The organism is Pseudomonas sp. JV414 (assembly GCF_032424305.1).
GTDB lineage: Bacteria > Pseudomonadota > Gammaproteobacteria > Pseudomonadales > Pseudomonadaceae > Aquipseudomonas > Aquipseudomonas lini.
This window is the reverse complement of record NZ_VYKC01000022.1, coordinates 1150500-1208170: the sequence shown is the minus strand read 5'-3', so window position 1 is coordinate 1208170 and position 57671 is coordinate 1150500. Positions and strand designations below refer to the sequence as shown.

The 57671-nt window shown below is 59.7% G+C and carries 39 protein-coding genes and 1 pseudogene (2 of these 40 cut by a window edge); 26 read left to right on the top strand and 14 right to left on the bottom strand.

The annotated features are described in order from the left end of the window. Together F6R97_RS29445 and F6R97_RS29440 are read left to right on the top strand one after the other, a co-directional pair. Window positions 1-1926, top strand: partial view of a dermonecrotic toxin domain-containing protein gene (locus tag F6R97_RS29445; protein WP_315867558.1) — the 3' portion only. It extends 2904 nt beyond the left edge of the window; only the last 1926 of its 4830 coding nucleotides appear in the window; its start codon lies beyond the left edge, outside the window; the stop codon is at window positions 1924-1926. Between the two features lie 211 nt (window positions 1927-2137). Continuing rightward, window positions 2138-3139 (top strand): FecR family protein, encoded by a 1002-nt coding sequence (locus F6R97_RS29440; protein WP_315867557.1) that lies wholly within the window; start codon window positions 2138-2140, stop codon window positions 3137-3139. Window positions 3140-3194: 55 nt separating this feature from the next. Here F6R97_RS29440 and F6R97_RS29435 read toward each other — a convergent pair whose 3' ends face one another. Then, window positions 3195-5540 (bottom strand): acylase, encoded by a 2346-nt coding sequence (locus F6R97_RS29435; protein WP_050681993.1) that lies wholly within the window; start codon window positions 5538-5540, stop codon window positions 3195-3197. Window positions 5541-5775: 235 nt separating this feature from the next. Between F6R97_RS29435 and F6R97_RS29430 the strand changes: the two genes are divergently transcribed. Continuing rightward, on the top strand, window positions 5776-6165 hold the full coding sequence (locus tag F6R97_RS29430) for a fe2+ zn2+ uptake regulation protein (protein ID WP_038983483.1): 390 nt from the start codon (window positions 5776-5778) through the stop codon (window positions 6163-6165). Here F6R97_RS29430 and F6R97_RS29425 read toward each other — a convergent pair. Continuing rightward, complete coding sequence (locus F6R97_RS29425) at window positions 6155-6343, bottom strand: hypothetical protein (protein ID WP_007901365.1); 189 nt, start codon at window positions 6341-6343, stop codon at window positions 6155-6157. The genes F6R97_RS29430 and F6R97_RS29425 overlap by 11 nt on opposite strands. Window positions 6344-6500: 157 nt before the next feature. Between F6R97_RS29425 and F6R97_RS29420 the strand changes: the two genes are divergently transcribed. The 6 genes from F6R97_RS29420 (at window position 6501) to F6R97_RS29395 (ending at window position 14045) form a co-directional block, all read left to right on the top strand. After that, the gene (locus tag F6R97_RS29420; RefSeq protein ID WP_165557409.1) at window positions 6501-6638 is read left to right on the top strand and encodes a hypothetical protein; all 138 of its coding nucleotides are present in this window, start codon (window positions 6501-6503) and stop codon (window positions 6636-6638) included. A 307-nt stretch (window positions 6639-6945) separates the two neighbouring features. Further along, window positions 6946-8187: an MFS transporter gene (locus tag F6R97_RS29415; RefSeq protein WP_315867556.1), complete on the top strand. Its 1242-nt coding sequence runs from the start codon at window positions 6946-6948 to the stop codon at window positions 8185-8187. A 21-nt stretch (window positions 8188-8208) separates the two neighbouring features. Continuing rightward, a complete protein-coding gene (locus F6R97_RS29410; RefSeq protein WP_048397667.1) occupies window positions 8209-9339 on the top strand; it encodes an acyl-protein synthase in 1131 nt (376 codons plus the stop codon). 1 nt (window position 9340) lies between these two features. Next, window positions 9341-11743, top strand: coding sequence for an aldehyde dehydrogenase family protein (locus F6R97_RS29405; RefSeq protein ID WP_315867555.1), 2403 nt, complete (start codon window positions 9341-9343; stop codon window positions 11741-11743). 65 nt (window positions 11744-11808) lie between these two features. Then, the gene (locus tag F6R97_RS29400) at window positions 11809-13098 is read left to right on the top strand and encodes an AMP-binding protein (protein ID WP_038983491.1); all 1290 of its coding nucleotides are present in this window, start codon (window positions 11809-11811) and stop codon (window positions 13096-13098) included. Then, window positions 13098-14045: a GNAT family N-acetyltransferase gene (locus F6R97_RS29395; RefSeq protein WP_038983492.1), complete on the top strand. Its 948-nt coding sequence runs from the start codon at window positions 13098-13100 to the stop codon at window positions 14043-14045. Before F6R97_RS29400 ends, F6R97_RS29395 begins: the two co-directional genes overlap by 1 nt. Here F6R97_RS29395 and F6R97_RS29390 read toward each other — a convergent pair. Further along, window positions 14042-14209, bottom strand: a pseudogene (locus F6R97_RS29390) (LysR family transcriptional regulator); the annotation flags it as partial. The gene F6R97_RS29395 and the pseudogene F6R97_RS29390 overlap by 4 nt on opposite strands. A 19-nt stretch (window positions 14210-14228) precedes the next feature. Continuing rightward, a complete protein-coding gene (locus tag F6R97_RS29385) occupies window positions 14229-14759 on the bottom strand; it encodes a hypothetical protein (RefSeq protein WP_038983494.1) in 531 nt (176 codons plus the stop codon). 463 nt (window positions 14760-15222) lie between these two features. On the opposite strand from F6R97_RS29385, the gene F6R97_RS29380 reads away from it, so the two are divergent. The 13 genes from F6R97_RS29380 to F6R97_RS29320 all read left to right on the top strand — a co-directional run bounded on the left by F6R97_RS29380 (window position 15223) and on the right by F6R97_RS29320 (window position 33300). Further along, complete coding sequence (locus F6R97_RS29380) at window positions 15223-15669, top strand: DUF411 domain-containing protein (protein WP_028940492.1); 447 nt, start codon at window positions 15223-15225, stop codon at window positions 15667-15669. After that, window positions 15669-16103: a YqaA family protein gene (locus F6R97_RS29375; RefSeq protein WP_038983496.1), complete on the top strand. Its 435-nt coding sequence runs from the start codon at window positions 15669-15671 to the stop codon at window positions 16101-16103. The genes F6R97_RS29380 and F6R97_RS29375 overlap by 1 nt, the downstream gene beginning before the upstream one ends. A 149-nt stretch (window positions 16104-16252) precedes the next feature. After that, window positions 16253-17296, top strand: a complete 1044-nt coding sequence (locus F6R97_RS29370) for an alpha/beta fold hydrolase (protein WP_038983498.1) — start codon at window positions 16253-16255, stop codon at window positions 17294-17296. Between the two features lie 14 nt (window positions 17297-17310). Further along, entirely contained in the window at window positions 17311-18258 is a 948-nt protein-coding gene (locus tag F6R97_RS29365) for a D-2-hydroxyacid dehydrogenase family protein (protein WP_038983500.1), read from the top strand. Window positions 18259-18856: 598 nt separating this feature from the next. After that, on the top strand, window positions 18857-20443 hold the full coding sequence (gene glgA / locus F6R97_RS29360; RefSeq protein ID WP_050681998.1) for a glycogen synthase GlgA: 1587 nt from the start codon (window positions 18857-18859) through the stop codon (window positions 20441-20443). Between the two features lie 13 nt (window positions 20444-20456). Continuing rightward, window positions 20457-22253 carry a malto-oligosyltrehalose trehalohydrolase gene (gene treZ / locus F6R97_RS29355; protein WP_315867554.1) on the top strand — a complete coding sequence of 599 codons (1797 nt, stop codon included), beginning with the start codon at window positions 20457-20459 and terminating at the stop codon, window positions 22251-22253. Then, window positions 22250-24328 (top strand): 4-alpha-glucanotransferase, encoded by a 2079-nt coding sequence (gene malQ / locus F6R97_RS29350; RefSeq protein ID WP_315867553.1) that lies wholly within the window; start codon window positions 22250-22252, stop codon window positions 24326-24328. The genes treZ and malQ overlap by 4 nt, the downstream gene beginning before the upstream one ends. After that, window positions 24325-27120 carry a malto-oligosyltrehalose synthase gene (locus tag F6R97_RS29345; RefSeq protein WP_038983507.1) on the top strand — a complete coding sequence of 932 codons (2796 nt, stop codon included), beginning with the start codon at window positions 24325-24327 and terminating at the stop codon, window positions 27118-27120. Before malQ ends, F6R97_RS29345 begins: the two co-directional genes overlap by 4 nt. 21 nt (window positions 27121-27141) lie before the next feature. After that, window positions 27142-27483, top strand: a complete 342-nt coding sequence (locus tag F6R97_RS29340; protein ID WP_038983509.1) for a DUF2934 domain-containing protein — start codon at window positions 27142-27144, stop codon at window positions 27481-27483. A 127-nt stretch (window positions 27484-27610) separates the two neighbouring features. After that, window positions 27611-29770 (top strand): glycogen debranching protein GlgX, encoded by a 2160-nt coding sequence (gene glgX / locus F6R97_RS29335; RefSeq protein ID WP_038983511.1) that lies wholly within the window; start codon window positions 27611-27613, stop codon window positions 29768-29770. Between the two features lie 270 nt (window positions 29771-30040). Next, window positions 30041-30799: a PIG-L deacetylase family protein gene (locus F6R97_RS29330; protein WP_038983513.1), complete on the top strand. Its 759-nt coding sequence runs from the start codon at window positions 30041-30043 to the stop codon at window positions 30797-30799. A 204-nt stretch (window positions 30800-31003) separates the two neighbouring features. Then, the gene (locus tag F6R97_RS29325) at window positions 31004-31804 is read left to right on the top strand and encodes an endonuclease/exonuclease/phosphatase family protein (protein ID WP_048397658.1); all 801 of its coding nucleotides are present in this window, start codon (window positions 31004-31006) and stop codon (window positions 31802-31804) included. Window positions 31805-32232: 428 nt separating this feature from the next. Then, window positions 32233-33300, top strand: coding sequence for an autotransporter outer membrane beta-barrel domain-containing protein (locus F6R97_RS29320; RefSeq protein WP_174160146.1), 1068 nt, complete (start codon window positions 32233-32235; stop codon window positions 33298-33300). A 133-nt stretch (window positions 33301-33433) separates the two neighbouring features. Here the strand turns inward: F6R97_RS29320 and glgB are convergent, their stop codons facing one another. The 3 genes from glgB to F6R97_RS29305 all read right to left on the bottom strand — a co-directional run bounded on the left by glgB (window position 33434) and on the right by F6R97_RS29305 (window position 41170). Further along, window positions 33434-35665 carry a 1,4-alpha-glucan branching protein GlgB gene (gene glgB / locus F6R97_RS29315; RefSeq protein ID WP_048397655.1) on the bottom strand — a complete coding sequence of 744 codons (2232 nt, stop codon included), beginning with the start codon at window positions 35663-35665 and terminating at the stop codon, window positions 33434-33436. 2 nt (window positions 35666-35667) lie between these two features. Continuing rightward, window positions 35668-39009 carry a maltose alpha-D-glucosyltransferase gene (gene treS, locus F6R97_RS29310; RefSeq protein WP_038983520.1) on the bottom strand — a complete coding sequence of 1114 codons (3342 nt, stop codon included), beginning with the start codon at window positions 39007-39009 and terminating at the stop codon, window positions 35668-35670. A 163-nt stretch (window positions 39010-39172) separates the two neighbouring features. After that, window positions 39173-41170 carry an alpha-1,4-glucan--maltose-1-phosphate maltosyltransferase gene (locus F6R97_RS29305; protein WP_315867552.1) on the bottom strand — a complete coding sequence of 666 codons (1998 nt, stop codon included), beginning with the start codon at window positions 41168-41170 and terminating at the stop codon, window positions 39173-39175. 216 nt (window positions 41171-41386) lie between these two features. On the opposite strand from F6R97_RS29305, the gene F6R97_RS29300 reads away from it, so the two are divergent. Continuing rightward, window positions 41387-41569: a hypothetical protein gene (locus F6R97_RS29300; protein ID WP_080772152.1), complete on the top strand. Its 183-nt coding sequence runs from the start codon at window positions 41387-41389 to the stop codon at window positions 41567-41569. Between the two features lie 124 nt (window positions 41570-41693). Here F6R97_RS29300 and F6R97_RS29295 read toward each other — a convergent pair whose 3' ends face one another. Further along, window positions 41694-42197, bottom strand: coding sequence for an MgtC/SapB family protein (locus F6R97_RS29295; protein WP_038983525.1), 504 nt, complete (start codon window positions 42195-42197; stop codon window positions 41694-41696). A 130-nt stretch (window positions 42198-42327) separates the two neighbouring features. On the opposite strand from F6R97_RS29295, the gene F6R97_RS29290 reads away from it, so the two are divergent. From F6R97_RS29290 to mapR, 3 genes are all read left to right on the top strand, one after another. Beyond that, window positions 42328-42561 (top strand): DUF3203 family protein, encoded by a 234-nt coding sequence (locus tag F6R97_RS29290; protein WP_038983526.1) that lies wholly within the window; start codon window positions 42328-42330, stop codon window positions 42559-42561. Window positions 42562-42756: 195 nt separating this feature from the next. Further along, a complete protein-coding gene (gene ccoG, locus F6R97_RS29285) occupies window positions 42757-44187 on the top strand; it encodes a cytochrome c oxidase accessory protein CcoG (RefSeq protein ID WP_315867551.1) in 1431 nt (476 codons plus the stop codon). Between the two features lie 72 nt (window positions 44188-44259). After that, the gene (gene mapR / locus F6R97_RS29280) at window positions 44260-45669 is read left to right on the top strand and encodes a GntR family transcriptional regulator MpaR (RefSeq protein ID WP_038983529.1); all 1410 of its coding nucleotides are present in this window, start codon (window positions 44260-44262) and stop codon (window positions 45667-45669) included. A gap of 148 nt (window positions 45670-45817) precedes the next feature. Here mapR and F6R97_RS29275 read toward each other — a convergent pair whose 3' ends face one another. The 6 genes from F6R97_RS29275 to F6R97_RS29250 form a co-directional block, all read right to left on the bottom strand. Then, complete coding sequence (locus tag F6R97_RS29275; protein ID WP_048397652.1) at window positions 45818-46564, bottom strand: SDR family oxidoreductase; 747 nt, start codon at window positions 46562-46564, stop codon at window positions 45818-45820. Window positions 46565-46680: 116 nt separating this feature from the next. Then, the gene (locus tag F6R97_RS29270) at window positions 46681-48762 is read right to left on the bottom strand and encodes a putative bifunctional diguanylate cyclase/phosphodiesterase (protein WP_048397651.1); all 2082 of its coding nucleotides are present in this window, start codon (window positions 48760-48762) and stop codon (window positions 46681-46683) included. A gap of 281 nt (window positions 48763-49043) precedes the next feature. After that, window positions 49044-50537: an efflux transporter outer membrane subunit gene (locus F6R97_RS29265; protein WP_048397650.1), complete on the bottom strand. Its 1494-nt coding sequence runs from the start codon at window positions 50535-50537 to the stop codon at window positions 49044-49046. Next, on the bottom strand, window positions 50534-53641 hold the full coding sequence (locus F6R97_RS29260; RefSeq protein WP_315867550.1) for an efflux RND transporter permease subunit: 3108 nt from the start codon (window positions 53639-53641) through the stop codon (window positions 50534-50536). Before F6R97_RS29260 ends, F6R97_RS29265 begins: the two co-directional genes overlap by 4 nt. Continuing rightward, a complete protein-coding gene (locus F6R97_RS29255; protein WP_315867549.1) occupies window positions 53638-56742 on the bottom strand; it encodes an MdtB/MuxB family multidrug efflux RND transporter permease subunit in 3105 nt (1034 codons plus the stop codon). The genes F6R97_RS29260 and F6R97_RS29255 overlap by 4 nt, the downstream gene beginning before the upstream one ends. Continuing rightward, window positions 56739-57671: the 3' portion of an MdtA/MuxA family multidrug efflux RND transporter periplasmic adaptor subunit gene (locus F6R97_RS29250; RefSeq protein ID WP_315867548.1), read on the bottom strand. Its footprint extends 384 nt past the window's final position; only the last 933 of its 1317 coding nucleotides appear in the window; its start codon lies off the right edge, out of view; the stop codon is at window positions 56739-56741. Before F6R97_RS29250 ends, F6R97_RS29255 begins: the two co-directional genes overlap by 4 nt.

Below are 57671 nucleotides of genomic sequence, written 5' to 3'. Positions count from 1 at the left end.
GCAGGTGCCCATGCCATCGCCAGGCCACTGGAGCTGATCAAGACAGCAGGCGCCACAGCGGTCAAAACCCTGGGCCTGTACCTGATCGGCCCCGGTGCCGGACATAACGGGTCGCAAATCCTCTATGCGCCTTACCACGCAGGTTCCATATTCACCGAGTTCGAGAACGAAGCCAGCGTTATCTCAGCGATCAATACACCAGGGCCACTCCAGGAACTGATCATTCGCAGGCTGCCCGAGGCTGAACAGTCTTCGTTCAGCAACTTGTTCAAGTCCACTGTCGGACAACAGAGCGAAATCACCCTCGCCTCCAGCCCCATCAGGGGCAACCTGTTTGCACAGTTGTTCAACGATAACGTCAGCCTTCTTTCGAAGATGCTCGACAGCCACTCCAAAATCACTGGCCAGCAGGAATGGGAAGCCGCCAAAAACCTGTTCAGCTCTGGCATCAGACTGGTCTCGGGTCTGTTGCCGGGCAAACTCTCCTATTTGCTGTTTCTGTGGCAAAGCTACAAAGATTTCAAAGACTCCGCCGAAGCGCTGCAGGATCATCACTGGAAACGGGCGTTGCAGGCATTTATTGCCGGTGCCGCGCAATTGGTGTCGCTGGGACGACTGTCGCTGGAGGCGTCTATCGAGTCGGCGCCAGCAACGGCCACCACTCCACCTGCTGCCCACCCGTTGGTTGTCCCGCAATGGTCGCACGTAAAACCGACTGCACCGACACGCACGGTGTTACAGCCTTTCGAGACCACGACCGTGGCGTTGAAGGATCTGACCAGACGCACGACCGATGGCACTTATCTGGAGGCGACCAGCAAACGAACCTACGCCCCGGTCGGTGGAAAGGTATACCGCGTCGCGAAAGCCGGGGCGATCTGGCGAATGATTAAAGACCAACAACAGGGGCCTGCGTTGCTAACAGCGCCTGGCAATCAATTGGTGATCGATCCGGACTCGCATACGATTCACTACGGCAAAGCCCTGTCGAAAATGCACAATAAATTTGCTTCCAGCCTCACGGTCAGAGAGGTCCTGAATATCGAAGCCCGCGGGATGGAAGACATTCGGGCAAAACACCCGGAAAAAGCACGCATGATCGTGCAAGCCATCGATCTGGCTCGCAACTACGCGTTTAACAGTCTGCATAACCTCGCGCAGCTCAGACACTCGAACCCAGGGACGCGGCTGGATACCTTTCTCAAGGCCTTTTTTGATGTCGGCAACATTGACGCCAGTACCCTCGACAAAATCAAGAAGGTCATCGTTCCCATTTGCAAAGCGTTGGTGGACCCAAACGAGGATTTGATGAATACCGATCGTTTTGTGGTCGGTTCAAACAAATATGGGCTCGACACTACGATTGCTTTTGTTGTGCATGACGACGCACAGAAGCGTGTGCATTTCACAGAGAGGTTTTTTGACCCGGAACTCGATTGGTACAAGTCTTGTTTGACTGAGCCTTTCGACGTCGACGACCATGCCCGGGCCGTTACCCTGATTCATGAGTTCTCCCATCTTTTTTCAAAGACCGTAGATATTGCGTCGCTTGAGGCAAGGCGTCCGTACAGCGATCTCATCGCCACCGTCACCCGTTTCGGTGCGAAAACCAAAAAGACGCAGGAGGATTTCCAGCGACAGGCACTGTCCCTGGACACCCCAAGGGAAGAACTGTTTGCGCGCTGGAACGATACTTTGCAGTCATGGATCAGTCTGGACTCGATTGACGGGTTGGATCATGTGGGTAAGGACATCCTCAAAACAACGGGTTGCACGACAATGGATGAAGCTCGTAACGCCTTCCGCAATCCACGGGATGCGAACCTGCGCATCGACACCATTTTGCGCAACGCCGACTCGATCGCTCGGCTGATATGTGAAATGGGTCGACAGCTGGATCCGGTGCAAGTTTCGCACCCGGTTTGACTGAACTGCAGGTAGCTTTTCTCGTCCAGGACAGAGATCAGTCCTGCTGACCTTGACCCTTTTTTCACTTCATTTATGGATACTGCCCGGCGCCCCCTGTTTTAAGGGTGTCCGGGTGAAAAATAAGTTGCACTTTGATAGGCAATTGCCATGACGGTTGTTCTCGCAGACTTCCCCTCAAGGTTAGAATGCAGGAAATCAGGATGAGTCAATGACCGACCACACTCTTTCGCAAGCTGAATACGACGCCATCACCGATGCCGCTGCGCACTGGTGCATGCGTCTGCATGCCACCGACTGCACGCCCGAAGAACGTCTGGCGTTCGAGCAATGGCGTGATGCTCATCCTCTGCACGCCTTCGAGTACGAAGCCATGCTGGAGATCTGGGATGTGGCTGGGGATTTGCCTCGTCCCGAATCCGCCATGCCAGCCGTTCGCGTCAGACCAGCAACGCCATGGCGCACCTGGGGCATTGCCGCCACCGTCTGCGCCCTCGCGCTGCCGCTGACGGCCTATACCGGATGGAACCTGGGTTGGCTGCCCAATGCCTATCAGCATTTCGAGGCGACCGACAATGTTCGTCAGGTCACGCTGGGCGACGGCAGTCAGGTGGAGCTGAACCTGGGCAGTGAACTGACGTTCAGCAACTACAAGGATGAACGTCGTGTCACGTTAAAAAAAGGTGAAGCCTTCTTCAGCGTCAGTCATGACCTGCAGCATCCGTTCATTGTCAGGGCAGCCGATGGCAGGATTCGCGTCACCGGAACCCAATTCAACGTCTGGATGTATGAAGACCAGGTACGCGTGAACCTGATCGAAGGTTCCGTGCTGGTGACCAGCAACGGTGCTCTGCCTGGCGAGGGTCTGCGTCTCGAACCTGCCATGCAGGCACGTTACCGACACGGCGACTACACGCCGCAAATCAGCCAGACCTCTGCCAATGACCATTCGCTGGCCTGGCGCAGCGGCAAACTGGTGCTCGATGATCTGACGCTGACCGATGCCCTGCCCTTGATCAATCGTTATTTGAACAAGCCAGTCATGATCGCCGACCACAGTACCGGCTCGATTCGCCTCGGCGGTATCTACAATATCAAAGAGCTCAACAGCCTGGTCGCTTCGTTGCCCAAGGTGCTGCCGGTCTACCTGACCCGCAACAAGGACGGCAATCCGGTCCTCAATTCGATCCCGCAACAAACCCCAAAAAGCTGAAGGCCGCCACCCTTGCGGGGTGCGGCCTTCGCTTTTGATTCAAACGCTATCGCGATTACTGCGCGGCGATTTTCCCTGCTTTTTCATCCTGCTCGCGAATCGTCTGAGCCTGGTACTGCGGATCGGACGTGATCTGCTGCTCGGTGAACGGCAACACACTCAACTGCTTCTTCGAAAAGGCCAGTGTCTGGTCCCGGGAGTACTTCGACGCCGGGTCACTGGACAACGAGAATGCCAGTAACCCCTGAGCCTGCGGCCCTTTGTCATCGAAAGTCACCACCTGCAAATAGCTGGTGCCACTGACGACTTCGCGCTTGCCGTCGGTTCTCGGCACGCTTTGGATCGCGTTATACACACCCAGCGTGCCCGGCCCACCGTGAATCGGCGTTTGCTGCCCGCCACTGCTGACCACCTGGATATCGCCCCAGCGGCTATCGGCTTTCAGGCCAAGGGTTTTTACCTGCTCGACCGAAGCCAGCATCGCCGCCCGAATCGCTTTGGCGACGTCTGGACGTTCAATTGCCAGGCCACGTGGAGTGTTTTGCGGATCCTTCGGATCGAACTTCACACGCCAGATATCAGGGATTTGCTGTAACGGCACCATGACATTCTGAAAATGCACAAAGCCCAGTCCACTGTCCAGATTCACCCGGCGATCCCACGCCTTGAGGCTGGCACACAGCGGCGTAAGCGTTGGCGCATCGGCGCCGAGATCCGCGGCACAGAATTGCAGCAGATCCGGCATCACTTGGGCCGCCTGATACACCTGATCGTCCATCACCATGTGTTGCAGATCTGCCGCAGCGACAGGGCCGGCCTTGCTCAAGGTGCCCAGACGCTCCAGTGCGAAGCGCGAACGCAGCCCCAACGGCTGATTGTCCTGACTGATCAACGGCGAGAAACCGGTGAGTGGTTGCGCCGGGTTGGCCATCCAGGCCGAATCATTGGAGTGCTGCACAAAGTCTCTGCGCAGCAGTTGCGGCAACTTGTCTGCCGCATAAATACCTTTTTGCGCAGCGTTCGGGTCGATGTCCCAGACACAGGCGCTGTTGGAACCATCGAGCAGGATCATCTGTAATCCGGCCCGCGGATCGCTGCACTTCGCCAGCTTGTCGGCATTGACGTTCGGCACCACCGACAGGTTCATGTAAAGCGTCTGCCCCTGATCGTCCACCGCCAGGGTATTGACCCATGGAATCCCCTGAATCTTGTGCACCGATGCCTGCAAATCCTTGAGGCTGGCGGCACGGTTCATCGCATACCACTGTTGCAAGACCCGGTCGTTTTCCAGGTTGGCATCGCGCAGGCTGTAGGCGAACTGGTTGTCCCAGTCCAGTTTCCCGGGCCATTGCACAATCGGGCCAAATTGCGAGCTGTAGACCACATGGGAAATCTGCCGGGTCTGGCCATCGGCTTGCTTCACGTTAACCGCCAGCGTCTGCGTTTTCATCGGCAAAGACTTGCCATCCAGCAGGTAACGGGTCGGATCCTTGGGATCGAGTTGCAGGCGATACAGCGTGAAGTGCTTGGACGAATCCACCGTGTGGGTCCATGCCAGGTGCTGGTTGAAACCAATATTGATCATCGGCAGGCCGGGCAACGCGGCGCCCATGACGTCCAGTTTGCCGGGAATGGTCAGGTGCATCTGATAGAAACGCATCCCACCGACCCAAGGAAAGTGCGGATTAGCCAGCAACATCCCGCGACCGTTGAACGAACGCTCGCTGCCGATCGCCACGGCGTTGCTGCCGCGATCCAGAGCGAAGCGTTGCATGCGCGAGGCCGCCAGCTGGAACGACGCCGGCTCGCTCGCCACATGGGCGACGGCTTTCGGTGGGGTAGCGCCGGCCAATGCTTCGGCAAACTGCCCCACGCCGCCTTCGACCAACAGACGACGGGTCAATTTGACCAGATCCTGGGCGGCAATCGGGCGCACCCACTCACCCTGGCATTGCTGCGGCAAACCCTGCGCTCCGCGCTCTGTCAGCGAACGGTTGTAACCCGCCACATAACCTTCGATGAGCTCGCGGACTTCAGGTGTTTGCGCCTGCCAGAAAGCGGCGACAGCCTGCGGGGTATTCAGCCAGTTGAAAAACACATCGCTGGCCAGGTTCCCGCGCTCTTCAACCGTAAACTGGTCCGGGCCGAAATACCGCGAGCGCTCGCCATTGACGGTGACAATCTCATTGGCCAGCAAGCACAGATTGTCCTGAGCGTAGGCATAGCCAATGCCATAGCCGAGGCCTCGCTCGTTTTCGGCACGAATATGTGGCACGCCGAAACTGGTTCGACGAATCTCGGCCGTCGCCTGCTCTGGCTGGCTGCGCGCGTTTGCCGCAAGACTCAGCCCCAGAAACACACCCGCAAGGCTCAACCTGGTTAACTGCCTGGAAATAATCACGCTCGCTCCTGATCGAAAAGACGTATGACACGCAATGCGCCTCCCCTTAAAACGAAGCAAACAGCAAAAATTTAGGCCTTTGAGGGCGCCCCAACGCCCCGGCTCACGGGCCGCTGACGTAACGGCAACAAATTTTCTACATGCGGGTCTTCATTATTTGCCCGGCTCGTTCGTCTTATTGATTGAGAGCACCCATCACATTTTTCCGGATCAGGCTCTGAAAAGGAGTTTTTGCATGTACAACCCGCAACTGCCAACGGACGGTAGCCATGCGCCAAAGACCAGCACCCTGGGCTCCGGCGTTTTCAATCAACAAGCCGAACGCCACGGCAACGAACGGATCAGGTTGCTACTCAAGAGTTTTGGCCTGCGTACCAGCCTGATTCGCCTGAAAGTCATCGACGCCTTGCTGACCGCCGCCGAAAGCGACCGCAGCCTGGGCGTGCGTGGCGTGCACAGCCACTTGCTGGACCTGGACATTCCCCTGTCCTTTCTCAGTGTCCGTGAAGTGTTGAAACGCTTGAGCGGTGAAGGCGTGATCACCCTCAATCCGGACAAAAGCTACAGCCTGCATCCACAGGCCGCCGCTGTCCTTTACAGCGAGCAATCCGGCCTCAAGGCTTGACCTTGCGACGCATCACGCCATTGATCACCACCACGAGCACCGCCACGCCAATGGCGATGTACTGGAACAGCTGCTCTGTGATGATCCCTGCGTTTTGCAGCCAGGAAAGGCCGAACATAATCCCCAGAACCACCAGGGAAATCAGAATCGAGTATTTCAAACGTTGCGACTGGGTCATTGCGGGTTCCTGAACCAAAAAATGTATCCGGTTTGTATCCGGTTGCATGCCAAGCCCCTACCGTTCTGCGGGAATGAGGGGCTGCAAACGGGGTCTCATGTTACAGCCGATGAAGAGTTTTGACTTCATTGCGGCGATAACCCATGAGGATTCCGAAATGTTCCGTCGAATCACACTGCTGATTCCCCTGCTCGCTCTCCTGACCCTGAGTGGCTGCATCGTTTTCCCCCACGGCGGCTGGCATGGCGACCACCATTATGACCGTGGCGGCCCCGGTTATTATCAACATCGATAATTTAAAATGACTGACATAGACAACAACTATTCAGCCGTTCACTTGTAAGAAAACAATCATTCTCTGCCCCATTTAACAAATGCCCGCTCTCTAGCGGGCATTTTTCGTACATTACTATTCTCATCAGTCTGTCAGCTGAATCCACCGTAATTATCACTTTCCGACTTCATCCCACACCTCGAAATATAGCGAAAACCATTGAAGCTTTAAGTCTCAATCATGCATTTGAGCTGTTCGCTATCGGTGTCTATTCTCGCTACATCACAAATGAACCAGCGCTAAAACTTCGAATAAAACAGGGATATCAATGCTCAAACCGTTAATAAATATCAGCCCCCATCACTTGTTTGGTTTTTGCCTTGCAATCACTCTTTTCGAACTGCTGACTTATATGGGCAGCGACATGATCATGCCCGCCATGTTGACTGTAACTCGTCAACTGGATGCCAGTCCGAGCCACGTTCCTTTTGCCTTCAACCTTTACTTGATTGGCGGCATTCTTCTGCAATGGCTTATCGGTCCGCTGTCTGATCACTTCGGTCGCCGCAGGCTGTTACTCATCGGTTGTGCGGGGTTCGCTCTAGCCTGTGCCGCGGCGTTTTACGTGCAGAGCATCTTTGCCTTCAACAGCTTGCGCCTGATTCAGGGCATGGGATTGGGATTTGTCATCGCCGTCAGTTATCCAGCCCTGCAAGAAGTCTTCTGCGAAGCCGACGCGGTGAAAATCATGGCGTTGCTGGGTAACGTTGCGTTGCTCTCCCCGCTGCTGGGTCCATTGCTCGGTAGCCTGGCGCTGGAATGGCTCTCCTGGCGGGAGCTGTTTTTACTCTTGGGTATCGGCGGCGCGATGGCCTGGCTGGGGCTTTATTGGTTCATGCCGGAAACCGTGGGCACCTTACGCCAGGACGGGCAACAACTGGCCGCGGTGCCCTTTGAATGGGGTGGCACGGTACGCCGTTACGCGGCCTTGCTCGGCAACCCGCCATTCCTGAGCGCCACCATCGCCTTGGGCTTGATGAGTCTGCCGCTGATTGCCTGGATCGGGCTCGCGCCACTCTTGCTGGTCCAGAGCCAAGGCCTTTCTACCCTGCACTATGGCCTGTGGCAGATCCCGGTATTTGCGGCAGTCATTCTCGGTAACCTGATACTCAACAGACTGATTGCCAGCACTGAACTGACCCAACTGATTCGATACGCGCTCTGGCCATTTTGCGGCGGGCTCGTTGCATTGATCGCCATCACCTTCATCGGTGCTTCAACGGTTCTGTTGGTCAGTTGTCTGTCGGTTTATGCCATCGGTCTTGGCATGAGCAATGCCGCACTGTACCGGCTTGCACTGTTTTCCAGCGACGACAGCAAAGGTCTGGTTTCAGCCATGGTTGGCATGATTTCCATCGCCGTCATGGGTGTCGGTGGCTCCATTATCGCTGCGTTGGGTGCCGGTGACAGCCTTGAAGCCTTTGCCCTGATGGCCGGTCTCGCAGGGCTCTTGTGCCTGCTGCCCTTGCGACTGTTTCTGCGGCGCTCCCCCATCGCGCATGCCGCCTGACACCACACAAAAGGTCTTTTGATGATCTATCTACCCTACACCGATGCGCTTTGCGCGTTGACGCAACCCTATTGCCCTGATTCCGTGCCGGAAGGCCTGTTCGACCGGGCCATGGGTGAAATCAGCCTGTTTCATTGTCACCATACGCCTGGATACGAACGCTGGCTTAACGCCAATGATCTTGATGCCAACGCGCTGGAGACACTGGATGACTGGTCCAGGCTGCCGCCGATTTTCGCCAATTACTTCAAGCGTCATTTGGTCTTCAGTCCCACAGGCGAAGGCGCGCTGGAGCTGACTTCATCCGGCACCAGCGGCCAGAAAAGTCGCATGCGTTACGACCAACGCAGCATGGCCGCGGCACAAGGCATGGTGAGCCACATTTTCCGGCACTACGGCTGGGACACTCCGCACAGCCCCTGCAATTACCTGCTCCTGAGCTATGAGCCCGAGGCTGCCATCAGCTTGGGAACTGCTTATACCGATCAGTTTCTTTGCAGCTACGCCCCCGTCAACCGTGTCGCTTACGGCTTGCGCCTTACCGGCAAAGGCCACGAGTTCGACCTTTTTGGTGTGATTCGAGCCTTGCAGGAGTTTGCCGAGGAAGGATTGCCCGTTCGCATCCTGGGTTTTCCCGCGTTCCTTTCTCATGCACTGCAGCACATGGAAGACACCTGCGTGGCCGATTTGCAGTTGCCTGCCCAGTCATTGGTGTTTCTGGGAGGCGGCTGGAAAACCAAGGCAGCACAGGAGATTCCCCTGCATCAATTGTATGCCCGAATCAACCGGCAATTGGGTATCGACCTGTCTCGCTGTCGGGACGGCTACGGCGCCGTAGAGCATGCTGTGCCCTATATCCAGTGTGCCCACCATCATTTTCATGCACCTGTTTACTCGAAGGTTTTCGTGCGCAACCCATCCGATTTCACTGTCCAGCCATACGGCCAGCGCGGCTTGCTGGAATTCGTCTCTCCCTACATTTCGTCGAGCCCTGCCCATGCCGTGGTCATGGGCGATATGGCGACATTGCACCCCGGAGTCAGTTGCGGATGCGGTCTGGCGACCGATTGGTTTGAGCTGCATGGACGCGCCGGTACCAGCGCCAGTCGCAGTTGTGCCATGGCCGCTTCAGAACTGCTCAGGGGCGCTTGATATGTACCTGATCAATGGCCAGTTGCGTGACGACGTCACCCCTGAAAGCGCACTCGACCTCCTTCAAAAACAATTGCCCCGGCTGCTGGCTGCGCCAATCGATAGCGACACCGTCATCGAGTCCGCCACTCGCTTTGCCACGCAGTTGCAAGCTCGTAGCCTGGATCTGTCCCTCGACGATGAGCAATATCAGGGGCTTATCGATTTCTGCCAGCGCAGCAACCTGAGTGCCAAGCTTGAGCGGGAACTGGGTCTGCAACCGCGTTCGATGCGACGGATCGACTACCGGCAGCCTAGCTTCGAAAGTTGGCACCCGTTGGGGCTAGTCGTGCATATAACCCCCGGCAATGCGCCAATGCTGGCGTTCTGCGCGGTCCTTGAAAGCCTGCTGGCCGGTAACATCAACTGGCTTCGCCCCAGCTCCAGCGATCAGGGTTTGACCGCGAAGCTGCTCGCCGCCCTTGTCAGCTGCGACACCAGCGGCAGACTGGCCGAATTCGTAGCGGTTGTGCCAGTCAGCACCTCTCGCATCGCCCAACTCTGTGCCTGGGCCGATGGGGTATCCGCCTGGGGCGGCGAAACGGCGCTCAAAGCAATACGTGAGCAGATACCGGCCGGCTGTCGCTGGATTGATTGGGGACACAAGATCAGCTTCGCCTATCTGTCACCTGAAGCGGCGAACTCTTCGGCGCTCGATGCGCTGGCAGATGAAATCTGTCGACTGGATCAACAGGCGTGCTCCAGCCCTCAATGGGTGTTGGTGGACAGCGACGATCCGGCTGTTGTGCAGGAGCTGGGGGATCGACTGGCCGAAGCCCTCAACCGTCGTGCCCCACAATGGCCGGGGTTAGTGCCGACGGACCAGGAAGCGTCGGAAATCACTACCCGCACCGCCATGGCGCAGCTGGATCAATGTTTCAAGAACCAGACCGGCCAGGTGTGGACCGGCCCCGGATGGCGTGTTATCTGGGAGCACAATCAGACACTCGCGCCGTCGCCGCTGTTTCGTACGATTTTGCTAAAGCCGGTGCCGCGGCACCTGATCACCGAGACGCTTTTGCCTTGGCGGACCGTCCTGCAAAGCTGCGCACTGATTTGTCCACCGGCAGAGACACCCGAGTTTGTTCGAACACTGGTCAATGCCGGCGTCACCCGCATTGCCCCTTGTCGATTGATTCATGATGGCTACGCCGGCGAGCCCCACGATGGCGTCTACGCACTGTCGCGTCTGAGTCGCCGCCTCTCGGTGAGTCTGCACCCGGATGTATCGGCGGGCCGTGCAACGCTCGACCCGGTTCCGTCCGCCCCCGACACAACCCATGACCCGATCATGGACAAAGACACCTTCACGACCCAGCCGATCGGTCCCGAAGCACAGTTGTATTTCCGCTCCGGCGGTAGCAGTGGGACCCCGTCCCTGGCCGGTTTCAGCTATCGCGACTTCCAACGACAGATGCGCGCCGCGGCTGATGGCATGTTCGCTGCCGGGCTCGATCCGTCGCAGGACCGGGTGATGAACCTGTTCTATGGTGGCAACTTGTACGGTGGTTTTTTCAGCTTTTCGAACATTCTTGAACAGATGGGCGTTGCGCATTTGCCCATGGGGGCTCCCCAGGACGACGACTTCAGTGAAATCGCCCGACTGATTGTGGAGCAACGTGTCACCGTGCTGATCGGCATGCCCAGTACGCTACATCGCCTGTTTATCAAAGAGCAGGCCCGACTTCGCGCCTATGCCGGTATCGGCAAAGTGTTGCTTGGCGGCGAGCATCCGGGAGAGGCCAGTCGACGTCTGATGGAAAGCTGTGGGGTGTCGACGATTCGCTCCGCCCTCTATGGCTCCGTGGATGCAGGCCCACTGGGTCATGCCTGCCGGGCTACGGCAGATGGCGTGTTTCACTTGATGTGCGAAACCCAGCATCTGGAAATCGTTCGGCTCGAACAGGATGTGCCAGTGGAGACCAATGAGATCGGCCGTCTGCTGTTTACCTCCCGCGCCCGACAAGGTCAGCGCGTGCACCGATATGACATCGGTGATACCGGCCGCTGGATACCCGGGGCCTGTCCTTGCGGACTGGAAACGCCACGATTCGAACTGCTACAGCGGCACGGCAAGCTGGTGCGGATTGGCACGGAATTCATTTCCCCTTCGGAGCTGGAACACAGCGTGGGTGCCCCCATTCAAATTGTTCTGGACCACACCGCCGACGGGATCGAACGAATGCAGGTTCGAGTGGATGCGGATGCCGTCTGGGTACGCGAAAAACTGCTGACACATGAAGCCTTGGCAAATGCATTGGGTGCCGCTTTTTTAATTGTGGAAGTGACGGCGTGCGCCGAACAGGCATTTACCCGAAACAGACACAGCGGAAAAACACCATTAATTATCGATCAAAGAAAATAAATCAAAACGACTTCAACGAGGTTGTTTTCCAATCAAGACGCCTGATATAAAAAAAAGAGAACTCAGTGAAATCAACTTATTCGCTTGAACAATTAATACCTTATATAAGACAACACTCCAGCTTCTACAGCAGACACCTGGAGCACTTGCCAGCGCAGAGTATTACTTTAAAGGATTTACCGTTAACCAACGTGGCCGACTATTGGACCGGCAGCAACGATTTGAGTCGTTGGCCGGTTCTGACCGGACACGTCGATAATGCGCTGGTGTTTAAAACCGGAGGCTCGACCAGTCAGGGCAAGCTGGCGGTTTACTCCTACATGGAGTGGCAAGCCTTTGTCAGCACTTTCGGAGCCGGCATATCATCTCAACTGAACGACGGCGACCGGGTCGCCAACCTGTTTTTTTCAGGGGATCTCTACGCCAGTTTTCTGTTTATCCACGACTCCCTGGCCCATGTCGGGCGATCCATCTCTGAGTTTCCGTTTACCGGAGACGTCGCGCTGGACGTACTGGCGGATGCCATCGCACGACATCGGATCAACGTTCTGGCGGGAGTGCCCGCACAGTTACTGCAACTCTCCGCCTACCTGGCACAGCATCAGCGTGTGTTGTGTGGGGTCGAGACGCTGCTGTATGGCGGCGAAAGCCTGTTTGCCCCGCAGTTGGCAATCCTCGGCGAGGTGTTCCCCAGCGCCCGTATCGCCTCCATTGGCTATGCCAGCGTAGACGCCGGGCTCATAGGCGCCAGCGATCGCGGCTGTGCATTGGGCGAACATCGAGTATTCGAACCGCAAACCTTGCTGGAAATCGTCGATGAAGACACCGGTGAAGTGATTGAAGAATGCGACCGCACCGGGCTGTTGGTACTGACCAACCTGACACGCCGGCTCATGCCGCTGCTGCGTTACCCGGTAGGCGACCGTGCTTGCTGGCGTGAACCGGCTGCAACCCCGATGCGTAAATTCGCCCTCAAGGGGCGCAGCGCCCACAGTCAACGAATACGAGTGGGTGTGCTGTCGCTGTTTACCGAAGAAATACACGAGATCGTTCAGCGTGCAGCACGCAGCGAGCAATGGCAATTGCTGATCGAACAGGTCGGCCACAAGGATCTGTTGAGCCTGATGTGGGTGCCCGAACCTCAGTTACAAACCGTCGAGCCGGCACGCCGCGCATTGCGTGAAGCGCTGCTTGCCCACTACCCCGCCATCGACGACCTGAGCCGCGAGGGTCTGCTGGAGTTGCGGGTGCTGGCCTGCGCAACCACAGACCTGAAGCTTCACCCTCGTTCAGGCAAACAACTGCGGGTGCTGGATTTGCGCGTGTATGACGTTCCCCCGCTGGAGCCTGTGTGATGACCCGGTTGATTGTTCGGCCCTTCCGGCCTTCCGACGCCCATGGCGTAAGCCGGTTGTTTCGAGAAGTCTACGGCAGTCATTACGTCCAGCCGGATGTCTATCTGCCGAACATGATCAGTCAGCACAACACCGAGGGTCGCTGGCAATCAATGCTGGCAGTGGACGACGCACGCGTTCTCGGGCATGCCGCGTTGTGTCGCGATATCCCGTCGAGTACCGCGGAACTGGCCCTCAGCGTGGTACATCCCGCCGCGCAGGGGCAGAGTATCGCGACCCGTCTGGGCCAGCAATTACTGATGCAATCAGACTCTTTGGGGCTCAAGAGCGCCTCGATCAAGCAAGTGACCCACCATCCGTTTACTCAACGCATGGCAGAAAGAATTGGCTTTTACAGTACTGGATTGCTCCCCGACTACGTCCCTTCGCCATTCGCTGAATCACTTCCGGAAACCATCGTGATGGGCTATCACATGATCGGCGGATACGACCGCCCGCTCCCCGATATCCCTTGGCCCGCAAGCTGCCGGGCGTTTTTGCAACACCTGTGCTCGGTGTTTGGAACCCACCGGGACAAAGCGTCACAGCCCGCGATCCCCTTACAAATCAAGCAACATCAGCATCGGTTCGACATTGTCATTCAACGCTTGAACAAACACTTGCTTGAGCAACTCTGGCAACTGCCCAGGCATTGGCTGATCTCGGCCAGACTCGAACTGTCCTGGCACTTCGCCCGGAACTTGCGCAGCCTTTCGGCTCTGGGCTTCACCTTCACCGGCCTGATGCCCATGCCAAGTGACAATGGCTGGTTCGCACTGTTTCATCGGGGCGTCCAGTCTCGATCCCTCAACCTGCACTGCGCGCACATGCAACAGTTGCATAACGACTTGCAGCAAAACGCCAACGCCCTATTGGTAACCGCTCAGCCGCGTGAGTCTTTTTTTTAAAAACCATTGGCCGACTGCGCACAGAGTTCCACCATCCAGTCGACGAACACCCGCACCCGTCGGGACAACTGGCGATGAGGTGGATAGAGCACCGTCAGCGGCATACCCGGCGGCGGTACGCCCCTCAAGACCTCGATCAAACGGCCCTCCTCGATAGTTCGAGCGGGCCAGCGCTGCCAGACATCACGCCTTGGCGTTAACGCCCTTGTCATTAGGTACCGTCGTGCCGTTGCCCTTGCCGTAAGCCTGCAAGTTCTGCAGTACGTAGATCGCCGTCTTGTATTCCGGGATCAGGCCAATGGCGTACTTGTCACCCTTGATGCTGTTGTTCTGAATGGTGTCCAGTTGCGTGGCGAAATACTCCAGCGCATTGAATTTCGCATCCGGGTCTTTCTGTACGCCAAACCGGTCAAACTTGTCACCGGCATTAAGCAAGGTCATCGAAGTAATATCGGAAATCAGTCCTTTACCTCTCAAAAAGGCACTGAGATTGCCCAGCTGCTTGGCGGACACATTTTCCGGATCGAAGCCCTTGATGTTCCTGTGCAGTTTCTGTTCATCCATTTTCGCCGTATTCAGCGCATTGGGATTATTCCCCACCAGTGCCAGCATCTGCTTGACCCTGGCGCTGTGGGTGACAGGCTTGCCGCCGCCAGTATCCTTGACCAGTAAACCTGCCTTGCTCGTCCAGGCACCTGTATAGCCGATCGTCATGACCGGGCTCCCGACTGTGTGGCGGGATGCCGATCATCCAAAACACACAGACGTCCTTGTGAGGCGACCATAAAAGTTCCTTGTTTAACCGAGTTAAGTGCGGGCGAGTATCGATGTGCGCTCTAACGTCACCAACAAATATTTCCATTTTTTACAATTCTTATACATTTACGATACAAACCAAGAAGCGCCTTGTTTCATTGGTCTACATAAACTTTTCGGTATTGGCGCAGGTAACTAATCAAGCCTTTATGTACGCCTTAGTTAGTTTGTTAGTATCAATGGTGCCGGGCAAACCAACTTGCTGGCGCTCAAGGTTCGTTGATCTCAACAGGCTGTGCATTGCCCCCTGTGGTGAGGGGGTTTACCCAACGCTGTATTACTTCGAAACAATCCCCTGTCTCTTTGTTGGGTAAACTGGTCAAAATGCATCTTTTTGGCCACAACCCGAGACGAGATCCCCATGCGAATCCACCTGCGTCTGGCCGCCCTGAGCGCCCTCTTCATTTCTTCCCTGGCCCAGGCTGCTGATCTGATCCCCATCGAAGTTCACCGCGATGCCAACTGCGGCTGCTGCAAAAAATGGGTCAGCCACCTGGAAGCCAACGGTTTCAAAGTTGAAGACCACGTCGAAGCCGACATGAGCCAATTCAAGCAACAACACGGTGTGCCACCTCGCCTCGCGTCGTGTCACACCGCCCTTATCAACGGCAAGTTCGTCGAAGGCCACGTGCCGGCCGATCAAGTACTGGCCTTGAGCAAGCGTGACGATCTGTTGGGGGTTGCCGCCCCTGGCATGCCCATGGGCTCGCCTGGCATGGAAATGGACGGCATGAGCGATGCCTACCAAGTGATCGGCCTGAAAAAGGACGGCACTGACGTGGTGGTGGCGGACTACCCTGCCCATTGATGTTCGGCGCATACATCGGGCTGTTTCTCTCGGCGTTCGGTGCCGCGACGCTGCTGCCACTGCAATCCGAAGCGGTGCTGGTGGGGTTGTTGCTCAGCGGCCAGTATTGGCTTTGGTCGTTGCTGGCAGTCGCAACGCTGGGCAACGTGCTGGGGTCGCTGTTGAACTGGTGGCTGGGGCGCGGCATCGAGCGGTTTCACGACCGGCGCTGGTTTCCGGTCAGCCCTCGCCATCTCGAGCAAGCCCAAAAGCACTATCAGCGTTACGGTCATTGGTCGTTGTTACTCAGTTGGGTGCCCATCATCGGCGATCCACTGACGCTGGTGGCCGGCGTCATGCGCGAGCCGCTGGGGCGTTTCCTGATGATCGTGACGCTCGCCAAGGGCGCCCGCTACGGTGTGTTGGCCCTTGCTACGCTAGGGTGGATGGGTTGAACGATCATGCGCGGCCAGTGCCTATGTTTTGTGGCGAGGGGACTTGCCCCCGTTGGGCTGCGAAGCGGCCCCAAGATCGGACACTACGGTCTTAATGTCACCCTAATCATGCCGATCCAGCATCGGCAGATTTCCTGTGGAGCTCACCCATGTCGCGCATTTTCTCCCGCTGGTTACCGGGCCTGCTGCTGACGGCGGCACTACCGGTTCTCGCCCAAGCCCAAGACCAGACCCAGGCCGAAACGCCGGAATACGGCCCGGAACTTCAGGGCTTCGAGTATCCCTACACGGTCAAGCACTTCGCCTTTGAGTCCCAGGGCAAATCCTTGCAAATGGGTTACATGGACATTGCCGCCCAAGGCAAGGTTAACGGCCGCAGCGTGGTGCTGATGCACGGCAAAAATTTTTGCGGCGCCACTTGGGACAGCTCGATCAAGGCGCTGAGCGAGGCCGGTTACCGGGTCATCGCCCCGGACCAGATCGGCTTCTGCACCTCAAGCAAACCGGACCACTATCAATACAGTTTCCAGCAACTGGCGACCAACACCCAGCAACTGCTCAAGGCCTTGGGTATCCAGAAAGCCACCCTGCTCGGCCACTCCACCGGCGGCATGCTCGCCACGCGCTATGCGCTGCAATACCCCGATCAAGTCGAACAACTGGCACTGGTCAATCCCATTGGCCTGGAAGACTGGAAAGCCCTTGGCGTGCCCTATCTCACGGTTGACCAATGGTATGAGCGCGAGCTGAAAGTCACGGCGCAAGGTATCCACGACTACCAACGCAGCACCTATTACGATGGCCGCTGGAAACCGGAATTTGACCGTTGGGTGAACATGTACGCAGGCATGGCCAAGGGACCGGGCAAAACAGCGGTGGCTTGGAATTCGGCGCTGATTTACGACATGATCTTCACCCAACCGGTGTACTACGAGTTCAAGGACCTGAAAGTGCCGACCCTGCTGCTGATCGGCACCTCCGACACCACGGCCATCAACAAGAACATCGCACCACCCGAGGTCAAGGCGAAAATCGGTCATTACGACGTACTCGGCAAGCAAGTGGCCAAACTGATTCCCCGGTCGACGCTGATCGAATTTCCCGGGATGGGCCACGCGCCGCAGATGGAGGAACCGGCAAAATTCCATCAGGCGTTGCTCGGCTGGCTGAACCAAACCAATACCGTTCCTTGATGAGGTAAAGGCTAATGCAGATTGCGGTGATCGATGACTGGCAGGACGTGGCTCGCGACGTGGTGGGCTGGTCGGTGCTGGACAGCATCGGCCAAGTGAGTTTTATCCATGACTACCCTGCCGACAACGAAACCCTGGCCGAGCGGCTCGGCGCATTCGAGGTGATCTGCGTGATGCGTGAGCGCACCCGATTCGACGAAGACCTGCTGCGCCGCTTGCCCGCACTCAAACTGCTGGTCACCGGCGGCATGCGCAACGCCGCCCTGGACCTGAAAGCCGCCGCCGCGCTGGGCATTCAGGTCTGCGGCACCGACAGCTACAAACACGCCGCCCCCGAACTGACCTGGGCACTGATCATGGCCGCGACCCGCAACCTGGTGACCGAAGCCAATGCCTTGCGCGCAGGCCAATGGCAACAAGGGCTGGGCGGCGACCTGCAGGGCAAGACGTTGGCGATCCTCGGTCTGGGCAGCATCGGTCAACGGGTAGCCCGATTCGGTCAGGTGTTCGGCATGCGGGTGATTGCCTGGAGCGAAAACCTGACCGCCGAACGGGCCGCCGAGGTCGACGTCACCTATGTCAGCAAGCAGGAACTGTTCGAGCAGGCCGATGTGCTGTCGGTCCATCTGGTGCTCAGCGAGCGCAGCCGGGGAATCGTGGATGCCCAGGCACTGGACTGGATGAAACCCACGGCATGGCTGATCAACACCGCCCGCGGGCCGATTGTCGATGAGTCTGCGTTGATCAAGGCACTTCAGAAAAAACGCCTGGCGGGCGCTGCGCTGGACGTATTCGAGCACGAGCCGTTGCCCCGTCATCATCCCTTCCGAACGCTGGACAACGTGCTGGCCACGCCTCATGTCGGGTATGTCAGCCGACAGAATTACCAACTGTTCTTTTCGCAGATGATCGAGGACATACAGGCCTGGGCGGCTGGGAAGCCGGTTCGGCTGTTAGGCTGAAACCGAGTTATCGTTCATCGCGGGCAAGCCTCGCTCCCACAGGTTTGGCGTCGTGCCCAATACCGGCGTCCGACACAAAACCTGTGGGAGCGTGGCTTGCCCGCGAAGAGGCCCTCAACCTCACCACATCTCCCAGGGATCCAGCGCACCACAATGGCGCATCCCATACCCTATCACGCCCGATTATCGTGACTTCCTGGTCCCGATTTGACCCACGCAAAAAAACAAACCTGCACTTCGTCGGTGCGCCTCCCCGCAAAACCCCATGCCTGTACCCTCATTTGACCGATTGTCGAACAATTCCACCCTATAGCCGCCCCCGCTCTAAGTTCTGGCCTAGACTGATTTTCGCGGAGTAAAACCGGCTGGTCATTCGGTGAAAATAATCGAAACTTTTGGTACTGGCCTCGTGTCAGGTTAAAGGTAGGGCCACAGCGACTGGTGCATTCCTTGCAACAGCCACTTCACCCATTCTGCTTCAGCGCATGGGCAGCACTTGCTCACCGATGCGTAGCGCGTTTGCGCCCGGCCACAGGATTTGGCCACGAACACCGTTTGTGCCAGACCTAGAATTAGATCAACAACACGGGAGATTCATATGATCAGTGCGGCTTTAGATGTCCAGGGAGAACGTGCTCATCAGCAGGTCGGGGAAACGAGCACCGTCGGTGTCCTCAGTGCCAAATCGGTCAAAGCGCCAGTCCCCAAAACGCTGGCACCGATAGCCAGCCAGAATCCCAACAAGAAGAGAGTCCTGTTCGTCACCTCGGAGATTGCCGACCTGGTAAAGACCGGAGGTCTTGGCGACGTTTCCGCCGCACTGCCACGGGCCATGGCGCATCTGCACGATGTCCGTGTGCTGATCCCCGGTTATCCGCAAGTGATGAACAGCGAAAACCCGATTCATATCATCGGTGAACTGGGCGGGCACGCAGCGTTGCCGCCCTGCAAGATCGGACGCATGGACATGCCCGACGGCCTGGTCATTTACGTGTTGATCTGCCCTGAATTGTACGAGCGCGAGGGTTCGCCCTACGGCGCCAACAACGGCCGTGACTGGCCGGACAACCATATTCGTTTCGCCCGACTCGGCCTCGCAGCAGCCGATATCGCCGCCAACCTCGCCCAAATTCACTGGTGCCCGGACCTGGTGCATGCCCATGACTGGCCCGCTGGCCTGGCACCGGCCTATATGCACTGGCGTGGCCAACGCACCCCGACCCTGTTCACCATCCACAACCTGGCGTACCAGGGCGTCACCAGCCTCGGCTCGTGCCCGGAACTCGGTATCCCCATGCATGCCTTGCAACAGGAAGGCATGGAGTTTTACGGCAAGATGTCGTTCCTCAAGGCCGGCATGGCCTACTCGAGCCACATCACCACCGTCAGCGCGACCTACGCCCAGGAAATCACCACGCCAGCCTTTGGCTGCGGTCTCGACGGTTTTCTCGCCGCCAAGACCCAGCAAGGTCTGCTCAGTGGAATTCCCAATGGCATCGATGAGAGCTGGGATGCAGCCACCGATCCGCATCTGTTCCACCCGTTCGGCATCGGCGATTGGGACGGTAAAGCCGTCAATGCCGAGCACGTTCGCAGGCTGTTTGACCTCGAAGATTCTGAGGGTCCGCTGTTCGCCGTGGTCTCGCGACTGGTCTACCAGAAAGGCCTGGACCTGACCGAAGCGGTGGCCGAATACATTGTCGACAACGGTGGGCAGATCGCGATCATCGGCCGTGGCGAGCCAGAAGAAGAACAAGCCATGCGTGAACTGGCATTGCGCTTCCCCGGGCAAATCGGCGTGCACATCGGCTTCAATGAAACCGACGCTCGCCGGATGTTCGCCGGCAGTGATTTCCTGCTGATGCCTTCGCGTTACGAACCCTGCGGCCTGAGCCAGATGTACGCCCAGCGCTTCGGCTCATTGCCGGTGGCGCGCAATACCGGCGGCCTGGCGGACACCATTGAAAACGGCATGACCGGTTTCCTCTTCGATGAATCCACCGTAGAGAGTTATCGCGAAGCCCTGAGCCGCGCATTCAAAGTGTTCGCCTTCCCCGGTCTGCTCAACGCCATGCGTTGCCGGGCCATGACTGCGCCTTTCAACTGGTGCAAGGCAGTCGAACCCTACGCCGAACTCTACGAACAACTGGTAGCTAAAGCGCTGGGAAAATCGGGCAAACAGTAAGAGGCTTTCAACGATGCCGTTACGGACCCTTGAGACCTGGCCCCACGGCGCGATCATGCTGGACGCAGAACACACGCGTTTTGCCTTGTGGGCGCCAGATGCGTTTTTCGTCAGTCTCGAACTGGAAGATGGACAATCCTTGCCGCTGTTGCCTCAGGCCGATGGCTGGTTTGTGATCAAGACCCGCTGCCCCGCAGGTACCCGCTACCGCTACAACATCGATGGCGAGCTTACGGTGCCGGACCCGGCCTCCCGCGCCCAGGCGGGCGATATCGACAGCCACAGCGTGGTGGTCGATCCCCTCGCCTATCGGTGGCAACACCGCGCCTGGCAGGGTCGACCGTGGAATGAGGCGGTGATCTACGAACTGCACGTCGGGGCACTCGGCGGTTTCAGCCAGGTTGAGCAGCATCTGGAACACCTGGTCGAGCTGGGTATTACCGCTATCGAACTGATGCCGCTGGCGCAGTTCCCCGGCGAGCGTAACTGGGGCTATGACGGGGTTTTGCTTTACGCGCCTCAAGCCTCCTACGGCTCGCCCGAACAACTCAAACACCTGATCGACACGGCCCACGGCCATGGTTTGGCGGTGATTCTTGATGTGGTCTACAACCACTTCGGCCCGGATGGCAATTACCTGCATCGCTACGCCAAAGGCTTTTTCCGCGAAGACAAACACACCCCGTGGGGCGCGGCGATCGACTTCCGGCGGCGCGAGGTACGCGACTTCTTTATCGACAACGCGCTGATGTGGTTACTGGAGTACCGCTTCGACGGCCTGCGCCTGGATGCGGTGCATGCCATCGAAGACCCGGACTTTCTTCAGGAATTGGCGCAACGGGTTCGCCGGCAAACCGATCCGGCACGGCACGTGTGGCTCATGGCGGAAAACGAGCACAACCAGGCCAGCCTGCTGGAGCAAGGTTTCGACGCGCAGTGGAACGACGATGGCCATAACGCCCTGCACGTTCTGCTCACGGGTGAAACCGATGCCTATTACGCCGATTATGCCGAGCAACCCACCGAACAGCTCGCCCGTTGCCTGAGCCAGGGCTTCGTGTTTCAAGGCCATATCACCCGTCACGGTACGGCGCGCGGTGAGCCGAGCGGTCACTTGCCGCCCACGGCCTTCGTGCTTTTTCTGCAGAACCACGACCAGATTGGCAACCGCGCCTTTGGCGAGCGCCTGCATCAACTGGCTCATCCTGACGCCCTTTCCGCCGCCACCGCGTTGCTGCTGTTGTCGCCGATGATCCCGCTGATGTTTATGGGCGACGAATTCGCCGCCGAGCAACCGTTTCTGTTTTTCACCAGCCACCACGGTGAACTGGCGGAGTTGGTGCGCGAAGGACGACGCAATGAATTCGCGGCGTTCAGCGCCTTTGCCGACCCGCACACACGCGAGCAGATTCCCGACCCGAACGCGACGCAAACCTTCGAAGCTTCGCGGCCGACACTGACCACCAGCCGCCAATCGCCGATTTACCACCTGTATCGGCAACTGTTGCAGATCCGCCATCAACACATCATCCCGCACCTGCCCGGCGCGCAGGCGCTGGGCGCGCAGGTACTGGCCGAGGGCGCGGTGACCGCGCGCTGGCGGTTGGGCGATGGCAGTCAGTTGCGCATTGACCTGAACCTCAGCGACGCGCCCGTGGTCCACACCCCACAGGCCGACGCGACATTGCTGTTCGAACACCCGCCACAATCGGCCGGTCTGTTGGATCAGGGCACCCTTGCCCCGTATTGCGCGCTAGTCAGCCTCACGGCCGCAGCCCCTTTGCTACCCCCGGATGGAGAGCGCCCATGAGCAATACGCAATTGGAAATACTGGCCACCCGAGCAGGCCTGGCCGTCGACTGGATCGACGCCAATGGCCGTCCACAGAAAGTGACCCCGGCGGTGTTGCGCTCGGTGCTCAGCGGACTTGGCCATCCCGCCAATACCGCCCAGGAAATCGACGCCAGCCTGCTGCAATTGCAGGAGGTGCAACAAACCCGGCACCTGCCGCCGTTGCTGACCTGCGACGTGGGCGTCGGCCTTGACCTGTCTCACTACTTCGAACCGCAAACCCCGTGTGAGATCCATCTCGAAGACGGCTCACGGATTAACCTGAAGCTCGATGACAATGCTGTATTGCCCGGGCTGGTGCCGGTGGGTTATCAGCACGTCAGCATCGACGATCAGTCCTTCACCCTGGCGGTGGCACCCCAGCACTGCTACAGCGTCGGCGACGCCGTAGACAGTGAAAACCCGCGCGCCTGGGGCCTGAGCGTGCAGTTGTACTCGTTGCGCCGCCCCGGCGATGGCGGTTTCGGCGATACCCAGGCCCTCGAAGATCTGGCCCGGGTGGCCGGCGAACGAGGCGCCGAAGCGTTGGCGATCAGCCCGCTGCATGCGATGTTCAGCGGCGACACCCAGCGTTACAGCCCTTACTCGCCGTCCAGTCGCTTGTTCCTCAATAGCCTGTACGCAGCGCCCGGTGCGATTCTCGGTGAACGTGCCCTGCGCATCGCGATCGATGCCACCGGCCTTGCCACTGAGCTCAAGCACCTCGAAGCACTGCCGCTGATCGACTGGCCCACCGCCGCCGAAGCCAAGCACCGCTTGCTTGAAGCCTTGTACGAAGGATTCACCCACGGCGAACACCCCTTGCACCCAGACTTCAGCAGTTTCCGCCATGCCGGTGGCGAAGCGCTGGAAAATCATTGCCGCTTCGAAGCGATCCAGGAAGCCCGTGCGCGGCGTGGTGAAAGCCTCGACTGGCGCGAGTGGCCCGAACAATGGCGTGACCCGCGCAGCACCGCTCTGGCGCATTTTGCCGAAGAAAACTCGACCCGCATCGGCTACTACGCGTTCTGCCAATGGCTGATTGCGCGCAGCCTGGAACGCGCCCAAGCCGCCGCCCGCGGTGCAGGCATGGGCATCGGCCTGATCGCCGACCTGGCCGTTGGTGCTGACGGCGGCGGCAGCCAGGCATGGAGCCGTCAGGACGAATTGCTCGCCTCACTGACCGTGGGTGCGCCACCGGACATCCTCAACCGTTCCGGCCAGGGCTGGGGCATTTCCGCGTTCTCCCCCGAAGGTCTGGTGCGCAACGGCTTTCGTGCGTTCATCGAAATGCTGCGGGCCAACTTCGCCCATGCCGGCGGCCTGCGTATCGATCACGTCATGGGCCTGCAACGACTGTGGGTGATCCCCAACGACGCGCCGCCCAGCGACGGTGCCTACCTTTATTATCCGGTGGACGATCTGTTGCGTTTACTGACCCTCGAATCCCATCGACATCAGGCCATCGTCCTCGGCGAAGACCTCGGCACCGTGCCCGAGGGTTTGCGCGAGAAACTCATCGCGCGCTCGATTCTTGGCATGCGGGTGCTGCTGTTCGAACAGGACAATACTCACTTCAAGCCGATTCTCGACTGGCCGGACAACGCCCTGGCAACCACCAGCACCCATGACCTGCCGACGCTCAATGGCTGGTGGCATGGCCGCGATATCGATTGGAGCGCGCGCTTGAATCTGGTCGACGCCCCGGGTGAAATCGAATGGCGCCAACACCGTGAACGCGAGCGCGAAGGCTTGCGCCGGGTGCTGAGCGAGGATCCGCAGAATTTCCGCGAAGAGTCCCACGAAACCGATCAGGTGCTCGACGCCGCGATCCGCTTCCTCGGCCATACCCGTGCGCCGCTGGTATTGCTGCCGATGGAAGATGCCTTGGGTATCGAACAGCAGGCCAACCTGCCCGGCACCACCGATACCCATCCCAACTGGTCCCGCAGGCTACCCGGCGCCAGCGAAGCCCTGCTCGATGATCCGGACGCCGCCCGGCGCCTGGAACTGCTCGCCTGTGCGCGACTTCAGGCGGCCGAGCGTGACCAATGAATCAACCGTTCATCCAACCGCTGCGGGCGACTCTGCGGCTGCAATTTCATAAAGGTTTCACTCTGGATCAGGCGGTGCCGCTGGTGCCGTACTTCGCCAGTCTGGGCATCAGTCACGTCTATGCCTCGCCGCTGCTCGCCGCACGCGCGGGGTCCATGCATGGCTACGACGTGGTGGACCCGACCACCGTCAACCCTGAACTGGGCGGCGAAGCTGCATTGCGCCGTTTGGTCGGTGCATTGCGCGAACAGAACATGGGGTTGATCCTCGACATCGTCTCCAACCACATGGCCGTCGGCGGTGGCGATAATCCCTGGTGGCTCGACTTGCTGGAATGGGGGCGATTGAGCCCTTACGGCGAGTTCTTCGACATTCAATGGCACTCGCCCGACCCGTTGATGGAGGGCCAATTGCTGCTGCCTTTTTTGGGCAGTGATTACGGCATCGCCTTGCAGGACGGCACCCTGCCCTTGCGTTTCGATGCCCGGCGCGGCAGCTTTTATGTCGAGCACTACGAACATCACTTCCCGATTTGCCCGTCGGACTACGGCGAGCTGCTCAAGGCCGATGATCAATTGAATGCCGAGCAGGTCGAGCAGCTCAAATCCATGGCAGACCGCTTCAGTACCTTGAGCTACCAGACCGACGCGCACAGCCTGGCAATTCCGCTAAAAACCGAGCTGCATGAACTCGCCAGCGATCCGGCCATTCTTCACGCCATCCAACACACCCTCGGCACCTACGACTCGCTCACCCCCGAGGGTTTCCAGCGCCTGCATAACCTGCTCGAGCGCCAGAGTTATCGCCTGGCCAGTTGGCGCACCGCGGCGGACGACATCAATTGGCGGCGCTTTTTCGATATCAATGAACTGGGCGGCCTGCGCGTCGAACGCCCGGCAGTGTTCGAGGCGACCCATGCAAAAATCTTCGAGCTGGTGGCCGAAGGTCTTGTCGACGGGCTGCGCATCGATCACATCGATGGCCTCGCCGACCCGCGTGGTTACTGCCGCAAATTGCGCCGCCGAGTCGATCGCCTGGCACCGCAGCGGCACCTGCCAATCTACGTCGAGAAGATCCTCGGCGAAGGCGAAACCCTGCACCGCGACTGGTCTGTCGATGGCAGCACCGGTTACGAATTCATGAACCAGTTGTCGTTGCTGCAACACGACCCCGAAGGCGCCCAGACCTTGGGTGAACTCTGGAGCCGGCACAGCGAACGGCCCGCCGATTTCCGTCAGGAAGCACAACTGGCGCGCCAGCAGATTCTCAACGGCTCCCTCGCCGGGGATTTCGAAAGTGTCGCCCACGCCCTGTTGCAAGTGGCCCGGGACGATCTGATGACCCGGGACCTGACCCTCGGTGCAATCCGTCGGGCCTTGCAGGAACTGATCGTGCACTTCCCGGTATATCGCACTTACATCAGCCCGCTGGGCCGCGCCGCTCAGGACGAGGTGTTTTTCCAGCAAGCCATGGACGGTGCCCGGCAAACCCTCGGCGAGGCCGACTGGCCCGTGCTCGATTGCCTGGCCGGCTGGCTCGGCGGCCAACCCTGGCGCAAACACCCGGTGGGCCGCCCACGCAAACTGCTCAAGCATGCGTGCGTGCGCTTCCAGCAACTGACCTCACCGGCGGCGGCCAAAGCGGTGGAAGACACCGCGCTTTATCGCTCGGCGGTGCTGCTGTCGCGCAACGATGTCGGCTACAACACCGAGCAGTTCGGCGCTCCGGTGGCTGACTTCCATGCAGCCTGTGTCAATCGTCTCACCGAGTTCCCCGACAACCTGCTGGCCACCGCGACCCACGACCACAAACGCGGCGAAGACACTCGCGCGCGGTTGGCGGTGTTGAGCGAGCGTAGCGCCTGGTACGCCGAACAGGTCGAACACTGGCGAACCCTGGCCGATGAATTGCGCATTGAACCGGGCGCGCCCACAGCGGGCGACGAGCTGATTCTCTATCAAGCGATCCTCGGCAGTTGGCCGCTGGAGCTGCGCAGCGATGATCAGGTGGCGCTCGAGAACTACGCCCAGCGCCTCTGGCAGTGGCAACGCAAAGCCCTGCGCGAAGCCAAGTTGCAAAGCAGCTGGAGCGCGCCGAACGAGGGGTATGAACAGGCGACCCATGGGTTTCTTGAACGCCTGCTGCTCAGCCCCGAAGGCCAGCCACTGCGCACGGCCCTCGGTGCGGCGGCGCAGAGCATTGCCGCACCGGGCGCGTTGAATGGCTTGGCGCAAACCTTGCTGCGAATGACCGTGCCGGGGGTGCCGGATCTTTATCAGGGCAACGAGTTCTGGGACTTCACGCTGGTCGATCCGGACAACCGCCGGCCGGTGGATTACGCCAGCCGTCAGCAGGCCATGGACCTACGGTTGGACCTGCCCGATCTGTTGGCGAACTGGCGTGACGGGCGCATCAAGCAAACCCTGATCGCCCAGGCGTTAAACCTACGTGCCGAGCATGCCGGGCTGTTTCAAAAAGGCACTTATCAAGCCCTGGAAATCCTCGGCAGCCAGGCTCACCGGGTACTGGCGTTTACTCGTGAATGGCAGGGGAAACGGGCTATCGTGATAGTACCGATATGCTGTGCCGAACTGCTGGAAAACAGTGCCGAACCACAGATTGACGCGCCGCTGTGGGGCGATACACGGGTCAAATTGCCGTTCGCCGTCCCTGAAGAAAATATGAAGGGATTTTTTGCGAGCGTCGCAGTCACAAAACACAGGGAGCTGATGGTCAGCGCCGCGCTGGGGGATTTCCCGGTCAATCTCTTTATCCAAACTACCCAAGCTTGAGTTCAGTTCAGGAGCATTGCGATGAGTACCGACGATAAACGCATCCGCGAATTTGCCTATCAGATCTGGGAGTCCGAAGGGAAACCCGTGGGCCAGGAAAAACGCCATTGGGAGATGGCCTGCAAACTGGCCGACGCTGAAGCCCAAGCCAAAGCGCTGGCACCCGGCAAGTCATCGAAAGCTGGCAGCAAAAGCCTCGGCGCCAAGTCCGCGGTCGGCAAGCCCGACGGCAAGCTCAATGCCAAAGGCGTCGAACCCAAAACCAGGGCCAAAGCCAAACCCTCAGCTTCGACAGTGACCCCGCTTGGCGAAAAAAACGTCGAGAAAAAGCCACGCGCTGCGCGCAAACCGCCAACGACCTGACGCGTTTATCGCCTTGCCTCGCTTGATTTGTGGCGTGCTTCTCGCCACCGAGGGTGCGCTCGCCCTCGAAAAAACCAGAGCCACGGTTCATCGCAGTCGAGTACCGTCACCCCATGCAGGAGCAACTATGAGCAGTCCAAAGAAAACCGCGCCCGAACCTCGTGCCGAGGCCTCGCGAATCCGTGAAGGCTTGCCCTTCCCGCTAGGCGCGACCTGGGATGGCCTGGGGGTCAATTTCGCGCTGTTTTCGGCTAACGCGACCAAGGTCGAACTGTGCATCTTCGACGATTCCGGCGAGGTGGAACTGGAGCGTATCGAGTTACCGGAATACACCGACGAGATCTACCACGGCTACTTGCCCGACGCCCATCCGGGGTTGATCTACGGCTATCGCGTGTACGGTCCTTATGACCCGGCCAACGGTCATCGCTTCAACCCCAACAAGCTGCTGATCGATCCCTACGCCAAGCAATTGGTCGGCCGATTGAAGTGGTCCGAAGCGTTGTTCGGCTACACCATCGGCCACCCCGACGCCGACCTCAGTTTCGATGAACGGGACAGCGCGCCCTTCGTGCCCAAATGCAAAGTGATCGACCCGGCTCACACCTGGGGTCATGACCATCGTGTCAGCGTGCCGTGGGATAAAACGATCATTTATGAAACACACGTACGCGGTATCAGCATGCGTCACCCCTCCGTCCCCGAGAACCTGCGTGGCACCTTCGCCGGGTTGATGGTCGATGACGTGCTCGAACACATCCGCAAGCTCGGTGTGTCGACCGTGGAATTGCTGCCGATTCATGCCTTCGTCAATGACCAGCATCTGCTGCACAAAGGCATGACCAATTACTGGGGTTACAACAGCATCGCGTTCTTTGCCCCGGACCCACGCTACCTGGCCAGCGGCAAGATCGCCGAGTTCAAGGAGATGGTCGCGCACCTGCACGAGGCCAATCTGGAAGTGATCCTCGACGTGGTCTACAACCACACCGCCGAGGGCAACGAACAAGGCCCGACCCTGTCGATGCGCGGTATCGACAACGCCTCCTACTACCGCTTGATGCCCGACGACAAGCGCTACTACATCAACGATTCCGGGACCGGTAACACTCTGGACCTGAGTCACCCATGCGTGCTGCAAATGGTCACCGACTCCCTGCGTTACTGGGCCACGGAAATGCATGTGGACGGTTTCCGTTTTGACCTGGCGACCATCCTCGGCCGTTACCACGACGGTTTCGACGAGCGTCACAGCTTTCTCGTGGCCTGCCGTCAGGACCCGGTGCTGCGTCAGGTGAAGATGATTGCAGAAGCCTGGGATTGCGGCCCCGGCGGTTATCAGGTCGGGAACTTTCCGCCGGGTTGGGTTGAGTGGAATGACAAATTCCGCGACACCGTGCGCGCGTTCTGGAAAGGCGACGACGGCCAACTGGCGGACTTCGCCAGTCGCATGACCGCCTCCGGCGAGATGTTCAATCAGCGTGGCCGGCGGCCGTATGCCTCGGTGAACTTCGTCACCGCCCACGACGGTTTCACGATGAACGACCTGGTGTCGTACAACGACAAACACAACGAAGCCAACGACGAGAACAATCAGGACGGCAGCAACAACAACCTGTCCTGGAACCACGGTGTCGAAGGCCCCACCGACGATCCCGAGATCAATGAGCTGCGCCAGCGGCAAATGCGCAACTTCTTCGCCACCTTGCTGCTGTCCCAGGGCACGCCGATGCTGGTGGCCGGCGATGAGTTCGCCCGCACCCAGGAAGGCAACAACAATGCTTACTGTCAGGACAGCGAGATCGGTTGGGTCAACTGGGACCTGAGCGAAGACGGCAAGGCGCTGCTCAAGTTCGTCAAACGCCTGATCAAGTTGCGCCTGGCCTATCCGATCCTGCGTCGCGGGCGCTTCCTGGTGGGCAATTACAACGAAGACATCGGCGTCAAGGACGTGACCTGGCTGGCCCCGGACGGCAGCGAAATGTCCACCGAACAATGGGAGGAAGGCCATGGTCGTTGCCTGGGCATGCTGCTCGATGGCCGCGCCCAGGAAACCGGTATTCGCCGCAAGGGCGCCGACGCGACCCTGCTGCTGGTGGTCAACGCCCACCATGACATCGTCAATTTCCTCCTGCCGGAAGTGCCTGACGGCGGTTTCTGGACGTGCATGATCGATACCAATCAACCCTCGATTCGTGGCCAGGAACGCTTCGAGTTCGGTCACGAATATTCAGTCACCGGCCGTTCGCTGCTGCTGTTCGAACTGCAGCGTGAGGAAGACGAGTGACCTTCAGGGGCCATGCCAATCAACGGAACCTGTGGGAGCAGGCTTGTGTGGACTATTTGCGACACCTGACACAACTCGGATTAAAAAAGCCGTATCAGACCAAAGGCTGAGGCGACGAATAGCGTTCCATGAGCAATACTCTGCCCGCGGCAATCCAGGGTTCGGAGCGCTGCAATTGCTATTTACCCCGCCTTCACGGGTCTGCCAGGTTTGCTCCCCTGCAAGTAATGCGCATGACTGAGGGCAAGACAGAACAAGGAAGTAGCGCCTATGAAACCCGTTTCCATCAGTGAAAACAGTTTGCCCGCGCAGATCTGGAACAGCGCCCCGCAACTGGACAACATCCCTGTCATCAACACCGAAACGCTGGTCCCGGCTGGCGCTCGCGCGGTAGTCATCGCGCCGCATCCCGGCGATGAAGTGGTGACCTGCGGCGGCCTGCTACAGTTGCTGTGCTCCCTCGGTCATCCCCTGCAATTGATCTCGATCACCGACGGCAGCGCCAGTCATCCGGGGTCGCGACAGTGGTCGGAAAAACGCCTGAGCGTGTTCCGCCCCCAGGAAAGCGTCGAAGCCTTGCGCCGGCTCGGGTTGCCGATGCACAGCCTGAAGTGGATTCGCGGCGGCTTCACCGACAACGGTCTTACCGAGCGGGAGTCTGAATTGACCCAATTCATCCTCCGCTACCTGCGCCCTGGTGACGTGGTGTTCACCACCTGGCGCGAAGACGGCAACGTCGACCACGACGCCGTCGGCCGTGCCAGCGCCAGGGCTGTAGCCCTGGTTGGTGCGACGCTCAACGAAATACCGGTTTGGGCCTGGCACTGGCCGACACGTGATCGCGGGCTGATCCCCTGGCATCGCGCGCGCAAGGTACGCCTCGACACCTGGACCGTGGCGCGTAAAAGCCACGCCACCTACGCCTACGCCAGCCAACTCGACGGCGAGCCGGCGATCGGCATCGCCCCGCTACTGCCCCCGGTGATTCTGGAGCGCATGCGATTGCCGTATGAAATCGTGTTTGTCTGAAACCCGACTCTCAATCAGCTCACCATTCAATGTGGGAGCGGGCTTGCTCGCGAAAGCGGTTTGCCAGCCGCCGAAGATGTATCGAATGTACCGGCCCCTTCGCGAGCAAGCCCGCTCCCACATTGGATTGGCGGCGCTCAAACTGAACTGCTCGCCCGTGTATCAGTCGCATGGAAACAGCAGCCCTGATTCAGAGGAGTGAACGTGACCAGCGATGCCGAACGACAGGCCGTCGAATCAACGCCACCGAACACGCCTCCGGCGATTCATCGACTGAGAGTGCTGACGGTCAACACCCACAAAGGCTTCACCGCCCTCAACCGGCGTTTCATCCTCCCGGAACTGCGTGAAGCGGTACGCAGCACGTCGGCAGACCTGGTGTTTCTGCAGGAAGTGGTCGGTGAGCACGACCGGCATTCTTCCCGCTACAACGATTGGCCACAAACCTCGCAATACGAGTTTCTGGCCGACAGCATGTGGAGCGACTTCGCTTACGGTCGCAACGCGGTCTACCCCGATGGCCACCACGGCAATGCCCTGCTGTCGAAATACCCGATCCGCGAATTTCGCAACCTCGACGTCTCGATCACCGGTCCCGAGCGACGTGGGTTGTTGCATTGTGTGCTGGATGTGCCGGGCCATGCCGAAGTGCATGCCATTTGCGTGCACCTGAGCCTGTTGGAAAGCCATCGACAACTTCAGCTGCAGTTGCTCTGCCTGTTGCTCGAATCGCTGCCCGATGAGGCCCCGGTAATTATTGCCGGCGACTTCAACGACTGGCAGTTGCAAGGCAACGCCACCCTCGCCCGGCGCGACTACCTGCATGAAGCCTTCGAACGCCATCATGGCCGACCGGCGAAAACTTACCCGGCGCGTTTTCCCCTACTGCGCCTGGACCGGATCTACCTGCGTAATGCCAGTAGTCATGAACCGCGAATACTCGGCCACAAACCCTGGACGCATCTGTCGGACCATTTGCCGCTGGCGGTGGAGGTGCGCCTGTAACAGCGTCAAGCGGCAGTCGCCAAGGACTGCCAACGCTGACAGAAAAAATGACAGCAATGGCGCGCCGACGCCGTTTGTTTATCCCGCACGGGATCATCCCCAAAACAACCGATAGCCCCCTACCCAGCGCGTCTGGCACGCGCCTTTCGCGATGATTTTTTGCACAAACAACAACTTATATACGCGCCAAAAATCAGTCACTTACAACGACTAAAATAGACATACCGCCTATCGGCCACTTTCTTGACGCAATGCCAGCAGTCTTCTTAGCTAGTGCTTACTACCCCCGGAAATCCACTAGGGGCAAGCCTCCAGACTCCTGTAAAAACAGGCGGGCCTGACCTTGCCTCAATCCATTCGGTCGCCCCTCATTCGGGGTAGGAGAGACGCCAAAGCGAGATAGGCATGCGATTGCAAGGTAGACCCCCATGAGAACTTCATTCACCTCACAAGAGATCAAAATCACTTTTTGCACTGTTACAGGTTCACTCCTGTTGTGCTCATCCATGGAGGTTCAGGCCTCGTCTGCCGAGGACCAAGCAACTCCTTGGTATAACCAGGAGTTACCGGGCCTCACCTTACCTGACGGCACCACCACCTCTGCGGGCCGTTTACGCGTTAATCCCGACATACAAAGCTCACGCCTGACGGTTGAAGACGCCGCGCCTTCGGCCTGGGACCACGTCTACGGAAAGACCTCACGACAGGCCCAAACCGACTCTCTAGCCCAGGGTTCGTCTATCCCCGGCGCCAGCGAATTCAAAGGCCCGGCGTTGCTGACCGTAAAAAGCAACAGCGGCCATACCCAACGGGTCGGACTGATCGGCGGCACCACCCAACTCCTGGGCAATGAGAACGGTCTGCTGACCAGCCGCGCCCTTGCCGATCCCCGTCATGACACACTCAACCTTGAAGGCCAAAGTCTTGGCGCCTACTGGAGCCTGACCGGCCCGCAAGGCTGGCACGTGGACTTGTCGGCCAGCGGTGGCCGGGTCAACGGTTACAGTCGCAATGACCAAGGCGCGCGGCAAGCCACCGAAGGCAGCGCGGTGACGTTGTCGGTGGAAGGTGGTTTCCCGATTGGTCTGGGTAACAACTGGGTGATCGAACCCCAGGCGCAATTGATCAATCAGCGCATTACGCTGGATACGCCCTATGCCGGTTCTGGTAATGCGTCATCCAGCGACTTGACGTCCTGGAGCGGCCGGGTCGGTGCACGCTTGAAAGGCAGTTACGATATTAATGGCCTGCCAGTCGAACCGTATGTGCGGACCAACGTGTGGCACACGGTGTACACCGGTAATACCGTAAGCCTGGATCAGGTCGACAAAATCAGCAGCAGCCGCAAATCCTCGACGGTGGATGTGGGTCTGGGTTTGGTGGCCAGAGTGACGCCTTTGGTCAGCCTGTACATCAGCGCCGATTACAGCAGCGATGTGGATGACAATGATTTGAACGGGTTGATTGGCAGCCTTGGGGTGCGGATGCGGTGGTGAGTGCATGACTCAAGAAGCGCTTTGTTCGGTCTGGCCCCTTCGCGAGCAAGCCCGCTCCCACATTGGATTGTCGTCGTACACAAAGCCAATGTGGGAGCGGGCTTGCTCGCGAATGCAGCGACGCGGTTTTAGATCAACCCTCCGGACGCAAAATCAACACCCCCAACGGCGGCAGGTTCAACTCCAGAGATAGCGCCTGGCCATGGCTCGGCTCTTCGTCGGTGAACACTCCGCCGCCGTTTCCATAATTGGACCCGGCATAAGTATCGGCATCGCTGTTGATCAACTCGACCCAGCGCCCGGCAAACGGCACGCCGACGCGGTAGGACTGTCGCGGCACCGGAGTGAAGTTGGCCACCACCAACACCGGCCGCCCGTCCTTGCTCCAGCGCAGCCAGGCGTAGACGCTGTTGATCGCGTCATCGCCAATCAACCACTGGAAGCCTTGCGGCGCATCGTCCTGATCGTGCAGCGCCGGTTCTTCGCGATACAACCGATTCAGGTCACCGACCAGTTTGCGCACCCCTTGGTGTTCCGGGTATTGCAGCAGATACCAGTCCAGTTGCTGATCGTGATTCCACTCCCGCCACTGGCCGAACTCGCAGCCCATGAACAGCAGTTTCTTGCCGGGATGCGTCCACATGAAACTTAGATAAGCCCGCAGGTTGGCAAACTTCTGCCAGCGATCTCCCGGCATCTTGTCGATCAGCGAATGCTTGCCATGCACCACTTCATCGTGAGAAATCGGCAGGATGAAGCGCTCGGACCAGGCATACACCAGGCCGAAACTCAGCTCGTTGTGATGATGGGCGCGGTACACCGGATCCTGCTGAATGTAATGCAATGAATCGTGCATCCAGCCCATGTTCCACTTATAGGCAAAACCCAGCCCACCCTGTTGCGTGCTCTGGCTGACCCCCGGCCACGCCGTGGATTCTTCGGCAATCACCAACGCGCCCGGCGTTTCCAGAGCTACCACGTCATTGAGATGACGCAGAAAATCGATGGCTTCCAGATTCTCCCGACCGCCATGACGGTTGGGCACCCATTCGCCGGCCTTGCGCGAGTAATCGCGATACAGCATCGACGCCACTGCATCTACACGCAGGCCGTCGACATGGAAATGTTTGAGCCAGTGCAACGCCGACGCCAGCATATAGCCGTGCACCTCGGTGCGGCCCAGGTTGTAGATCAGCGTGTCCCAGTCCTGGTGAAAACCTTCCTGCGGGTTGCCGTACTCATACAACGCGGTGCCATCGAACTGCGCCAGGCCGTGGGTATCGGTGGGGAAATGCGCCGGCACCCAATCGAGGATCACACCGATCTCGGCCTGGTGACAGGCGTTGACGAAAGCGGCGAAGTCATCCGGCGAGCCGTAACGGGCGCTCGGGGCGAATTGCGACAGCAGTTGATAACCCCAGGAGCCACCGAACGGATGCTCCATGATCGGCATCAGTTCAATGTGGGTGAAACCCAGCTCCTTCACATAAGGAATCAGCCGTTCGGCCAACTCGGGCCAAGTGTACTGACGGGCGACCTCACCCAGGTCATCCAGCTCGCATTGCCAGGAACCGGCGTGTAATTCGTAAATCGACAACGGTGCGCTGGTTCGCTGACGTTCGCCCCGCGACTGCATCCAGGCGTGATCCTGCCATTCTATTTTCAGCGGCGAAGCGACTTTCGATGCGGTGTCCGGCGGCAGAGCGGTGGCGAGGGCCATCGGGTCGGCCTTGAGCGGCAGAATGCCGTGGGCGCCGAGGATTTCGTATTTGTAGGCCTCCCCCGCTTGCAGGCGCGGAATGAACAACTCCCAGACGCCGGAAGGATGGCGCAGACGCATCGGATGTCGGCGGCCGTCCCAGACGTTGAAATCGCCGACCACCGAGACCCTTTTGGCGTTCGGTGCCCACACAGCGAAGCGCACGCCGTCGACGCCATCGACCGTCTTCAGTTGCGCGCCGAGGCAACTGCTCAAGTCCCGGTGATTGCCCTCGGCGAACAGGTACAAGTCCATCTCGCCAAGTAACGGGCCAAAACTGTAAGGATCCTCGGCGAGTTGCTCGCCACCGGCCCAACGGGTTCGCAACTGATAGGGCCGGGCCCGCTCGAAGTGCCCGACGAACAGCCCCGGGGTTTGGGTGGTTTCAAGGCTGCCGAGCTCTTCCCCGGATTCCTTGTCCACTACCTGCACACTCAAGGCGTCCGGCAGATAGGCTCGAATGAATTGCCCGTCAGCGCCATCGCCGTGCGGGCCGAGAATTGCAAAGGGATCCCGATGCTCAGCGCGTACTAATGCGTCGATATCCCGCGCCCTGGGCAGCAGCGCCTCTTTAACGTGCCCCTGTTCCTTGTTCGAGATACTCATGACTACTCTCCACCAAGATCGGAAAAGGGTTTAAGCCCACTCAATAACCCGTACAGACCGTGCAACGGCACGGGCAGCCAGGTGGGGCGATTTTCAGCCTCATAGGCCACTTCATAAGCCGCCTTCTCCAGACCGAACAACGCCAGCGCGGCGTCCTCGCCTTCAGGATCTTGCCATGCATGAGCAAGACTAGCTGCCGCAAGCCGATAAGCGTGGACAAATGCTTGCCGCGCCTCTTTCAGATAACGCTCGGCGACCCGTTGACGCGCCGCCTGGGCATCGGCGGTGTTGTCGACGTTGTGCACGTTGATCGCCATCGCCGCGGCGTAATCGAAGGAACGCAACACGCCGCTGACATCTTTATAGGGGCTGTGTTTGCCCCGGCGCTCATGCAGCGGCCGCGCCGGTTCGCCCTCGAAATCGATCAGGTAGGCATCGCCCTTGATCACCAGCACCTGCCCCAGGTGCAAGTCGCCGTGGACACGGATGCGCAAACCACCCGCAGCTTTTTTACCCAGTTCCTGGATATGGCTGAGGATGGCTTTTTTGTTGTCCAGCAATCGATTGACCAATGCCTGATCCGCGGTGTTCAGTTCGGTTTGATGCTGCTTGAGCAACTTCAGGGCGTGTTCCAGTTGCGCCGCCACATCCTTGGCCGAGGCCACGGCATCTTTCTGCGTGGTGACCTGTGGAGCGAAGTCCGGGTTGGCGCTCGGGGCCGCCAACACCTGATGCATTTCTCCCAGACGCTGACCGAGCATGCCGGCAAAATCCTTCAGCTCGCCGAGGGCGTTGTAGTGCTGTTCCTGCTCCGACACGGCATCGGCGAGTTCGTCGCGAAGCGCCCGTTCGAGGTTGTTCTGGGTCCACTCCCACGCGTCGCCCTGATTGCTCAAGTAGCCTTGGGCGATCATCAACAGCGTGTCCTCGCCCGCCGCATCGCGACGAATCACCGCCCCCAGCAGTGGCGAAATATTGCTGAAACCGGCATGGGTCAGGTACGCACTCATTTCCAATTCCGGGTGCACGCCTGACGCGACCTTGCGGATCAGCTTCAGCACCAGGCTGCTGCCAATCACCACCGAACTGTTGGATTGCTCGGCGGACAGGTAACGCACCTCCGACTCGGCAGTCAGACCAAGTTTGGCCAGTTCGTCGGTAGGCTCGAAGCGGATCTCGCCGCCGTCGGACGGCAACACCATGCCAGCCTGCATGCTCTGCAACACGGCATGAACAAAGCTGTCGAGGCTGAAGGCGTCGGTGATCAAACCGACCTGACGCCCGCGCCGAACCCGGGCCAGCGCCAATTGCTGCGGCAAGGCCGCGCCGACCTGCTCCTCGGAAATAAAACCGAATGGCAACTGATAGCGGCTGGTCTGACCGCCGCTGGTGACGTCGATTTCACCCAACAACACCGGATGCTGCGGGTCGCCGAAACGCACGCCGTAAGCGAGGTTGACGTTGTCGATGATACCGTCCTTGCCGGCGTACCAGCGGCGATTCTGCAACCAGCTCGGCAGAATGCCCTGCTCCAGGGTGTGGCGGGACGGTGCTTCGAGCAGCTCTTCCATGCGTTTCTTCAGCACCAGGGTGGTGAAGTCCGGCAGGCTTTGCGCCGGTTCCACGTGCCAACTCGGCATTTGGTTTTCCGCCGCCAGACCGAACCAATAGAAACCGTATGGCGCCAGCGTCAGCAGGAAATTCAATTGGCCGATGGGCGGGAACGCATTGCCGCCAAGCATCTCCACCGGAACCATGCCGACGTAAGCCGACAGATCCAGCTCCGCCGCTTGCGCGCTGCGGGACACGTTGGCCACGCACAAAATAATCTCGTGTTTGCCGTCCGGCCCAGTGAATTCGCGGGTATACGCCAGAATCCGTCGATTGCTCGGCGAGAGCATTTTCAGCGTCCCGCGACCGAAGGCCTTGGACTGCTTACGCACCGCGAGCAGGCGCCGGTTCCAGTTCAACAACGAATGAGGGTCACCGGCCTGGGTTTCGACGTTGACCGACAGGTAGCCATAGAGCGGATCCATGATCGGCGGCAACACCAGGCTGGCCGGGTCAGCGCGGGAAAAACCGCCGTTGCGGTCGATCGACCACTGCATCGGCGTGCGCACACCGTCGCGGTCGCCGAGGTAGATGTTGTCGCCCATGCCGATTTCATCGCCGTAATACAGGGTCGGCGTGCCGGGCATCGACAGCAGCAGACTGTTGAGCAGTTCCACGCGGCGACGATCACGCTCCATCAACGGCGCCAGACGCCGACGAATCCCCAGATTGATCCGCGCCCGACGGTCGGCGGCGTAGTAATTCCACAGGTAATCGCGCTCCCGGTCGGTGACCATTTCCAGGGTCAGCTCATCGTGGTTACGCAGGAAAATCGCCCACTGGCAGTTGGCGGGGATTTCCGGGGTCTGACGCAAAATATCGGTGATCGGGAAGCGATCTTCCTGAGCCAGCGCCATGTACATGCGCGGCATCAACGGAAAGTGAAAGGCCATGTGGCATTCGTCGCCGTTCAGGCCCTTTTTGTCGGTGTCACCGAAGTACAGCTGGGTGTCTTCCGGCCACTGGTTGGCCTCGGCCAGCAACATGCGGTCGGGGTAATTGGCGTCGATCTCGGCACGGATCTGCTTGAGAACGTCGTGGGTCTCGGGCAGGTTTTCGTTGTTGGTGCCATCGCGCTCGATCAGGTACGGGATCGCATCCAGCCGCAGACCGTCGATGCCCATGTCGAGCCAGTAACGCATTACCGACAGCACCGCTTTCATTACCTGCGGGTTGTCGAAATTCAGGTCCGGTTGGTGCGAATAGAAACGGTGCCAGAAGTACTGACCGGCCACCGGGTCCCAAGTCCAGTTGGACTTTTCGGTGTCGAGAAAGATGATGCGAGTGCCATCGTATTTCTGGTCGTTATCGGACCAGACGTAGAAGTCGCGGGCCGCCGAGCCGGGCTTGGCCTTGCGCGCGCGCTGGAACCACGCATGCTGGTCCGAGGTGTGGTTGATGACCAGTTCGGTAATCACCCGCAGGCCGCGTTTATGGGCCTCGGCAATGAAGCGCTTGGCATCGGCCATGGTGCCGTAGTCAGGGTGCACGCCACGGTATTCGGCGATGTCATAGCCATCGTCGCGTCGTGGCGAGGGGTAGAACGGCAACAGCCAGATGGTGTTGACGCCCAGATCGGCAATGTAATCGAGTTTGGCGATAAGGCCGGGAAAGTCGCCGATCCCGTCATTGTTGGAGTCGAAAAAAGACTTAACGTGAACCTGGTAGATCACTGCATCCTTGTACCAGAGCGGATCTTTGATAAAGGTGGCTGACCTGGGTTTCTTCGCCATTTGTAACTCCTGAAAAATTCTGGGAAAACTGTATCTGCCTGAAGAAATGCGGTCAGTGTGGGAGCGGGCTTGCTCGCGAAGGGGCCATAACAGTCAGCATTGATGTCGCCTGACACACCGCTTTCGCGAGCAAGCCCGCTCCCACATTTGATCTTCGCCAGGCTCAGGAACTGGTAATCCTCCAAATCCCGAACGGCAGATGCCACGGTTCGATCCGCATGAACTGGTACTTGCCGTGCCAGGTCCAGCGGTGGCCGTTCATCAAGTCTTCGCCCTGCGTGCTGGCATCGTCGGGCAGGCCCATTTCCCACAGCGGCAATTCGAAATTCGCCTCTTGGGCGTGATGCGGATCGAGGCTGACCGCCACCAGAATGAAATTGCTGCCGTCGACGCTGCGTTTGCCGAAGTACAGAATGTTGTCGTTCCAGGCGTTGTAGACCTTCAGGCCCAAGTGCGTGTGCAACGCCGGGTTCTGCCGGCGGATGCGGTTGAGCTGGGCGATTTCGGCAATGATGTTGCCCGGCGCATTGAAGTCCCGTGGGCGGATTTCATACTTCTCGGAATTGAGGTATTCCTCCCGGCCCGGCACCGGAGCCGCTTCACACAGTTCAAAACCCGAATACATGCCCCACAGCCCGGAGCCCATGGTCGCCAGCGCAGCACGAATCAGAAAACCGGCACGCCCGGATTCATGCAGGAACGCCGGGTTGATGTCCGGCGTGTTGACGAAAAAATTCGGCCGGTAGCATTCACGCCACGGCGACTCATTGAGTTCGGTGAAATAGGTCGCCAGTTCGGTCTTGGTGTTGCGCCAGGTGAAATAGGTGTAGCTCTGGGAGTAACCGACCTTGCCCAGGCGCGCCATCATCGCCGGCGTGGTAAAGGCTTCGGCCAGGAAAATCACCTCGGGGTACAGCGCCCGCACATCGGCGATCATCCACTGCCAGAACGGCAACGGTTTGGTATGAGGATTGTCGACGCGAAACAGCTTCACGCCCTCCTTGACCCAACCGACCACGATGTCGCGCAGCTCGATCCACAGGCTGGGAATCGCATCCACGGCATAGAAATCGACGTTGACGATGTCCTGGTATTTCTTCGGCGGGTTCTCGGCGTATTTGATCGTGCCGTCTGGCCGCCAGTTGAACCAGCCCGGGTGCTGTTTGAGCCACGGGTGATCCTGGGAACACTGAATCGCAAAGTCGAGAGCGATTTCCAGCCCATGCTCGGCGGCGGCCGCAACGAGCCGGCGAAAATCTTCGCGAGTGCCCAGTTCCGAATGAATGGCCTCGTGCCCGCCCTCTTCACTGCCAATGGCATAAGGGCTGCCCGGGTCTTCGGGGCCGGCGGTCAATGAGTTGTTCGGGCCTTTGCGGTAGCTGCGGCCGATCGGGTGGATCGGCGTGAAATACAGCACGTCGAAGCCCATGTCCTGGATCATCGGCAGCCGCGAATGCACGTCATTGAAGGTGCCGTGGCGGGCTGGGTCATCGGTGATCGAGCGCGGAAACAGTTCATACCAACTGGCGAATTGCGCCAGCGCTCGCTCTACGTCCACCGGGTATTCAGGGCTCAGGTTCAGCGAGGGACGATGGTCGGCCTGGGCCATCAAGTCCGCACTACGCTGGTGCAGAAACAAAGCGACCTGCTCGGTTTCGAGCAGACCGGACAATTCATGGTGCAACGCCGCCAGTTGTTCACTGAGCAGGCCTTCGGAACGTTCGGCCGCCTGCTGAACGTGAGTGCGCCCTTCCTGCAGCTCCAGGCTGACCGAGACGCCAGCGACGTGCTTTTTCTCCAGCTCATAACAAAAGCTGGCGAACTGATCGATCCAGGCTTCCAGGTAGAACACATAGCGGCCCTGCTTCTCGACACGGAACTGGCCCTGCCAGCCGTTATTGCCCAACTCGGCCATCACCTCGCTCTGCCAGGTTTCGTCGCCGTCGGCACGCCAGCGGATGCGCACAGCCAGTTTGTCGTGACCGTCGGCAAACACTTTGCTGGTCACCACCACGTCCTGATCAATCACGGCTTTAACGGCGAATTGCCCGCCATCGAGGATCGGCATGGTGTTTTCGATCACGATCCGCGGTAGCAGTAACGCCTGCGACAGCGGTATATGAGGGTTGTAGCTCAACTCTGTGGGTTTCTCAGCGGTCATCGAGCATCTCTCCTTAACGCCCCAAGGACGCTCTTGTGCCTGGTCGTCGTTCACACGAAGCGATCTGCCCCGGCATGAACTCACTTAAGTTCCGAACAGCAGGCGCCGGTAAAAGTTCAGAGGGATTTGCCAAGTCTTTCGGGGAATCAAATTCCCTGAGTACGGGTCAATCAACTTAAGCACGACTCACGCCATCTGCCACTGGAGACTGTTTCGATGAGTATCCCTATCCCCGCCGAGACACCCGATCCGAACATCGATGAGCCGACAATTCCGCCCATACCCCCAACCCCGCCGACCGAACCCGGCCCCATCCCGGAGCAGGAACCACCTGGCACTACCCCGCCACCCCGGGAAGAGCCGCCGAACTCCCAGCCGCCAGAGATCGTGAAGCCGTAAACACTACCTCCGACGTATGAAGGCTCAATGTAGGAGCTGCCGAAGGCTGCGATCTTTTGATCTTGATCTTCGGCAATATCCAAAAAAAACATCAAAATCAAAAGATCGCAGCCTGCGGCAGCTCCTACGGGGGGGGTCGATCTTTTTCCAGTTGGCGCACGACGATAGGCATCACACCGAGAATCACCAACGCCAGCAACGTACTGAGCACCGCTGTCGCCTCGCGGCCCATCCCGGCTGAAACGCCAATGGCCGCGGTCATCCACAACCCGGCGGCGGTGGTCAGGCCCTTGACATGGCCCTCGTCGCCGTCGGTGTTTTTCAGGATAGTCCCGGCGCCGAGAAAGCCGATGCCGGCGATCACACCCTGCACCACCCGGCTCATGGCGTCGGCTTGGGATCCTGACATCTGCGGCACCAGCACAAACAGCGCCGCGCCCAGCGCCACCAACATGTGGGTGCGAATCCCGGCGGCCTTACCCTTTTGCTCACGCTCGAAGCCGAGAATGCCACCCAGCAAGGCGGCCATCAGCAATCGCACGGTAATGCGCGTCAGTTGAGAAGCGTCGCCGATGTCAGCGAACTCCGCTTGCAACGTGACCCAAACCTCATGCCACCAGGCGTCCATCGTGCAGTCCTTGTGATGATGTAATGACTCGATAAAGGATGGACCGCACCCGCCATTAATCGGTTGCACAGAACGATGACCGGCGGATGGGTCCTAACATTTCAGAATCCGCAGAACAAAGGACACCGCCATGACCGTGCGCATCGAAAACCAGACCTGCTTCTTCATCACCAAAAACGGCGAAGAAATTCGTTTTTGTGCCGATGTCACCATCATCACCGACCCGGAAAAATCCATGTCGATGGTCGAGCTCGACGGCCATCGCATCTACATCACCGAAGCAGAAGCCGATGCATTGACCGTAGCAGGCGCCGTGGACGGTCGCCGACATTTGAAGGCCACGGACAGTGATTCGGTGATTTGACTGATCGGCATCAACACCCGCCGCAAACATCCGGTATAGGCGTTTGCGGCCAGCCGTGGCGGGTGCATCAAGCTGTCGCAGACGGGTTCGGGCAATCCATCTGATCCGCTTTTTATTGCTTTAGCTGAGTCTGTTATGCAAACAGATCGCTGGTCATAGTGCTCAGGCCTGATGGAGGCTGATGAGCGAAAGACCATGAGCGATAGAATCCCCGTCCGAACCGTTGAACCTGCCATATTTATAAAAAGCAATGAGCCTTTGCGTCCAAAGATAAAGGCCAAGTCCAGCGACAACCTGATCCACACCCGCAGCTTCACGGGTTTGTTCCGCACCCTGCGCATGAGTGGCGCGGGGGTTCTGTTTCTGCTGTTCTTCGGCACGGTATGGCTGAACTGGGGCGGCCGCCAAGCGGTGCTCTGGGACCTTTCCGAAAGCAAATTCCACATCTTCGGCGCAACCTTCTGGCCACAGGATTTCATTCTGCTTTCGGCGCTGCTGATCATCGCCGCGTTCGGCCTGTTCGCGATCACCGTGTTCGCAGGTCGGGTCTGGTGCGGTTACACCTGCCCGCAGAGTTCCTGGACCTGGATTTTCATGTGGTGCGAGAAGCTCACCGAAGGCGAGCGCAACCAGCGAATCAAGCTGCAAGCCGCGCCCTGGGGCCTGAACAAGCTGATCCGCCGCTCGGCCAAACACACCCTGTGGCTGGCGATCAGCCTGCTCACTGGCCTGACGTTTGTCGGTTACTTCACACCGATCCGTCCGCTGGCCGAAGAGCTGCTGACCTTGCAAGTCGGCGGTGTCAGCCTGTTCTGGGTACTGTTCTTTACCGGGGCCACTTACATCAATGCCGGTTGGCTGCGCGAAGCGGTGTGCATGCACATGTGCCCGTATGCGCGGTTCCAGAGCGTGATGTTCGACAAAGACACCCTGACCATTTCCTACGACGTGGCCCGTGGCGAAAACCGTGGCCCACGCAAACGAGAGGTGAAACCGGCCGAAGTCGGTTTGGGTGATTGCATCGATTGCCAGTTGTGCGTGCAGGTGTGCCCGACCGGCATCGACATCCGCGACGGCTTGCAGATGGAATGCATCGGTTGCGCCGCGTGCATCGACGCTTGTGATTCGATCATGGACAAAATGGGCTATGCCCGTGGGCTGATCAGCTACACCTCGGAGCATGAATTGCAAGGTGGCAAGACCCACCTGCTGCGGCCGCGACTGATCGGTTATACCGCCGTGCTGCTGGTGATGATCGGCGCCCTCGCCCTGGCGCTGGTGGAGCGGCCGATGGTGTCGCTGGACGTGAGCAAGGACCGTGGCCTGTTCCGCGAAAACAGTGAAGGCCAGATCGAAAACATCTACAGCCTGAAGGTCATCAACAAGACCCAGCAACGTCAGGATTATCGATTGACGCTGGTCGATGGCGATGGCTTCCAGTTGCAAGGCAAGACCGAACTGAGCCTGGCCGCCGGTGAGATCGTTGACGTACCGGTGTCGGTGGCGATGACCACGGATCGCCCGAGCAGCAGCTCGCAGACCATCGGTTTCAAGATTGTCGACAGTGATGAACCGGACATCAACAGCGTGGCCAAGAGCCGGTTTGTTGCGCCGATGAACCGTTGAGCCTTTAAGATGCGATCTTGGCAATTTCAGCTGCGACCATTTTTCAATGAATGACACCACACCGGGCACTCGATGAAACGCTACGAAAAATTCGCCGACGACATCGCTGAACTGATCCGCTCCGGCGTCCTCGGTCCCGGCCAGCGGGTGCCATCGGTGCGCTACGCCAGCCAGACCTACGGGGTCAGCCCATCCACGGTGTTCCAGGCCTATTACCTGCTCGAACGCCGTGGCCTGATCCGCGCGCGGCCGCGTTCCGGTTACTTCGTCAATGCGCATGCACCGAGCCCGTTCTCGGAGCCGGTGATCAGCAGCCAGGTCAACGAGTCCACCGAAGTCGACGTCAGCGAACTGGTGTTCTCGGTGCTGGACTCGATCAAGGATCCGAACACCGTGCCCTTCGGTTCGGCGTTCCCCAGCCCGACCCTGTTTCCGTTGCAACGCCTGTCCCGCTCGCTGGCCAGTGCCGCCCGGGAAATGGACCCGCGCATGGTGGTCACCGACATGTCGCCGGGCAACCCGCAGCTGCGTCGCCAAATCGCCCTGCGCTACATGGTCGGCGGGCTGATGCTGCCCATGGAAGAGTTGCTGATCACCAACGGCGCCCTCGAAGCCCTGAACCTGTGCCTGCAAGCGGTCACCGAACCCGGCGATCTGGTGGCCATCGAAGCCCCGGCGTTCTACGCCAGCCTGCAAGTGCTGGAACGGCTGAAGCTCAAAGCGGTGGAAATTCCCGTCCACCCACGAGATGGCATCGACCTCGGTGTGCTCGCGCAAACCCTGGAGCGGCACCCGATCAAGGCCTGCTGGTGCATGACCAGTTTCCAGAACCCCATGGGGGCGACCATGCCCGAGGCGAAGAAGCAGGAGCTGGTGGAGCTGTTGCGCAGCCATCAGGTGCCGTTGATCGAAGACGACGTCTACGCCGAGCTTTATTACGGGCAACAGGCGCCAAAACCGGCCAAGGCTTTCGATACCGAAGGGTTGGTGATGCATTGCGGTTCGTTCGCCAAGAGCCTGGCCCCCGGTTACCGCATCGGCTGGGTCGCTGCCGGGCGGTATGCACAGAAAATCGAACGCCTGAAACTGATGACCTCACTCTGCGCCTCAATGCCCGCCCAGGCCGCCATCGCCGATTACCTGCAACACGGCGGCTACGACCGGCACCTGCGCAAACTGCGTTACGCCCTGGAAGAACAGCAAAGCGCCATGCTCGCCGCCATCGCCCGCTACTTCCCGGCCCAGACTCGCGTCAGCCAACCGGCTGGCGGGTACTTTTTGTGGCTGGAACTGCCACCGCAGATGGATTCGTTGAAGTTGTTTCAGATGGCATTGGCGCAAGGGATCAGCATTGCGCCGGGGCCGATCTTTTCACCGACGCAGCGGTTCAGGAATTGTATTCGGCTGAATTATGGTAGCCCTTGGACCGAGGATTCGGAGAGGGCGATGGAGACGTTGGGGCGGATTGTGCGGTCGTTTTGAAGGTTTGATGTTGTCTGGCTATCGCCTTCGCGAGCAAGCCCGCTCCCACAGTGGACGGGTGTGAACACAACATTTGTGAACATCACCGTCCCCTGTGGGAGCGGGCTTGCTCGCGAAGAGGCCAGAACAGACAAAGCAAAGTCCGGGATTAACGCCCGCCCCCCAGGTCGACGAAAGTCCCCGTCGCATACGAAGCCTTATCCGACAACAACCACACAATCGCCTCCGCCACTTCATCTGGCCGCCCACCCCGGGCCATCGGGATCGCCGATTCCAGCTTGCTGACCCGATCAGGATCGCCGCTCAATGCATGGAAATCGGTGTAGATGTAACCCGGTCGCACGGCGTTGACGCGAATCCCCTCGCCCGCCACTTCCTTGGACAGGCCGATGGTGAAGGTGTCCAGCGCACCTTTGGATGCTGCGTAGTCGACATATTCGCTGGGGGCGCCCAAGCGGGCAGCGACCGACGACACATTGACGATGCTGCCACCCTGCCCGCCATGTTTGGGTGACATGCGCAGGATCGCGTGTTTGGCGCAGAGGATCGGCGCCAGGACGTTGGTCTTGAGGATTTTCAGAATACGAAATTCGGACATTTCGTCGATCCGCGATTTGTGCCCGACAGTGCCGGCGTTGTTCACCAGTGCCGTGACCCGACCGAGTTCGGTGTCTACGCGGTGGAACAGGCCGATCACTTCGTCTTCGATGCTGACATCGGCGCGTACCGCAATGGCTTGGGCACCGAGTGCGCGAACTTTTTCCAGCACACTGTGCGCCGCCTGTTCGTCGGACTGATAGTTGATACAGATCCGATAGCCTTGTTCTGCGGCCAACAGGGCCGTGGCGGCACCAATTCCGCGGCTGCCGCCGGTGATAACGATGACTTTGTCCATGCTGGCATTTCCCCCGTTACAAGCGTAAGCAGTCGGGGCCAAGAATAACCGCCATTGCGTGGTTTTGCATGAACCTGCGTCAATTCCAATGACGACAACCTGTGGTGAGGGGGCTATCAGCCCGTCGCCAATTGCTCCCCACGGTGAATATCGGCCATGAAGCGATCAGCAGGCAGCGGATGCCCCAGCAGGTAACCCTGCAACGAGTCGCAGCCCAATTGGGTCAGGAAGTCTTGCTGGACACCGGTTTCCACCCCTTCGGCCACAATCCGCAAGCCCAAGGCCTGGCCAAGGGCGACGATGGCCGAGACGATGGCTGCGTCGTCGCTGTCGTGCTCCAGATCGCGGACGAAACCCCGATCAATCTTCAGCTCATTGGCCGGCAAACGCTTGAGGTACATCAAGCTCGAATAGCCGGTGCCAAAGTCATCGATGGACAGGTCGACGCCCATTTCCGAGAGCTCCTGCAGCACCGTCATGCTCGCATCGGCGTCGCTCATGGCGGTGGTTTCGGTGATTTCCAGGGTCAGGCTGTTGGCCGGCAAATGATGAGTGGCCAAGGCCTTGGCGACACTCTGGACCAACCCGGCGTGGCAAAACTGCAAGGCCGAGAGGTTCACCGCGATGCGCCAGTCGGTGTAACCGAGCACGTACCACTCGCGCATCTGACGGCAGGCTTCGTTGAGCACCCACTCGCCAATCGGAATGATCAGCCCGGTCTTCTCCGCAAGATCGATGAAGCTGTCCGGCTGCAGCATGCCCTGCGTCGGGTGCATCCAGCGCAGCAATGCCTCGGCACCCACCGCTCGGCCATTGCCGGCGTCGAACTTGGGTTGGTAATAGAGACTGAACTGTTGCTGGTCGACGGCGTTGCGCAGGTCTTGCAGCAATTGCAACTGCTTGCGCGCGTTGCTGTTCATCGACGCGTCGAAGAAACGGTGGCCGTTTTTCCCGGCACCCTTGGCGTGGTACATCGCCGCGTCGGCGTTCATCAGCAATTCCTCGGCGGTCTGACCATTGCCCGGATAGAGCGCGATGCCGACGCTGGCGGAAATCTGCAAGTCATGTTCCGCAACCCGGAACGAGCGCCCGATCAGCCCGACCTGACGCGCCGCCAGGTTCAACGCGTCATTCGGCTCGGCGAGTTGCACCAGCAACACAAATTCATCGCCACCGATTCGCGCCAGGGTGTCCTGACTGCGCAAATCTTCACGCAGGCGCAAACCGACCTCACGCAGCAACTGGTCGCCCATGTGGTGCCCAAAAGCATCGTTGACCGGTTTGAAGCCGTCCAGATCAATGAACATCAACGCAAAACAGCCACCCTGCTCCTGCACCCTCGACATCGCCTGATCGATACGGTCGGCCAGCAACACTCGGTTCGGCAGCCCGGTCAGGGTGTCGTGCAGCGCCAGCTGGGTGAGTTCGCGATTGGCCTCGGTCAACGATTGAGCGAGGTCCGCGGTGCGAGCCTCCAGGCGTGCATCGAGGATCGAGGTCAGCAAGGCAATGCTCAACACCGCAAGGGTGGTGATCAGAACTAGATTGTCCAGGCCCTCGCCGTTCAGGCCATCGGCCGCCGCACCACAGAAACTGCCGTCGGCAAAGCGCGCCGCGGCCATGCCGGTGTAGTGCATGCCGACGATGGCGATGCCCATGATAATCGCTGCACCGCCACGGATCAGACGAACATACGGCGCGTGCTGGCGCAGGCGGAACGCGATCCATAACGCCGCGCCCGACGCGCCAACGGCAATCAGCAGCGACGTGCTAAACAATGCGGGGTCATAATCGATGCCCGGTTGCATGCGCATGGCGGCCATGCCGGTGTAATGCATCGCACTGATGCCAGCGCCCATGACCAACGCGCCGAACGCCAGCTGCCAGGCCGGCAGTTGTGGCTGGCTGACCAGCCACAGGGCAAAGCCGCAAGACAGGACCGCGATCAACAACGATAGCGATGTGAGAGTAACGTCGTAGCCCAGATCGATCGGCAATGTGAATGCGAGCATGCCGATGAAATGCATCGACCACACGCCAATCCCCATGGCAAACGCACCGCCCGCCGTCCATAGATGCACCGCCCGGCCCTTGGCCGTGGCGATGCGACCGGTGAGGTCGAGCGCGGTATAAGAGGCAAGTATCGCCACACAGAGCGATATGAAAACCAGGGTAAAGGAATAACTACCGATGAGCATGGGACTTCTCGCGAGCGCCCCCGCCGTGCTGCGTTCGTTCACGGGGAGCAAAGTCGGCGATTGTACTGATTCCGCGGACGAACGCACTCACAAAGTCATCAATAGGCCATCAAGGCGATGTGGCGAGGGGGCTTGCCCCCGTTGGGTCGCGAAGCGGCCCCCTACATTTTTCAGATATACCGAGTTGCCTGGACTTACGACTGCTTCGCAGCCGAACGGGGGCAAGCCCCCTCGCCACAACAGCTCTCACCACAGCAAACTCCCTCACCACAGGGGTTACGCTATTCCTTTTCGCTCACCTGAAGCTGCCCATCCCACCCGCCGCCCAGTGCGGCGATCAATTGCACGCTGGCGATCAAGCGGCTCTGCAGCAAACTCAGCACGTTGCGCTCGTTGCTCAACGCCGTGGCCTGAACCACCACCACATCCAGATAAGCAATCACCCCGGCCTTGTACTGATTCTGGGTCAACCGCAGGGATTCGCGCGCCGCATCCAGTGCTTCCTGACGAACCTTGGCCTCGTCTTCCAGCACCTTGAGCTGCACCAGATAGTTTTCCACTTCACGGAAGCCGTCGAGCACAGTCTGGCGGTACTTGGCGACGGTCTCGTCATAGGCCGCTTCGCTGCGATCGACTTCCGCCGAGCGCTGCCCACCGTCGAACAGGGTCATGGCCAGTTGCGGGCCGACCGACCAGAAGCGGTTCGGCACACTGATCCAGTTGTTAGAGGTGCTGCTGCTATAACCGCCGTTCAGGCTCAGGGTCAGGTCCGGGTAGTAGGCAGCTTTGGCCACGCCGATGTTGGCGTTGGCGGCCATCACCGAGCGCTCGGCGGAGGCGATGTCCGGGCGGCGCTCCAGCAATTGCGAAGGCAGGCTCAGCGGCACCTGCGGCAATGCCGGGATGTCTTTGGTTTCAGCCAGGCTGAACTCGGCTGGCGGCAGACCAATCAGTACCGCGATGGCATTCTCGAACTGCGCGCGCTGCCAGATCAGGTCGACCATCTCCGCCTGAGTACTTTTGAGCTGAGTGGTGGCCTGGGCCACCGCGTCCTTGCCGGAGACACCGGCGCGGTACTGGTTTTCGGTCATTTTCAGCGAGCGCTGATAGGCCTCGACTGTCGCCTCCAAAAGACGTTTCTGTTCGTCGATCACCCGCAATTGCAGATAGTTCTGCACCAGCTCCGATTGCTGGCTCAGGCGCATCGCCGCCAGGTCGGCAAAACTCGCCTCGGCGTTGGCCGTGTCCGCTTCCAGGCCTCGGCGCAATTTGCCCCAGACGTCCGCTTCCCAACTGACCCCGGCCTGCGCCGTGTAAGTGTCGCGAATACCACTGGAGGAGCTGCTCAGGCTCGAGCTGCTGCTACCAGTGCCCTGGCTGGAGCGGGTTTTCCCGACGGTCAGGTCCACCGTCGGGAAAAACGCACCCCGGGCGCTGCGCACCAAGGCCTGAGCCTGGCGGTACTGGGCTTCGGACTGGGCGACGGTCTGGTTGGCGCTGTTGAGTTTTTCGATCAGGCCGTTGAGCTGCTGATCGCCATACAGCTCCCACCAGGCACCGCGCGCCAAAGAATCGCTGGGATTGGCCTGACGCCAGCCAGCCGCTTCCTTGTACTGTGCTGGCGCGGCAGCTTGCGGGCGCTGGTAATCCGGACCGATGGCGCAGGCACTGAGCATCGCCACGCACAGCGACAGGCTCAGCAAACGCGAGCGCTGCGCCTTGAACAGCGCCGTGATCAGCGGTGCAACCAGATTGATAAGCGAACGGTCAGTCATAGCGGAGTTTCCAGAGCAGCATCGGTACGCACCCCACGCCAGTGGTTGAAGCGATGGCGCAGTTTGTCGAGATAGAGGTAAACCACCGGGGTGGTGTAAAGGGTCAGCACCTGGCTGAAGACCAGCCCGCCGATGATGGTCAGGCCCAGCGGCTGACGCATTTCCGCCCCTTCGGCACGACTCAGCAACAACGGCAAGGCGCCGAGGATCGCCGCCAGGGTGGTCATCAGAATCGGCCGCAGCCGTTGCAGGCAGGCGCTACGGATTGATTCCAGCGGCTCCAGGCCCTGGTGCCGTTCCAGTTGCAGCGCCAGGTCGATCATCAGAATCGCGTTTTTCTTCACCACGCCGATCAGCAGGAACAGCCCAAGCAAGGAGATCAGGCTGAACTCGCCGCCCAGCACGTAGATCGACAGCAACGCTCCGACCCCGGCCGATGGCAAGGTCGAGAGAATGGTCAGCGGGTGGATGTAGCTTTCATACAGCACACCCAACACCAGATACACCGCCACCAGCGCGCCGAGAATCATCCACGGCTGGCTCTTCTGGGTGGCGGCGAACGCATCGGCGGTACCGGCCATTTTCGCAATCACGTCTTCCGGCAAGCCGACCTTGGCAATCGCCCGCTCGATGGCCGCCGAGCCCTGCTCCACCGTCACGCCTTCGGCCATGTCGAAGGCGATGCTTTCCGAAGCGAACTGGCCTTCGTGGCTGACCCGGTCGTCTTCCAGGCTGTTTTCATAGTGAGCGATGGTCGACAGCGGAATCCGCGCGCCGTCGGCAGTGATCACCTGCACCTGCTTGAGCGTGATCGGGTCCTGGGCGTATTTCGGGTTGACCTCCATCACCACCTGATACTGGTTGAGGCTGTCGTAGATCGTCGAAATCTGCCGCTGGCTGTAGGCGTTGTTCAACACCGCGGTGACCATGTCCATGTCCACGCCCAGACGCTTGGCCTGATCGCGATCGACGATCAGGGTCACTTGCGGGGCGCCCCGGCCTTCGCGCGCGTCAATCGCCGTCAGCTCCGGCAGCGCCTTGAGGGCGGTGACGACTTTCGGATACCACTCACGCAACGCGCCGAGATCGCCGCTTTGCAGGATGTAGGAATATTGCGAGGAGGTCTGCTCGCGACCGCCGCCAAATTGCAGGTCCTGATCGGCCATCAGCATCAACTGCGCACCGGGAACCTTGGGCATTTCCTTGCGCAGGCGCTCGATGACTTTCTGCGCGGACAGGTTGCGTTCATTGATCGGCTTCAGCCGCACCAGCATGAAGGCGTTGTTGGTGCCGTTGCTGCCACCGATGAACCCGGCGACGCTTTGCACCGCCTCGTCCTTGAGCACGGCGCGGCGGAAGATTTCCATCTTCGGCTGCATCACGCTGAACGACAGGCTGTCGTCGCCGCGCACGAAACCGATCAACTGGCCGGTGTCCTGCTGGGGTAGAAATGTTTTAGGAACAACGACATACAGCGCGATATTCACGCCAATCGTCACGATCAGGCTGAGCAAGGTCAACCGGCGGTGACGCAGCACCCAGTCCAGGCTGGTGGCGTATTTGCCGACCATCCACTCGTTGGTCCGCTGGCTCCAGCGTTGCAAACGGTTTTCCTGCCCCGGCGTATGCGGCTTGAGCCAGCGCGCGCAGAGCATCGGCGTCAGGGTCAGCGACACCAGCAGCGACACCACGATCGCAGCCGCGAGGGTGATGGAAAACTCGCGGAACAGGCTTTCGATGATCCCGCCCATGAACAGGATCGACAGGAACACCGCCACCAGCGAAACGTTCATCGACAGCAGTGTGAAGCCGACTTCCTGAGCCCCGAGGTACGCAGCCTTCATCGGCGGCACGCCCTTGTCGATGTGCCGGGAAATGTTCTCCAGCACCACGATGGCGTCGTCCACCACCAGCCCGGTGGCCAGGATCAGCGCCATCAGCGACAGGTTGTTCAAGGAGAACCCGTAGAGGTACATCACCGCAAACGTGCCCACCAGCGACACCGGCACCGCCAGGGTCGGAATCAGCGAGGCACGGAAATTACCGAGGAACAGGAACACCACCAGAATCACCAGCACCACGGCAATCAGCAGGGTCATTTCCGCTTCGTGCAGGGTGGCCTTGATCACCGGCGAACGGTCCATCGCCAGGTTCAGCTTGACGCTGGCCGGCAGCACGGCCTGCAGCGCCGGCAACTGCGCCTTGATTTCGTTGACCGTCTCGATGATGTTGGCGCCGGCCTGGCGGTTGATCACCAGCAATACCGCCGCGTCATCGTTGAAGAAGCCGCTGTTGTAGCGGTCCTCGACGCCGTCACTGACCTTGGCCACATCCTTCAGGCGCAGGGCCGCGCCGTCCGCGTAGTGAATGATCAGCGACTCGTAATCCTTGGCTTTTTCCAGTTGATCGTTGGCCTGCACCTGCCACAGCCGCTGGCCATCTTCGACCGAGCCCTTGGGTCGGCGCACGTTGGCGTTGGCGATGGTGTTGCGCACGTCGTCCAGCGCCACGCCGTACTGGTTGAGCGCCTGGGGTTCGAGTTCGATGCGCACCGCCGGCAACGAACTGCCACCGATCTGCACTTCACCGACGCCCTGCACCTGCGACAGGCTCTGGGACAAAATGGTCGAGGCCAAGTCATAGAGCTGGCCTTTTTCCAGCACATCCGAGGTCAGCGACAACACCATGATTGGTGCTTGAGACGGATTGACCTTCTTGTAGGTGGGCATACTGCGCATGCCGCTCGGCAGCAAATTGCGCGAGGCATTGATCGCCGCCTGCACTTCCCGCGCCGCGCCGTTGATGTCGCGGTCCAGGTCGAACTGCAGAATCACCCGTGTCGAGCCTTGGCTGGAACGGCTGCTCATGGTGTTGACCCCGGCGATGGCGCCGAAGGAACGTTCAAGCGGCGTGGCCACGGTCGAGGCCATGACCTCCGGGCTTGCACCGGGCAAACTGGCCTGGACCACGATCACCGGGAAGTCCATTTGCGGCAGTGGCGAGACCGGCAACAGGCCGAAGCTCACGCCGCCCAGCAGCATGATCGCCAGGCTCAGCAACATCGTCGCGACCGGGCGCTTGATGAAAGGTCCGGACAGGTTCATGGCTGCTCTACCGGTTCCACGGACTCGGACTTACGGCCCCAGCGCCGCCCGAGGCGGTCGAAGTACAAGTAAATGACGGGGGTGGTAAACAGCGTCAGCACCTGACTCACCAACAAGCCACCGACCATCACCAGACCCAAAGGCTGGCGCAATTCCGCGCCGGAACCGGTGGCCAGCATCAACGGCACCGCGCCGAACAACGCGGCCAAGGTGGTCATCAGAATCGGCCGGAAGCGCAACAGCGCTGCCTGATAGATCGCGGTTTGCGGGTCCATGCCTTGGTTGCGTTCCGCCTCGAGGGCGAAGTCGATCATCATGATCGCGTTCTTTTTCACGATACCGATCAGCAGGATGATGCCGATGATCGCGATCATCCCCAGGTCATTGCCGCTCAGCAGCAACGCCAGCAAGGCGCCGACTGCCGCCGAGGGCAAGGTCGAAAGAATGGTGATCGGGTGAATGTAGCTCTCGTAGAGCACGCCGAGCACGATGTACATGGTCACCACCGCCGCCAGAATCAGCAGCAAGGTGCTCGACAGCGACGCCTGGAACGCTTCGGCCGCGCCCTGGAACTGGGTCTGCACGCCGATTGGCATGCCGATGTCTTTCTGCACCTGATCGATGATCTCCACCGCATGCCCCAGCGCCACGCCGGGTGCCAGGTTGAAGGACATCATCACCGCCGGGAACTGGCCGATGTGAGTGATCGCCAGTTGCGCCTGACGCTCCTCGACATGCGCCAGGCTGGACAGGCGCACCTGACCGCCATCGGTGGTCTTGACGTGAATCTGGTTCAGCGCATCCGGGCCGATCTTCTCGCCGGACTGCGACTGCAGTACCACGCGGTATTGGCTGGCCTGGGTGTAAATGGTGGAAATCTGCCGCTGACCGAAGGCGTCGTACAGCGCGTCGGTGATGTTCGACACCGATACGCCGACCCGCGACGCTGCATCGCGGTCGATCACCAGATAAACCTGCAAGCCCTTGTCCTGCAAATCGCTGGCGACGTCGGTCAGCTCCGGCCGTTGCGCCAGCGCTTCTACCAGACGCCCGCTCCACAGGCTGAGCAGCTCGGCATCCGGCGACGACATGCTGAACTGGTACTGCGTGCGGCTGACCCGATCTTCGATGGTCAGGTCCTGCACCGGCTGCATGAACAGGCGAATGCCGATCAGCTTGTCCAGCTCCGGTTGCAGACGCGCAATCACTTCGGTGGCACTCAGGTCGCGATTGCTATGGGATTTGAGGTTGATTAGCAGCCGGCCGCTGTTCAGCGTCGAGTTGTCGCCATCGACCCCGATGTAGGACGACAGGCTTTCGACCGCCGGATCGGCGAGGATCACCTTGGCCAGTTCCTGCTGCCGCTCGCGCATCGCCGCGAAGGAAATCGACTGTGGCGCCTCGGAAATACCCTGGATCACCCCGGTGTCCTGCACCGGAAAGAAACCCTTGGGCACCACCATGTACAGGAACACGGTCAATGCCAGCGTGCCGATGGCTACCAGCAGGGTCAGCGGTTGGTGCTTGAGAACCCACTTTAACTTGCGCCCGTAAGCCGCGATCATCCAATCAATTGCGGCGCCACTGGAGCGGTAAAACCGGCCCTGTTCTGCTTCCTTGGGTTCACGCTTGAGCAGCCGCGCGCACATCATTGGCGTCAGGGTCAGGGAGACGACAAGGGAAATCAGGATCGCCACCGCCAGAGTGATCGCAAACTCGCGGAACAAGCGCCCCACCACGTCGGCCATGAACAGCAGCGGAATCAGTACCGCAATCAGCGACAGCGTCAGGGAAATCAGGGTGAAGCCAATCTGCTTGGCGCCCTTGAGCGCGGCTTGCAGCGGGCTGTCACCCTCTTCGATATATCGGGAAATGTTCTCCAGCATGACGATCGCATCGTCCACCACAAAACCGGTGGCGATGGTCAGCGCCATCAGGGTCAGGTTATTGACCGAGAACCCCGCGAGGTACATCACGCCGAATGTGCCGATCAACGACAGCGGCACGGCCACCGACGGAATGATCGTGGCGCTGGCCCGCCGCAGGAACAGGAACGTGACCATCACCACCAGCGCGATGGCGATCAGCAGTTCGTGTTGCACGTCGGTGACCGAGGCACGAATGGTCTGGGTGCGGTCGGTGAGCACCGTGACGTCGAGACCGGCCGGCAGGTTGTCGGTGATACTCGGCAGCAAGGCCTTGATCCGGTCGACCACTTCGATGACGTTGGCGCCGGGCTGACGCTGGATGTTCAGCAGCACCGCCTGGTTTTCATTGGCCCACGCCGCCAGACGTTCGTTTTCGGCACCGTCGACGATCTCTGCCACGTCCTTGAGCCGCAACGGCGCGCCGTTGCTGTAGGCGAGGATCAGGTTGGCGTAGTCCTTGGGTGACGTCAGTTGGTCGTTGGCGTCGAGCATCGACACCCGGGTCGGGCCGTCGAAGTTGCCCTTGGGCTGGTTGACGTTGGAGGCGCCGATCAGGGTGCGCACGTCCGACAGGTTCAGGCCATTGGCCGCCAGGGCCTCGGGGTTGACCTTGATCCGCACGGCCTGACGCTGGCCGCCGGCAATGCTGACCATGCCGACGCCGCTGATCTGGGCGATTTTTTGCGCCATGCGCGTGTCGACCAAATCATTGAGCTTGGGCAACAGCATGGTCTTGGAGGTGATGGCCAGGGTCAGCACCGGGGTGTCCGCCGGGTTGACCTTGTTGTACACCGGCGGTGCCGGCAGGTCTTTGGGCAGCAAATTGGTCGCGGCGTTGATCGCGGCCTGCACCTGCTGCTCAGCGACGTCCATGTTGATGTCGAGGCTGAACCGCAGGGTCAGCACCGAAGCGCCGCCAGAACTGGTGGACGCCATCTGGGTCAGGCCGGGCATCTGCCCGAACTGACGCTCCAGTGGCGCAGTCACGGCGCTGGTCATGACATCCGGGCTGGCGCCGGGATAGAGCGTCATGACGCGAATGGTCGGGTAGTCGACCTGGGGCAATGCCGACACCGGCAGCAGCCGATAGGCGATCACGCCGGCCAGAATAATCGCCAGCATGCTCAGGGTCGTGGCGACCGGGCGAAGGATGAACAGCCGCGAGATGTTCATGCGCCGCCCTTTTTCACCTTGTCGGTGGCCGTCGCGTCAGGTGCAGTGGCGGCCGACTTGCCTTGCAGGTGTTCGGTCGGGGTGGTCGGCACATCCTTGCTGTCGTTGACGACTTCCACTTCGCTGCCTTCTTTCAGGCGGTCGGTGCCTTCAAGGACCACCCGATCACCAGCGGCCAGGCCTTCGGTGACCACCGTGTTGTCACCGTCACTGGCGCCGACTTTCAACTGGCGGATAGTGACCTTCTTGTCGCCGTCCATGGCATAGACGAACGTGCCGTTGGTGCCGAACTGGATCGCCGCCGAGGGTGCAAGCACCACGTCTTTGAGGGTGTCGGCCAGCAGGTGGACGTTGACGAATTGATTAGGGAACAGCGCTTGATCGCGATTCTCGTAACGGGCCTTGAATTTCAGGGTGCCGGTGGTGACGTCGATCTGGTTGTCCAGGCTCTGCAACACGCCAGTGGCCTGCAGTTTGGTGTCGCCACGATCCCAGGCTTCGGCGGGCAGCTTGGCGCCGGTGCGATAGCGAGCCAGCACGGTCTCCAGGCTGTTTTCCGGCAAGGTGAACGCCACGCTGATCGGTTGAGTCTGGGTGATGATCACCAGCGCCGTGGTGTCGTTGGCCGCCACAAGGTTACCGACGTCCAGCTGACGCAAGCCCACACGCCCGGCGATCGGCGCGCGAATTTTGGTGAATTCCAGGTTGAGCTTGGCGTCATTGACCGCCGCCTGATTGGTCTTGACCGTGCCCAGGTACTGGCCGACCAATGCTTCGGCGGTGTCCAGGGTTTGCTTGGCGATACTGTCTTCGCGGTACAGGCCGCGATAACGATCAACATCGACTTGGGCATTCTTCAGTTGTGCCTGATTCTGCAGCAAGGTGCCTTCGGCCTGGAGCAAGGCGTTCTGGTAAGGACGTGGATCGAT

What these genes read in the sequence shown, in the direction of transcription:
- F6R97_RS29370 (WP_038983498.1), top strand. Translation starts at nt 16,253, where the DNA reads ATGTCGCGCATTTTCTCCCGCTGGTTACCGGGCCTGCTGCTGACGGCG.
- F6R97_RS29415 (WP_315867556.1), top strand. Translation starts at nt 6,946, where the DNA reads ATGCTCAAACCGTTAATAAATATCAGCCCCCATCACTTGTTTGGTTTT.
- F6R97_RS29275 (WP_048397652.1), bottom strand. Translation starts at nt 46,564, where the DNA reads ATGGACAAAGTCATCGTTATCACCGGCGGCAGCCGCGGAATTGGTGCC.
- F6R97_RS29290 (WP_038983526.1), top strand. Translation starts at nt 42,328, where the DNA reads ATGACCGTGCGCATCGAAAACCAGACCTGCTTCTTCATCACCAAAAAC.
- ccoG (WP_315867551.1), top strand. Translation starts at nt 42,757, where the DNA reads ATGAGCGATAGAATCCCCGTCCGAACCGTTGAACCTGCCATATTTATA.
- F6R97_RS29255 (WP_315867549.1), bottom strand. Translation starts at nt 56,742, where the DNA reads ATGAACATCTCGCGGCTGTTCATCCTTCGCCCGGTCGCCACGACCCTG.
- glgA (WP_050681998.1), top strand. Translation starts at nt 18,857, where the DNA reads ATGATCAGTGCGGCTTTAGATGTCCAGGGAGAACGTGCTCATCAGCAG.
- F6R97_RS29345 (WP_038983507.1), top strand. Translation starts at nt 24,325, where the DNA reads ATGAATCAACCGTTCATCCAACCGCTGCGGGCGACTCTGCGGCTGCAA.
- F6R97_RS29330 (WP_038983513.1), top strand. Translation starts at nt 30,041, where the DNA reads ATGAAACCCGTTTCCATCAGTGAAAACAGTTTGCCCGCGCAGATCTGG.
- F6R97_RS29320 (WP_174160146.1), top strand. Translation starts at nt 32,233, where the DNA reads ATGAGAACTTCATTCACCTCACAAGAGATCAAAATCACTTTTTGCACT.
- F6R97_RS29420 (WP_165557409.1), top strand. Translation starts at nt 6,501, where the DNA reads ATGTTCCGTCGAATCACACTGCTGATTCCCCTGCTCGCTCTCCTGACC.
- F6R97_RS29265 (WP_048397650.1), bottom strand. Translation starts at nt 50,537, where the DNA reads ATGACTGACCGTTCGCTTATCAATCTGGTTGCACCGCTGATCACGGCG.
- treS (WP_038983520.1), bottom strand. Translation starts at nt 39,009, where the DNA reads ATGGCGAAGAAACCCAGGTCAGCCACCTTTATCAAAGATCCGCTCTGG.
- F6R97_RS29385 (WP_038983494.1), bottom strand. Translation starts at nt 14,759, where the DNA reads ATGACGATCGGCTATACAGGTGCCTGGACGAGCAAGGCAGGTTTACTG.
- F6R97_RS29405 (WP_315867555.1), top strand. Translation starts at nt 9,341, where the DNA reads ATGTACCTGATCAATGGCCAGTTGCGTGACGACGTCACCCCTGAAAGC.
- F6R97_RS29375 (WP_038983496.1), top strand. Translation starts at nt 15,669, where the DNA reads ATGTTCGGCGCATACATCGGGCTGTTTCTCTCGGCGTTCGGTGCCGCG.
- F6R97_RS29380 (WP_028940492.1), top strand. Translation starts at nt 15,223, where the DNA reads ATGCGAATCCACCTGCGTCTGGCCGCCCTGAGCGCCCTCTTCATTTCT.
- mapR (WP_038983529.1), top strand. Translation starts at nt 44,260, where the DNA reads ATGAAACGCTACGAAAAATTCGCCGACGACATCGCTGAACTGATCCGC.
- F6R97_RS29410 (WP_048397667.1), top strand. Translation starts at nt 8,209, where the DNA reads ATGATCTATCTACCCTACACCGATGCGCTTTGCGCGTTGACGCAACCC.
- F6R97_RS29430 (WP_038983483.1), top strand. Translation starts at nt 5,776, where the DNA reads ATGTACAACCCGCAACTGCCAACGGACGGTAGCCATGCGCCAAAGACC.
- F6R97_RS29300 (WP_080772152.1), top strand. Translation starts at nt 41,387, where the DNA reads ATGAGTATCCCTATCCCCGCCGAGACACCCGATCCGAACATCGATGAG.
- F6R97_RS29340 (WP_038983509.1), top strand. Translation starts at nt 27,142, where the DNA reads ATGAGTACCGACGATAAACGCATCCGCGAATTTGCCTATCAGATCTGG.
- F6R97_RS29260 (WP_315867550.1), bottom strand. Translation starts at nt 53,641, where the DNA reads ATGAACCTGTCCGGACCTTTCATCAAGCGCCCGGTCGCGACGATGTTG.
- F6R97_RS29365 (WP_038983500.1), top strand. Translation starts at nt 17,311, where the DNA reads ATGCAGATTGCGGTGATCGATGACTGGCAGGACGTGGCTCGCGACGTG.
- F6R97_RS29270 (WP_048397651.1), bottom strand. Translation starts at nt 48,762, where the DNA reads ATGCTCATCGGTAGTTATTCCTTTACCCTGGTTTTCATATCGCTCTGT.
- F6R97_RS29395 (WP_038983492.1), top strand. Translation starts at nt 13,098, where the DNA reads ATGACCCGGTTGATTGTTCGGCCCTTCCGGCCTTCCGACGCCCATGGC.
- F6R97_RS29425 (WP_007901365.1), bottom strand. Translation starts at nt 6,343, where the DNA reads ATGACCCAGTCGCAACGTTTGAAATACTCGATTCTGATTTCCCTGGTG.
- treZ (WP_315867554.1), top strand. Translation starts at nt 20,457, where the DNA reads ATGCCGTTACGGACCCTTGAGACCTGGCCCCACGGCGCGATCATGCTG.
- malQ (WP_315867553.1), top strand. Translation starts at nt 22,250, where the DNA reads ATGAGCAATACGCAATTGGAAATACTGGCCACCCGAGCAGGCCTGGCC.
- glgB (WP_048397655.1), bottom strand. Translation starts at nt 35,665, where the DNA reads ATGAGTATCTCGAACAAGGAACAGGGGCACGTTAAAGAGGCGCTGCTG.
- glgX (WP_038983511.1), top strand. Translation starts at nt 27,611, where the DNA reads ATGAGCAGTCCAAAGAAAACCGCGCCCGAACCTCGTGCCGAGGCCTCG.
- F6R97_RS29295 (WP_038983525.1), bottom strand. Translation starts at nt 42,197, where the DNA reads ATGGACGCCTGGTGGCATGAGGTTTGGGTCACGTTGCAAGCGGAGTTC.
- F6R97_RS29440 (WP_315867557.1), top strand. Translation starts at nt 2,138, where the DNA reads ATGACCGACCACACTCTTTCGCAAGCTGAATACGACGCCATCACCGAT.
- F6R97_RS29305 (WP_315867552.1), bottom strand. Translation starts at nt 41,170, where the DNA reads ATGACCGCTGAGAAACCCACAGAGTTGAGCTACAACCCTCATATACCG.